The organism is Bradyrhizobium arachidis (genome assembly GCF_024758505.1).
GTDB classification, from domain to species: domain Bacteria; phylum Pseudomonadota; class Alphaproteobacteria; order Rhizobiales; family Xanthobacteraceae; genus Bradyrhizobium; species Bradyrhizobium manausense_C.
The window spans coordinates 7,383,540-7,441,210 of the sequence record NZ_CP077970.1; the positions used below are offsets into that span (position 1 = coordinate 7,383,540).

The 57,671-nt window shown below is 62.5% G+C and carries 49 protein-coding genes, 2 pseudogenes and 1 riboswitch (1 of these 52 only partly in view); of the genes and pseudogenes, 26 read left to right on the forward strand and 25 right to left on the reverse strand.

From position 1 onward, the window contains the following. The 4 genes from KUF59_RS34395 to KUF59_RS34410 form a co-directional block, all read right to left on the reverse strand. Positions 1-474, reverse strand: the 5' portion of a protein-coding gene (locus tag KUF59_RS34395) for a flavin reductase family protein (protein ID WP_212461795.1). The gene continues 150 nt to the left of window position 1, outside the view; the window shows 474 of its 624 coding nt (coding positions 1-474); the start codon lies at positions 472-474; its stop codon lies off the left edge, out of view. A gap of 248 nt (positions 475-722) precedes the next feature. Then, positions 723-1,322, reverse strand: a complete 600-nt coding sequence (locus KUF59_RS34400; RefSeq protein WP_258767664.1) for a TetR/AcrR family transcriptional regulator — start codon at positions 1,320-1,322, stop codon at positions 723-725. A 31-nt stretch (positions 1,323-1,353) separates the two neighbouring features. Further along, complete coding sequence (locus tag KUF59_RS34405; RefSeq protein ID WP_258767665.1) at positions 1,354-4,494, reverse strand: efflux RND transporter permease subunit; 3,141 nt, start codon at positions 4,492-4,494, stop codon at positions 1,354-1,356. Positions 4,495-4,755: 261 nt separating this feature from the next. After that, positions 4,756-5,862 (reverse strand): efflux RND transporter periplasmic adaptor subunit, encoded by a 1,107-nt coding sequence (locus KUF59_RS34410; RefSeq protein ID WP_258767666.1) that lies wholly within the window; start codon positions 5,860-5,862, stop codon positions 4,756-4,758. 158 nt (positions 5,863-6,020) lie between these two features. Here KUF59_RS34410 and KUF59_RS34415 point away from each other — a divergent pair, with 158 nt between their 5' ends. Then, positions 6,021-6,440, forward strand: a complete 420-nt coding sequence (locus tag KUF59_RS34415) for a ribosomal maturation YjgA family protein (protein WP_212461799.1) — start codon at positions 6,021-6,023, stop codon at positions 6,438-6,440. An 80-nt stretch (positions 6,441-6,520) separates the two neighbouring features. Here KUF59_RS34415 and KUF59_RS34420 read toward each other — a convergent pair whose 3' ends face one another. From KUF59_RS34420 to KUF59_RS34435, 4 genes are all read right to left on the reverse strand, one after another. Further along, on the reverse strand, positions 6,521-7,687 hold the full coding sequence (locus KUF59_RS34420) for a winged helix-turn-helix domain-containing protein (protein ID WP_258767667.1): 1,167 nt from the start codon (positions 7,685-7,687) through the stop codon (positions 6,521-6,523). Between the two features lie 97 nt (positions 7,688-7,784). Beyond that, positions 7,785-8,033, reverse strand: a complete 249-nt coding sequence (locus KUF59_RS34425; RefSeq protein WP_212461801.1) for a hypothetical protein — start codon at positions 8,031-8,033, stop codon at positions 7,785-7,787. Between the two features lie 118 nt (positions 8,034-8,151). Then, positions 8,152-8,397, reverse strand: coding sequence for a hypothetical protein (locus tag KUF59_RS34430; protein WP_212461802.1), 246 nt, complete (start codon positions 8,395-8,397; stop codon positions 8,152-8,154). 259 nt (positions 8,398-8,656) lie between these two features. Further along, on the reverse strand, positions 8,657-10,069 hold the full coding sequence (locus KUF59_RS34435) for a caspase family protein (RefSeq protein ID WP_258767668.1): 1,413 nt from the start codon (positions 10,067-10,069) through the stop codon (positions 8,657-8,659). A gap of 526 nt (positions 10,070-10,595) precedes the next feature. Between KUF59_RS34435 and KUF59_RS34440 the strand changes: the two genes are divergently transcribed. Then, the gene (locus KUF59_RS34440) at positions 10,596-11,237 is read left to right on the forward strand and encodes an OmpA family protein (RefSeq protein WP_212461805.1); all 642 of its coding nucleotides are present in this window, start codon (positions 10,596-10,598) and stop codon (positions 11,235-11,237) included. A 147-nt stretch (positions 11,238-11,384) separates the two neighbouring features. Here the strand turns inward: KUF59_RS34440 and KUF59_RS34445 are convergent, their stop codons facing one another. Then, a complete protein-coding gene (locus tag KUF59_RS34445; RefSeq protein ID WP_258767669.1) occupies positions 11,385-13,316 on the reverse strand; it encodes a hybrid sensor histidine kinase/response regulator in 1,932 nt (643 codons plus the stop codon). A 123-nt stretch (positions 13,317-13,439) separates the two neighbouring features. After that, entirely contained in the window at positions 13,440-14,687 is a 1,248-nt protein-coding gene (locus tag KUF59_RS34450) for a phospholipid carrier-dependent glycosyltransferase (protein WP_408918049.1), read from the reverse strand. Between the two features lie 233 nt (positions 14,688-14,920). Between KUF59_RS34450 and KUF59_RS34455 the strand changes: the two genes are divergently transcribed. Both KUF59_RS34455 and KUF59_RS34460 read left to right on the forward strand, forming a co-directional pair. Then, entirely contained in the window at positions 14,921-15,625 is a 705-nt protein-coding gene (locus KUF59_RS34455) for a FecR family protein (RefSeq protein ID WP_212461808.1), read from the forward strand. Positions 15,626-15,627: 2 nt separating this feature from the next. Next, positions 15,628-16,749: a hypothetical protein gene (locus KUF59_RS34460; RefSeq protein ID WP_258767671.1), complete on the forward strand. Its 1,122-nt coding sequence runs from the start codon at positions 15,628-15,630 to the stop codon at positions 16,747-16,749. Between the two features lie 118 nt (positions 16,750-16,867). On the opposite strand, the gene KUF59_RS34465 is transcribed toward KUF59_RS34460, so the two are convergent. Together KUF59_RS34465 and KUF59_RS34470 are read right to left on the reverse strand one after the other, a co-directional pair. Further along, positions 16,868-17,296, reverse strand: coding sequence for a VOC family protein (locus KUF59_RS34465; RefSeq protein ID WP_258767672.1), 429 nt, complete (start codon positions 17,294-17,296; stop codon positions 16,868-16,870). Between the two features lie 118 nt (positions 17,297-17,414). After that, positions 17,415-17,927 carry a cupin domain-containing protein gene (locus tag KUF59_RS34470; RefSeq protein ID WP_212461811.1) on the reverse strand — a complete coding sequence of 171 codons (513 nt, stop codon included), beginning with the start codon at positions 17,925-17,927 and terminating at the stop codon, positions 17,415-17,417. Between the two features lie 127 nt (positions 17,928-18,054). Between KUF59_RS34470 and KUF59_RS34475 the strand changes: the two genes are divergently transcribed. Next, positions 18,055-18,273: a CsbD family protein gene (locus KUF59_RS34475; protein WP_212461812.1), complete on the forward strand. Its 219-nt coding sequence runs from the start codon at positions 18,055-18,057 to the stop codon at positions 18,271-18,273. A gap of 174 nt (positions 18,274-18,447) precedes the next feature. Here the strand turns inward: KUF59_RS34475 and KUF59_RS34480 are convergent, their stop codons facing one another. Together KUF59_RS34480 and ggt are read right to left on the reverse strand one after the other, a co-directional pair. Beyond that, positions 18,448-18,909: an FKBP-type peptidyl-prolyl cis-trans isomerase gene (locus KUF59_RS34480; RefSeq protein ID WP_212461813.1), complete on the reverse strand. Its 462-nt coding sequence runs from the start codon at positions 18,907-18,909 to the stop codon at positions 18,448-18,450. A gap of 162 nt (positions 18,910-19,071) precedes the next feature. Further along, positions 19,072-20,658, reverse strand: coding sequence for a gamma-glutamyltransferase (gene ggt / locus KUF59_RS34485; RefSeq protein WP_258767673.1), 1,587 nt, complete (start codon positions 20,656-20,658; stop codon positions 19,072-19,074). A 249-nt stretch (positions 20,659-20,907) separates the two neighbouring features. On the opposite strand from ggt, the gene trhO reads away from it, so the two are divergent. Together trhO and KUF59_RS34495 are read left to right on the forward strand one after the other, a co-directional pair. Then, the gene (gene trhO, locus KUF59_RS34490; RefSeq protein ID WP_258767675.1) at positions 20,908-21,660 is read left to right on the forward strand and encodes an oxygen-dependent tRNA uridine(34) hydroxylase TrhO; all 753 of its coding nucleotides are present in this window, start codon (positions 20,908-20,910) and stop codon (positions 21,658-21,660) included. Further along, positions 21,653-21,868, forward strand: a complete 216-nt coding sequence (locus tag KUF59_RS34495; protein WP_258767676.1) for a SlyX family protein — start codon at positions 21,653-21,655, stop codon at positions 21,866-21,868. Before trhO ends, KUF59_RS34495 begins: the two co-directional genes overlap by 8 nt. Before the next feature lie 148 nt (positions 21,869-22,016). Here the strand turns inward: KUF59_RS34495 and KUF59_RS34500 are convergent, their stop codons facing one another. Together KUF59_RS34500 and KUF59_RS34505 are read right to left on the reverse strand one after the other, a co-directional pair. Then, complete coding sequence (locus KUF59_RS34500; RefSeq protein ID WP_258767677.1) at positions 22,017-23,921, reverse strand: sensor domain-containing diguanylate cyclase; 1,905 nt, start codon at positions 23,919-23,921, stop codon at positions 22,017-22,019. Between the two features lie 284 nt (positions 23,922-24,205). After that, entirely contained in the window at positions 24,206-24,415 is a 210-nt protein-coding gene (locus tag KUF59_RS34505; protein WP_212461818.1) for a hypothetical protein, read from the reverse strand. A gap of 119 nt (positions 24,416-24,534) precedes the next feature. Between KUF59_RS34505 and hemE the strand changes: the two genes are divergently transcribed. Further along, entirely contained in the window at positions 24,535-25,569 is a 1,035-nt protein-coding gene (hemE, locus tag KUF59_RS34510; protein WP_258767678.1) for a uroporphyrinogen decarboxylase, read from the forward strand. Between the two features lie 66 nt (positions 25,570-25,635). On the opposite strand, the gene hemC is transcribed toward hemE, so the two are convergent. From hemC to KUF59_RS34525, 3 genes are read right to left on the reverse strand one after another with little or no spacing between them, the layout of a single operon-like run. Beyond that, positions 25,636-26,616: a hydroxymethylbilane synthase gene (hemC, locus tag KUF59_RS34515; protein WP_258767679.1), complete on the reverse strand. Its 981-nt coding sequence runs from the start codon at positions 26,614-26,616 to the stop codon at positions 25,636-25,638. Between the two features lie 27 nt (positions 26,617-26,643). Continuing rightward, positions 26,644-28,260: a GMC family oxidoreductase gene (locus KUF59_RS34520; RefSeq protein WP_258767680.1), complete on the reverse strand. Its 1,617-nt coding sequence runs from the start codon at positions 28,258-28,260 to the stop codon at positions 26,644-26,646. A gap of 59 nt (positions 28,261-28,319) precedes the next feature. Continuing rightward, positions 28,320-28,910: a TetR/AcrR family transcriptional regulator gene (locus KUF59_RS34525; protein ID WP_258767681.1), complete on the reverse strand. Its 591-nt coding sequence runs from the start codon at positions 28,908-28,910 to the stop codon at positions 28,320-28,322. Positions 28,911-29,011: 101 nt separating this feature from the next. On the opposite strand from KUF59_RS34525, the gene KUF59_RS34530 reads away from it, so the two are divergent. From KUF59_RS34530 to KUF59_RS34555, 6 genes are all read left to right on the forward strand, one after another. Then, positions 29,012-29,377, forward strand: coding sequence for a nuclear transport factor 2 family protein (locus KUF59_RS34530; RefSeq protein ID WP_258767682.1), 366 nt, complete (start codon positions 29,012-29,014; stop codon positions 29,375-29,377). 182 nt (positions 29,378-29,559) lie between these two features. Beyond that, on the forward strand, positions 29,560-31,521 hold the full coding sequence (locus tag KUF59_RS34535; RefSeq protein ID WP_258767683.1) for a putative bifunctional diguanylate cyclase/phosphodiesterase: 1,962 nt from the start codon (positions 29,560-29,562) through the stop codon (positions 31,519-31,521). 558 nt (positions 31,522-32,079) lie between these two features. Then, positions 32,080-32,598, forward strand: coding sequence for a hypothetical protein (locus tag KUF59_RS34540; protein WP_309500888.1), 519 nt, complete (start codon positions 32,080-32,082; stop codon positions 32,596-32,598). A gap of 426 nt (positions 32,599-33,024) precedes the next feature. After that, positions 33,025-33,423, forward strand: a complete 399-nt coding sequence (locus KUF59_RS34545) for a YybH family protein (protein WP_212461826.1) — start codon at positions 33,025-33,027, stop codon at positions 33,421-33,423. 38 nt (positions 33,424-33,461) lie between these two features. After that, a complete protein-coding gene (locus KUF59_RS34550) occupies positions 33,462-36,830 on the forward strand; it encodes an adenylate/guanylate cyclase domain-containing protein (RefSeq protein WP_258767684.1) in 3,369 nt (1,122 codons plus the stop codon). A 197-nt stretch (positions 36,831-37,027) separates the two neighbouring features. Continuing rightward, positions 37,028-37,113: riboswitch (ZMP/ZTP riboswitch) on the forward strand. Positions 37,114-37,146: 33 nt separating this feature from the next. Continuing rightward, positions 37,147-38,418 carry a serine hydroxymethyltransferase gene (locus tag KUF59_RS34555; protein WP_258767685.1) on the forward strand — a complete coding sequence of 424 codons (1,272 nt, stop codon included), beginning with the start codon at positions 37,147-37,149 and terminating at the stop codon, positions 38,416-38,418. Between the two features lie 214 nt (positions 38,419-38,632). Here the strand turns inward: KUF59_RS34555 and KUF59_RS34560 are convergent, their stop codons facing one another. The 5 genes from KUF59_RS34560 to KUF59_RS34580 all read right to left on the reverse strand — a co-directional run bounded on the left by KUF59_RS34560 (position 38,633) and on the right by KUF59_RS34580 (position 43,856). Next, positions 38,633-39,289: an SGNH/GDSL hydrolase family protein gene (locus KUF59_RS34560; RefSeq protein WP_258767686.1), complete on the reverse strand. Its 657-nt coding sequence runs from the start codon at positions 39,287-39,289 to the stop codon at positions 38,633-38,635. Positions 39,290-39,300: 11 nt separating this feature from the next. Continuing rightward, the gene (locus KUF59_RS34565) at positions 39,301-40,245 is read right to left on the reverse strand and encodes an ABC transporter permease (RefSeq protein ID WP_212461830.1); all 945 of its coding nucleotides are present in this window, start codon (positions 40,243-40,245) and stop codon (positions 39,301-39,303) included. Between the two features lie 3 nt (positions 40,246-40,248). Continuing rightward, the gene (locus tag KUF59_RS34570) at positions 40,249-41,190 is read right to left on the reverse strand and encodes an ABC transporter permease (protein ID WP_258767688.1); all 942 of its coding nucleotides are present in this window, start codon (positions 41,188-41,190) and stop codon (positions 40,249-40,251) included. A 13-nt stretch (positions 41,191-41,203) separates the two neighbouring features. Continuing rightward, positions 41,204-42,700, reverse strand: coding sequence for a sugar ABC transporter ATP-binding protein (locus KUF59_RS34575; RefSeq protein WP_258770066.1), 1,497 nt, complete (start codon positions 42,698-42,700; stop codon positions 41,204-41,206). A gap of 79 nt (positions 42,701-42,779) precedes the next feature. Further along, positions 42,780-43,856: an ABC transporter substrate-binding protein gene (locus KUF59_RS34580; protein ID WP_212461832.1), complete on the reverse strand. Its 1,077-nt coding sequence runs from the start codon at positions 43,854-43,856 to the stop codon at positions 42,780-42,782. 337 nt (positions 43,857-44,193) lie between these two features. Here KUF59_RS34580 and KUF59_RS34585 point away from each other — a divergent pair, with 337 nt between their 5' ends. The 7 genes from KUF59_RS34585 to KUF59_RS44140 all read left to right on the forward strand — a co-directional run bounded on the left by KUF59_RS34585 (position 44,194) and on the right by KUF59_RS44140 (position 51,431). Further along, positions 44,194-44,853: an SGNH/GDSL hydrolase family protein gene (locus KUF59_RS34585; RefSeq protein WP_309501006.1), complete on the forward strand. Its 660-nt coding sequence runs from the start codon at positions 44,194-44,196 to the stop codon at positions 44,851-44,853. A 53-nt stretch (positions 44,854-44,906) separates the two neighbouring features. Further along, positions 44,907-45,989: an ROK family transcriptional regulator gene (locus tag KUF59_RS34590; RefSeq protein WP_408918127.1), complete on the forward strand. Its 1,083-nt coding sequence runs from the start codon at positions 44,907-44,909 to the stop codon at positions 45,987-45,989. A 262-nt stretch (positions 45,990-46,251) separates the two neighbouring features. Then, positions 46,252-47,265, forward strand: coding sequence for an ABC transporter substrate-binding protein (locus tag KUF59_RS34595; RefSeq protein ID WP_258767693.1), 1,014 nt, complete (start codon positions 46,252-46,254; stop codon positions 47,263-47,265). A 69-nt stretch (positions 47,266-47,334) separates the two neighbouring features. After that, entirely contained in the window at positions 47,335-48,348 is a 1,014-nt protein-coding gene (locus KUF59_RS34600; RefSeq protein WP_258767694.1) for an ABC transporter substrate-binding protein, read from the forward strand. Continuing rightward, positions 48,332-49,927 carry a sensor histidine kinase gene (locus KUF59_RS34605; protein WP_258767695.1) on the forward strand — a complete coding sequence of 532 codons (1,596 nt, stop codon included), beginning with the start codon at positions 48,332-48,334 and terminating at the stop codon, positions 49,925-49,927. The genes KUF59_RS34600 and KUF59_RS34605 overlap by 17 nt, the downstream gene beginning before the upstream one ends. Then, entirely contained in the window at positions 49,924-50,289 is a 366-nt protein-coding gene (locus KUF59_RS34610; protein ID WP_258767696.1) for a response regulator, read from the forward strand. Before KUF59_RS34605 ends, KUF59_RS34610 begins: the two co-directional genes overlap by 4 nt. A gap of 29 nt (positions 50,290-50,318) precedes the next feature. Further along, positions 50,319-51,431 carry an adenylate/guanylate cyclase domain-containing protein gene (locus KUF59_RS44140; RefSeq protein ID WP_309500889.1) on the forward strand — a complete coding sequence of 371 codons (1,113 nt, stop codon included), beginning with the start codon at positions 50,319-50,321 and terminating at the stop codon, positions 51,429-51,431. Between the two features lie 256 nt (positions 51,432-51,687). Here KUF59_RS44140 and KUF59_RS34625 read toward each other — a convergent pair. Beyond that, positions 51,688-52,047 (reverse strand): annotated as a pseudogene (locus KUF59_RS34625) (2Fe-2S iron-sulfur cluster-binding protein); the annotation flags it as partial. Between the two features lie 211 nt (positions 52,048-52,258). Here KUF59_RS34625 and KUF59_RS34630 point away from each other — a divergent pair. The 5 genes and pseudogenes from KUF59_RS34630 to KUF59_RS34650 all read left to right on the forward strand — a co-directional run. Then, positions 52,259-53,734, forward strand: a complete 1,476-nt coding sequence (locus KUF59_RS34630; RefSeq protein WP_258767697.1) for an ABC transporter substrate-binding protein — start codon at positions 52,259-52,261, stop codon at positions 53,732-53,734. Positions 53,735-53,743: 9 nt separating this feature from the next. Further along, positions 53,744-54,901: a carbohydrate ABC transporter permease gene (locus KUF59_RS34635; RefSeq protein ID WP_212461839.1), complete on the forward strand. Its 1,158-nt coding sequence runs from the start codon at positions 53,744-53,746 to the stop codon at positions 54,899-54,901. Beyond that, positions 54,898-56,082, forward strand: coding sequence for a carbohydrate ABC transporter permease (locus KUF59_RS34640; RefSeq protein WP_249140793.1), 1,185 nt, complete (start codon positions 54,898-54,900; stop codon positions 56,080-56,082). The genes KUF59_RS34635 and KUF59_RS34640 overlap by 4 nt, the downstream gene beginning before the upstream one ends. Before the next feature lie 4 nt (positions 56,083-56,086). Further along, positions 56,087-57,169: an ABC transporter ATP-binding protein gene (locus tag KUF59_RS34645; protein ID WP_258767698.1), complete on the forward strand. Its 1,083-nt coding sequence runs from the start codon at positions 56,087-56,089 to the stop codon at positions 57,167-57,169. Between the two features lie 44 nt (positions 57,170-57,213). Further along, positions 57,214-57,552: pseudogene (locus KUF59_RS34650) on the forward strand (EAL domain-containing protein); the annotation flags it as partial. Between the last annotated feature and the right edge of the window lie 119 nt (positions 57,553-57,671).

Below are 57,671 nucleotides of genomic sequence, written 5' to 3' on the forward strand. Positions count from 1 at the left end.
GCCGAGCGTCAGCCAGGCATCGGCTTCCTTGCCGCTGGCGCTCTTGAGGCGGACGATGTCCGAGACCTTGCATTCGAAGGCCACCGGGCTCTCGGCCACGCGCGGCACGTTGACGAGCTTGCTCGGGATCGCGGTCACGCCGGCGAGCTTGAATTCGTCGACCTCGGGGGCGACGTGGGCGGCGGTCGCGTTCATCTGCTTCGCCAGGTCCATGGTGACGAGATTCCAGACGAATTCGCCGGTCGCCTTGATGTTGCCGACCGTGTCCTTCCAGTTGGTGGAGGAGAAGCCGATGATCGGCGGGGTGTAGCAGAAGGCGTTGAAGAAGCTGTAGGGCGCGAGGTTGACGTGGCCGTTGGGATCGCGGGACGAGATCCAGCCGATCGGCCGCGGCGCGATGATGGCGTTGAAGGGATCGTGCTTGAGGCCGTGGCCCTTGGCCGGCTCGTAATAGTGCAGGTCTCTCTCGGTCACGCTGGTCTTCCCCTGATCGTCATTGCGAGCGCAGCGAAGCAATCCAGACTGTTCCCGCGGTGGGATTCTGGATTGCTTCGCTGCGCTCGCAATGACGGAGTGTGTTGATCCGTCTTGCCGCCACAACTCTCGTCATTCCGGGGCGGTCCTTTAGGACCGAACCCGGAATCTCGAGATTCCGGGTTCGGTCCTAAAGGACCGCCCCGGAATGACGGCGGAGCTGCTTATAGGAAAAATTCCGCAGCCCGTCAGTGGCGCGGCGACAGACCCGCAATGACGAAATCGATCATCTGATCGATGGTCGGGCCCGGCTTGGTCGCGCACTGGGCGATCATCTGCGGGTGGAAGAAGCGGAGCATGGCCGTACACGTGCAAAGTGCGGCCAATGGCAGGTCGGGCGCCTCGAACTCGCCTGACGCCACGCCCTGGGCGATCACCTCACCGATGATCGAGGCGATGCACTCGATATGGACCACGCAGACGTCCCAGTCCTCCTGCATCGCGATCTCGACCATCTCGTGCAGCTTGGAATCACCGACATAGCGCTCGGTGTTCATGCGGTTGACGGTGGTGAGCAGACTGCGGAAGCGTTCGCGCGCCGGGCCGGGCTGCGCCACGATCCGGCGTGCCTCGAGCTCGACCTCGCCCATCAAGTCCCGCGCCACGGCCTGGTGGATCGCCTTCTTCGATTCGAAGAAGCGATACACATTGGCCGGGCTCATCCGGAGCTCTTTGGCGATGTCGCCGACGGTCGTCTTCTGATAGCCGATCTGCCGGAACAGCCGCTCGGCCACCTCGAGGATGCGCTCCCGGGTGTCGCTTTCGATATGTTCCGAAATCAATGCCATCTGTCAGGACTCGTCAGTCGTCACTCTTCATTTATTCAGCGGCCTCAGCAAGCGGAAATGCAGTTTCGGCATCGCTCCCATGCTGCGGTGCAGCGGCCGGCTGCTCGGGCGTGCCCGCCTCGTCCAGGCTCTTGCGGAACCACAGGGCGTAGAGGCCCGGCAGATACAGCAGCGTCAGGAAGGTGGCAACGAACAGGCCGCCCATGATGGTGATCGCCATTGGGCCCCAGAAGGCCGAGCGCGACAGCGGGATCATGGCGAGGATCGCGGCGAGCGCGGTCAACACCACCGGACGCGCGCGGCGCACGGTCGCTTCCACGATCGCTTCGCCGCGGGTCAGGCCATGGGAGACGTCGGTCTCGATCTGGTCGACCAGGATGACCGCGTTGCGCATGATCATGCCGGCGAGCGCGATCAGGCCGAGCAGCGCCACGAAGCCGAACGGCTGGTTGGCGACATTGAGCCCGAGCGAGGCACCGACGATGCCGAGCGGCGCGGTCAAAAACACCAGGATCAGGCGCGAGAAGCTCTGCAGCTGGATCATCAGCAGCGTCAGCATCACCATGACCATCAGCGGGAAGAGCACGAAGATCGAGGCGTTGCCCTTGGCGGACTCCTCGAACGCGCCGCCCGGCTCGATGCGGTAGGCCGGCTCGAGGTAGTCCTTGATCTGCTGCAGCTTCGGCGTGATCTGGCTGGTGACGTCGGGCGCCTGCACGCCGTCGACGACGTCGGAGCGCACGGTGATCGCCATGTCGCGGTTACGCCGCCACAGGATCGGTTCTTCGTGGGCGTATTCGATCTTGGCCACCTGTTGCAGCGGCACCGCGACGCCGTTGCGCGAGGTGATGGTGAGATCGCCGACACTGCCGAGGTCGAGACGCTCGGACGGGATCGCGCGGGCAACCACGCCGACCTTCTCGATACCGTCGCGCACGGTCGTGACCTGCGCGCCGGAGATCAGCATCGCCAGCGCCTGCGAGACGTCCTGCGGGGTCAGGCCCATGGCACGGGCGCGATCCTGGTCGACGACGAGCTTGAGGTAGGGCGACTGCTCGTTCCAGTCGAGCTGCACGTCCTTGACGTTCTTGTTCTGCCGCATGACGTCGCGAACCTGGTAGGCGATCTCGCGCACCTTGTTGGCATCGGGACCGATGACGCGGAACTGCACGGGGAAGCCGACCGGCGGACCGAAGTTGAAGCGGTCGACGCGCACGCGCGCTTCGCTCAGCATGCCGTCAGCCACGGCAGTCTCGATCTTGGCCTTGATGCGCTCGCGCGCCTCGACGCCCTTGGCGACGATGACGATCTCGGCGAAAGCCTCGTTCGGGAGCTGCGGATTGAGGCCGAGCCAGAAGCGCGGCGACCCCTGGCCGACATAGGAGGTATAGGTCGCGATGTCCCTGTCGTCCTTCAGCAGCGTCTCGGCCTTCTTCACCGACTTCTCGGTGACATTGAAGGCGGTGCCCTCGGGCAGGCGAAGCTGGAAGAACAGCTCGGGACGCTCGGAGAGCGGGAAGAACTGCTGCTGGACATGGCCGAAGCCGACGATCGAGGCAATGAAGATGCCGACGGTCGCCGCCACCACCGTGATGCGGTGGTTGACGCACCACTGCACGATGGCGCGCAGGCCGCGATACATGCGGGTCTCATAGACCGCATGCGGATCGTGGTGGGCATGCCCCTTCATGTCGGGCAGCAGCTTGACGCCGATATAGGGCGTGAAGATCACCGCCACGAACCAGGAGGCGACCAGCGAGATCGCGACGATCCAGAAGATGCCGCCGGCATATTCGCCGACCGCCGAATTGGCAAAGCCGATGGGGAGGAAGCCAGCGGCCGTGACCAGCGTTCCCGTGAGCATCGGAAACGCAGTTGATTCCCAGGCAAACGAGGCCGCGCGGACGCGATCCCAGCCCTGCTCCATCTTCACCACCATCATCTCGACCGCGATGATGGCGTCGTCGACGAGCAGGCCGAGCGCGATGATCAGCGCTCCCAGCGTAATGCGATGCAGGTCGAGCGACATCGTGTTCATGACGATGAAGACGATGCCGAGCACCAGCGGCACCGACAGCGCGACCACGATGCCGGTGCGCCAGCCGAGTGCGAGGAAGGAGACGAACAGCACGATCGCGAGCGCCTCGACGAAGGAGTGCACGAACTCGCCGACGGCGTGCTCGACCACCTTGGGCTGGTCGGCGATCAGATTGACCTCGATGCCCTGCGGCACGGCCTTCATGAACTCGGCGGTTGCCTTCTCGACCTCCTTGCCGAGCTCGAGAATGTTGGCGCCCTTGGCGGTGACGACGCCGATGCCGATCGCGGGCTTGCCTTCCTGGCGCACGACGAAGCTCGGCGGATCGACATAGCCGTGGGTGACGGTGGCGATATCGCCGAGGCGGAACACGCGGCCATTGCTCTCGACCGGGGTTTCCGCGACCGCCTTGACGCCGTCGAGCGCACCGGTGACGCGCAAGGGCACGCGCTGCGAGGAGGTCTCGACCGTGCCTGCGGGGGTCACATTGTTCTGCTTGGCGAGCGAATCGAACAACGCTTGCGGCGTGATGCCGAGGGTGGCGAGCTTGGCGTGGGAGAATTCGACGAAGATGCGCTCGTCCTGGTTGCCGTAGACGTCGACCTTGGTCACGCCGGGCACCTTCAGCAGGCGCTGGCGGAATCCCTCCGAGGTCTTCTTGAGCTGGGCATAATCGGCGCCGTCGCCGGTCATCATGTAGAGAATGGAATCGACGTCGGAGAACTCGTCATTGACCACCGGACCCAGAATCCCCTGCGGCAACTGGCCCTGCACGTCGGCGAGCTTCTTGCGCAGCAGATAGAAGAGATACGGCACGTCCTTGGCCGGCGTGTTGTCGCGGAACGTCACCTGCATCGCGGTGAAGGCGGGCTTGGAGTAGGTCTGCACCTTCTCGAAATAGGGCAGTTCCTGGAGCTTCTTCTCGATGGGGTCGGAGACCTGGGTCTGCATCTCCTGCGCGGTTGCGCCGGGCCAGATCACGGAGACGTTGACCACCTTCACCGTGAAGAACGGGTCTTCGGCGCGGCCGAGCTTCTCATAGGAGAAGAAACCGGCGACGCCGAGCATGACCATCAGGAACAGCACCAGCGTGGGGTGGCTGACCGCCCAGGCCGAAAGGTTGAAGCGCTTCATCGCACTCTCCGGGGATGACCCAATTGCCAAAACTCAGACGACCAGCCCTGACGTATCAGTCCTTGCGAGGAAGCGAAGCGATCCAGGGGGCTGGGCAGGTTCTGGATCGCTTCGCCGCTTCTGCCGCCGCATTTGCGCGGACAGCGGAAACTCACTCGCAGGAGTAACTCTTTTCCTTGTCGTTCCGGGATGGTCCGAAGGACCAGACCCGGAACCTCGAGATTCCGGGTTCGCGCTAACGCGCGTCCCGGAATGACCAAATTAAAAAGACAGAGACGAGACGACCCGCACCTTCTGGCTCGGATCGAGTTTCTGCACGCCGAGAGCGACGATCTTGGCGCCCTCCTCCACGCCGCCGGTGATGACGACGTCGTTGCTCTCGTAGGATTTCACCGTGACCGGCTTCAGCGTCACCGCGCCGTTGTCGTCGACGACATAGAAGGAGGGCTTGCCGCCTTCGTTGAACAGCGCCGACAGCGGCAGCCGTGCGACGCGCTCGGTTGCGGCGTCCGTCAGCGTCAGCGTCGCCGTCATGCCCAGCGCGACCTTGTCGTCGGCTTCGGGCAGCGAAAATTTTGCGAGATAGGTACGCGTCGCGGGATCGGCGGTCGGCGCGATCTCGCGCAGCCTTGCGACGTACTTCTTGTTCGGTTCCGACCAAAGAGTGACGCTGGCGGCGCCCGACTTGGCGCGTCCGACCAGCGTCTCAGGGACCGCGACGACCGCTTCCTTCTCGGCAAAGCGGGCGACACGGATCGAAGCCTGGCCTGCGGCAACCACCTGGCCGGGCTCGATCTGCGTTGCGGTGACGACGCCACGGGCGTCGGCAACGAGCGTCGCGTAGGAAAGGGAATTCTTGGTCAGCTCGACCGAGCGCTCGGCCCGGTTCAACCGCGCACGCGCCTCATCGGCTGCGGCACGGCTCGAATCCATCTGGGCGTCGGTGGTCCAGCCCTTGGCGCGCAGATCCTTGGCGCGCTGCTCGGCGGCGGCGGCCTGCGCCAGCACGCCGGTCGCGGCGGTCTGCTCGGCCACGGCCTGCTCGGCCTGCAGTTTCAGGTCGACCTCATCCAAGGTCGCAAGCGCCTGCCCGACCTCGACGGTCTGGCCGACCTCAACCAGGCGCTTGGCCACCTTGCCGGCGACGCGAAAGCCAAGGTCGCTCTCGATCCGGGGCCGAATCGTGCCGACGAAGCTGCGTTCCGGCGTTTCGGCCTCGAAATGGGCGGTGGCGACCAGAACCGGCCGCGGCGGCTCGGCTTTCTGGGCGACGGTATCATTGCACCCAGCCAGCGCAACGGCCATCAGGGCCAGCGAGGCACCTGCCAAGAGCCTAGAATAGCTCGACAAAATCGACCGGACGAACATTGGAGGACACTCCCTGCGGCTGCGTGCTGTGGAATGTCGAGTAATCACTGATAAAAGTCAATAATCGTCAGTCATCAGAAAAACGTGAGCGTTAATGTATAGTGGAGGGAATTGACGGGGGTTCCCGCTTATGAGGGTGAGGCACGGGGGAGCGAGCAATGGGCAGGGCAGGCCAATCGATAGCGCCGTTACGGAGCTCGCTGGTGCGCGCCGCCCTGGCCGCCGTCGTGATCGCCTGCGGCCTGTCCTTGCGCTGGTATGGCTTCCCGCTCGGACTCCCCGCCTTCGTCGTGAAATATGGTGGCTCACTGTTGTGGGCGACGATGGTCTTCCTGCTCGTCGGCGTGCTGCTGCCGCGCCTGACGCGGATGCAGATTGCCATGGCTGCGATGGCGATCGCGATCGTGGTCGAGCTTTCTCGCCTCGTGCATGCACCGTGGCTCGACGCGTTCAGGCTCACCACGGCGGGCGCCTTGTTGCTCGGAAGGATCTTCTCGCTGTGGAATATCGCAGCTTACGCGATCGGCATTTTAGTCGGAGTTTGGATCGACCGTCTCGCCGCGATGCGTCGTGCGTAGGGTGGGTTACGCCGCGCGGATTGCGCATCGCGCAGCCACGAGGCTAACCCACCCTACGAGTCCTCGCAGCCTCGAACCGCTCAATCCGCCAATTGAAACCGTTCGAAACGATCGAGCTCCTCCTCGATCACGCGCTTCAATTCCTTGCGCGCCGCGGTCTTCCTGCCCTGCCCGACCCAATTCCATTTCTGCATCAAGAGCTTCTTGTTCTGCCGGTCGGCCTTGAGATCGAGCGCGGCGACAACCTCGTCGCCGACCAGCACGGGAAGAGCGAAATAGCCGAGCTTGCGCTTTGCCTTCGGCACATAGGCCTCGAACAGATGCTCATAGTCGAAGAACAGATGCGTGCGCTTGCGCTGGATGATGAGCGGGTCGAACGGCGAGAGGATGTGTACGAGATCGGACGGCACGCCCTCGCCGCTCGCCTCGAGTGCGGCGGGCTCGGCCCAATGCTCCTGCTTGCCGCTACCCTCGAGCGCGACGGGCACCAGCGCGCCGCGGCGGATGCGGCTTGCGATGGCGCGACGCACGGCCGGCTTGCTCGGCGCGTCGAGATGGCAGATCGAATCCAGACTGATCACACCCTGCGCCCGCAGCGCGCGATCGAGCAGATAGTTTGCGATCTCGGTGCCTGAGGCCGGTTTCGGCGGCTTGTCCCAGCCGAAATGGCGCGTCATCAGCTCATAGGTCTTGAGCATGCCCTGGCGGGCACTGATCGTCACGACGCCGGTGTAGAAGGCAAGCTGCAGCGCCCGCTTCGAGGGCTTTCGGCTCTGCCACAAATGCTCCTTCTCGGTGAGCACGTCGTCCTCGATGTCGCGGATCGTGAGCGGACCGGCGCGAACCAGCCGCATCACCTTGCGCGTGTCGGCCGGCGTCACCGATGCGTACCATTTGTGTCCGTCCCGCCGGTGCTCGCGCATCGCCGGCAGGAAGAAACGAAAGTCCCTTGAAGGCACGTAGGACAGCGCATGGGTCCAGTATTCGAACACGCTTCTGTCGGCGCTCTGGGCCTGCTGCAGGTCGGCGCGACGATAGGCGGGAATACGGCTGAACAGAATATGGTGATGGCAGCGCTCGATCACGTTGATGGTGTCGATCTGCACATAGCCGAGATGGGCAACGGCATCGGCGACCGCCTGCGGCCCCTCCCCGAACGGCGCGCGCGTATCCAGCCGCTGCGCACGCAGCCAGATCTGCCGGCCTTGGGTCTTGGTGAGCGGGAGAGGTTTTGGCGCGCGGGACATTGCAAGACGCAATGTAGCGGGATTCGCGCGAGGAGAGGCCAAAGAAAAAGCCGCGCTGCCAGTTGCTGACAGCGCGGCCGGGTCGTGCGAGCGGCGACTATTTCGACGCCATCGCCTTCTGCGCCTTCATGTAGTGCATGCAGGCGCCGCGCATGTTGCCCTTGCTCATATCGGTGTTGGCCATGGACATCTCCTTGTTCATGGCCATCTTGGCCGGCGTATCCGCCGTGGTGGTCATCATGGCGGCGGATTTCACCATGTTGTCCTTGGTGCACGCCATCATCGCGGCGGATGCAGGCGACAGGGTGAACGCGACAAAGGCTGCGGCGGTCAGCAAAAACTTCATCGGAAACGTCTCCTCCGTAAAACGAAACCGGCGTCATGCCGGCATTCGCAACTACGCATTCTCCGCCCGGAATGTTTCGTGGAGAGGATATTTTCTTTGCTGCGGTGCGAAGTTTGCGTCAGCGCCCCGTCTTTGGCGCCTTGACCCTGTCACCGACGCTGCCCGTGGCCATGTCGCCCTCGCAGGATGCCTTGCCGCGCTCCGCAGCCTGGCAGCGATAGACGCTGCCGGTCAGCCGATCGACCAGCCACATATTCTCTTCGGTCGGGCCTTCGACGCCGACATAGCGGTTGGCGACGCCTGTGATCAGCGTCGACAGCAGGATCGCAATCGCAATCATGGCTGCGCCGATATAGACGGGCATTGAACTCTGGGAAGCTGTCCGATCCGGCAGGCCACCACGATTGAACTGATACTCACTCGGCCTTGGCACTGGATGAAACCCGGCTCCCTCTCTGCGTTACGTTTCCTGTCAGGCCAATTTTGCTAGGCGCGCTTCTGGCCGATTTGTTGTTCGCACGCTGGCCTTCAGGCGACGGCTTTGCGACAAACGGTTAGCAAAGGTTTCTGAGGCGAATAAGGCGGCTCATGCCGAGGACCGCCTCTGCTTCGCCCTTCGCTTCTCAGCGGCGGCCGAACAATCCACCCATCATGCCACCGAGCAGGCCGCCGGGACCGCCCATCCCGCCACCGCCACCGCCGCCGCTACCATAGTAGCGCCGACCACTGCCACCCGAGGACCGGCGGCGCGCTGGCTCATCGTCCGCCGAGTCGGAGGAGGCGGTGCGGGCAGAGACGATCTCGGACAGCAGCGCCTTGTGCTGGAGCTTGTTGAGGTAGCCGGTGGCGGGATAGCCGCGTGCGGCCTGCCAGCGCCTGATCACGGAACGGGTCTCGTCGTCGAACTTGCCGGTCGCCTTGACGTCGAAGCCAAGCCCGGTGAGGCGGCGCTGCACGTCGCGGCGCAGGCCCTTGTCGAGACCGATCTGGTCTTCGGACACTTGATTGGCTTCGTCAGTGAAGGTCGCCGGATCGATCCCGGTCGAAAGGTTGCGGGTGGCGGTGGACGGACCATCCTGCAACACCGCAATGCGGGCCAGTGCGATCGATTTGAACGTGCCGTTCGGATAGCTGGTGAGATAGGCGTTGAGCTCTTCCACCTTGTTGGAATCCTTGATCGAGCGCCAGAACTCCAACTCGACGTCGGAACTCTGCTTGGTCGCAGCCGACGCCGACGGGTTCGAGGTCTCGGCCGTGGCCGGCACTCCAACCGGATTGAGATAGACGTTGCCGGTGAGGTTGGTATGGCCCCAGGGCAATTGCCCCTTGCTGGTCTCGTCACTGACCTGGGCGCGGACCTTGGTCATCGCCTGCTGGATCTCGACGCCGGGCTGGGCAATGTTGGCGACCAGCGCGCGGGTGAACGGGCTGTTGGTGCCAGCTTCGCCGTCGAGTGCGGTCTGGCCGGGGCCGGTCGCAAAGGCAATCAGCGTGCCCTCGCCCGACTTCATCTCGGCAAGGCCGGTCTGCACGCTGACGGTGCGCGTGGCCTTGGCCGAGCGGATCTTTGCCGCGAACGGGTTGTCACGGCAGGCATCCAGGAACACCAGCTTGACCTTCGCATCCGCCATGGTCTGATCGAGCGTGACGTCGACATTGATCGCCGCACCCAGCTTGACGTCCATCTCGGATTTCAAATCGGCGTCGATCGGCAACAGGTAGTTGATGCCATTCACGGCAATGCCGTGGCCGGCATAGAAGAACACGGCGACATCGGCGCCTTCGCTCTTCTTGCCGAATTCCAGGAGCTTTGCCGTCATGGCGTCGCGGGTGAGATTGGCACCTTCGACCACCTCGAAGCCGACATTGCGCAGCACCCTGGCCATCGATTTGGAATCGATCGCGGGGTTGGGAAGCTGCGGGACATTCTTGTAAGCGGCGTTGCCGACCACGAAGGCGACGCGCTTGTCGGCAGAAGCTGCGTTCGCGCTGACCAGAAATGCTGCGACTGAAATTGCTGCGATCAAGAAGCGCATGATCATTCTCCCCTGATCAAACTTCCTCGCTGCCCTCGGATCCGATCCGATGGATGCAATTTGACCCAGTCCACGAAAATGCGATGTGATCTGGATCACTCGGGGATTTCTGCTGCTCGAACCAAGCTGGAAGACGCTGCGACGTCTGCTCTTCGGGCTGCATTGTGCAGCGGCAACAATCGGCTGGTGACGAGCAATGGCAGCGAGAATGTACCCGCCGGGGCGGCGAGTCCAGCGAGCATGATGCGGGCCGCAAGCATTGCTTCGAAAACGCGTAACAGAATCCGAGCCCTGCTCTCGGTGCTGAAAGTGACAGCCCCGCTTCCCGACCGGCGGAATGTTGCACTGGCGGCAGGCCAACTGCCGTTAACCGAACAGGCGCTTGGATCGTGACCGGCTTCGGCGCCAAAATGCGCTTGGAAATCGGACCATTTTTGAATGTGATCCGCATCACATCTGGCCATTTGAACCCGGCCTAGGCTCGCAGCATCAAATCGCCATCAGGCGTTACAGCGAGGATACGACAATGACCCATTTCGATAAGTTCTTTGGACTGAAGGCGATTACCTTGACGGCCGCACTCTCTCTCTCGGCGGGCCTGGCTTTGGCCGGCGACAACGTGACGTCGGGCCAGATCCTGGATGCGTTGAAGCCGAAGGCGCCGGTGACCCGCGGCCTGTCCGCAGGTCCGCAGGCCGATCCGGCGGTGCAGGCCAAGGAATCCACTTTCCTCAACACCGTGCGCAACCGCCCGACGCGCTCGCTGTCGACCGGAGAGCGTGAACAGATCGCCGAACTTGCCGCCAGCAAGCCGAAAATCGATCTGGAGATCCAGTTCGACTACAACTCGGCCGACATCGCCAAGACCTCGGTGCCGTCGGTGCAGGCGCTCGGCAAGGCGCTCTCCGATCCGGCGCTCAAGGGCTCGACCTTCGTGGTCGCAGGTCACACCGATGCGATCGGCGGCGAAGAGTACAATCAGGGGCTCTCCGAGCGGCGCGCCGACACCATCAAGAAGTACCTGGTCCAGAACTACGGCCTCAACGGCACCGACCTCGTGACCGTCGGCTATGGCAAGACCAAGCTGAAGGACACCGCCAATGGCGCCGACCCGATCAATCGTCGCGTCCAGGTCGTGAACATGGACACCAAGACGGCATCGAAATAGCCGTCGCATTCAATCCGCCTGGTGCAAGAGCGCCGGGCGGATGCTCACGAGAGAGCCCCGTTCCGATGGGATCGGAGCGGGGCTCTCAATTCTTTTTTTGACGCGTTTTTCTGACGCGAACCGGTTTCCACTTCGCTCGAAAACGCTCTAGCCAGGCGCCTGCGTCGAGAGCGCCTTGCGCAACAGCCTTGCGAGCTCCGCCTTGCGATAGGGCTTTTCCAGGATCAGGGCTCCCTCCTGGACATGACCGTTTGCCGCCAGGGTTTCGACGGCATAGCCGGACGTCAGCAGCACGCGCAGTCCCGGCCTCCTCTTGCGCGCGATATCTGCAAGCTCCCAGCCATTGACGCCTCCAGGCATCACGATGTCCGTAAACAAGAGATCGACCTGAGACGTCGATGCCAGCTTCTGCAAGGCCTCCTTGCCATCGACCGCCGCGATGACCTTGTATCCCAGCGCCCCCAGGCTCATGACCGCATAGGAACGGACGAAAGGATCATCTTCCACGATCAGCACCGTTTCGGAGCCGCTCGGAGCCACCTGCGCTTCAGCCGGTCGCGCGAGGTCCCGCGTCTTCGCCACCACCGCCGGCAGATAGATCCTCACCGTCGTTCCAAGACGCGGCTCGCTGTAAATCGTGACGTGACCGTTGGACTGCTTGGCGAAGCCGTAGACCATGCTCAGCCCGAGTCCAGAGCCCTTGCCGACCTCCTTGGTGGTGAAGAAGGGCTCGAATGCGCGTTCCAGCACGCGCTTGGGCATGCCCACCCCATTGTCGGTCACTGCGATCACGACATATTCGCCCGGCCTGACGTCCGGATGCCCGTTGTGATCGCCGGCGTCGAGCGATGCATTCGCCGTGTTGATGCTGAGCCGACCGCCGAACGCCATGGCATCCTGGGCATTGAGGGCGAGGTTGAGAATCGCCGCTTCAAGCTGGACCGGATCGGCGAAGGCCCGCCGCAGCGCGGGATCGAGATGCGTGGTAATCTCGATGTCTTCGCGCAATGTCCGCCGCAGCAGCTTGTGTATCGAATCCAGAAGATGGTTGCATTCGGTCTCGACCGGCCGCAGCAGCTGCTTGCGACTGAAGGCGAGCAGACGCTGAGTCAACTCGGCGCCCCGTTCACCCGCACTGCAGATGTCCTCGGCGAGCCGCTTCAGATCCGCGCGCGGGGCGAGCTGCTCGCTGAGGTGCTCCGCATTGCCGACGATGACCGTGAGAAGATTGTTGAAATCGTGGGCGATGCCGCCGGAGAGCTGTCCGACGGCCTCCATCTTCTGGGCCTGGATGAGTTGCGCCTCGGTGCGCTTGCGTTCGCTGAGGTCGTGGATCATGCCCACGAAGATCGACGCGCCGTCCTGCTTGGCCTCGCCGACCGACAGGTCCATGGGGAACGTGGTACCGTCCTTGCGCTGACCGACCACCTCTCGGCCGATACCGATGATCTTCTTCTCGTCGGTTTCCAGGAAGTTGCGGACGTAGCCGTCGTGCCCGGACCGGTAGGGCTCCGGCATCAGGATGCGGACGTTTTGACCAACGACCTCTTCGGCCCGGTACTGAAATAGCCTCTCGCAGGCCGGATTGAACTTCTGGATGATGCCGCTGGAATCGATCAGGATCACGCCGTCGACGGCGGTGTCGATCACCGCGCGCAGCCGGGCCGCACTTTCACGCAGCACCCGCTCGACCCGCTCGCGCTCCGTGAGATCGTGAACGATTCCGACGAAGATCGAGCGTCCATCGGCCTGCCTCGTTTCACCGACCGAAAGATGCATGAGGAAGGTCGAGCCGTCCTTGCGCTGGCCGAGTACCTCGCGCCCGATCCCGATGATCTTGCGATCCCCGGTCGCGTGATAGTTCTGGAGGTAGCCATCATGTGCGTCGCGATAGGCCGTCGGCATCAACTGCTTGACGTTCTGGCCGATGATTTCCGCGGCGGAAAAGCCAAACAGCGTTTCGCAGGCCGGATTGAACATCAGAATGCGGCCGTCCGCATCGATCAGGATGACCCCGTCGACGGCGGTGTCGACCACGGCGCGGAGCCAGTCAGCGTTCAAATTGGCAGGTTCTCGCAATGCAAAATCTCCGCCGCCGGGCACCGCAACAAATTCCGGCAGCGAGCGTCAGTCCACACACATCGATTGATTCCAGCAAGCAAAACTAGAGCTTTTTCAGGACATATGCCCAATAGCGTGCATTCAGATCCAGCTCTGAAGAATCATCAGCCGGTTGAAATTCTGCATCGAGGTGCCGACGAAGGCGGCCGAGATCGGCAGCATGATCGCAAAGCCGATCGCCGCGATGCCGACGTAAGCCCACAACAGCCACGCTGGAAGCTTGCCTCGCCGCAAGACATAGACCAGCGCGAGTGACGCGGCGGTCGCGGCCGGCAGATAATAATAGATGAAGCCGAGCGTGCGCGGCAGCAGCGCCCAGGCAAGATAAGGCCCGAGATAAAACGCCAGGATCAGGAACGCATCCCAGCGCCGCGCAACGATCACGTCGCGCGCGACGACGGCGAGCGCGACGAGCGCCGGCCACAGCACCAGCGGATTGCCGAGAAAGACGATCGCGGCGATGCGATCCTCTGCCGTCTTGTCGAACAGGAACCACACCGGACGCAAGAGCCAGGGCCAGGACGGCCACGAGCTCTGATAGGTGTGGCCAGCAATCGCCGTCGTCGTGTTGTCGGCAAAGATCCGCCGCTGCGCCTCGATCAGTTCGACCGGCGACAGCCCATGGAGCGGAACGAAGGTCGCGAGATAGGTGAGCGCCGGCAAGGCCACGAAGCAGAGCGCAAAATGCTGCACCCTGAAATCGGGCCAGAGATCGGGACGGTACCAGTCGACCGGCTTGGCGTCGACGAACGCCGCACGCCAGGATTGCAGCAACCGCACCGCCGCGACGATCGCGATGCAGGTGGCAAGCGGAAATAGCCCGCTCCATTTGCACGCCGCGGCAAGTCCGAACAGGCCGCCCGCGAGCGCGAACAACAGATGCGGCTTCTGCTTGCGAAAACCGTGCATGAAGGCCGCGGTGGCGAGCAGGCCGAAGGCCAGTGCAAAGATATCGAGCATCGCGATCCGCGACTGCACGAATACCATCTGATTGCAAAACGCGATCAGCGCCGCCGCGATCGCGGTTCCTTGCGCGGAGAACAGCGCGAGACCGCAGAGATAGACCGCCACGATCGCAAGCGCGCCGAACAGCGTCGCGGGATAGCGCCAGCCCAGCGCATTGTCGCCGAACGTCGCGATCGACGCTGCGATCAGCTCCTTGGCGAGCGGCGGATGCATCGGATTGAGCATGGGATTCGGCAGCACCGGCTCCAGCATCTGCCGCGCTGCTGGCACATAGTGCACCTCGTCGAAGACGAACTTCTCCGGCGTGGTGACGCCGATCAGCAGCACGAGATGCGCGATCAGGAATATCGCGACAGCAAACACTGCGCTCCGCGACAGGTCAGGACCAGAAGCCAATTCACGCGAGATTTGTGGGGATATTTTGCGTGGCAAATTAGCGTCACCGCGGATAAAAAATTCTTGGCGTTCTGCATTGAACGCATTCTGCCGCAACTGTCACTAAGCATAACGCTCGTGCGGCGATGCTTGTGATAATTTTACAACATCGCAATCGCGTGTAATCCGGTACGATACGGGACACATCGATCGGTTATGAAATGAATCTGCGCCTCTCCGTCTTTCTCCCTGCATCGTTATTCGCTGTCGTCTGCGCGACGCCGCTCGCGCAGGCGCAAACGCGCGTCGGCGAAGCCGTGGTCGTCCAGAACGAAGTCGTGCGCGTTGCCGCCAGCACCACGCAGATCAATGTCGGCGACAGCATGCTGCGCGACGAGACCGTACGCACCGGCGCCGACGGCGCAGCGCGCTTCGTCATGGCCGACAGCACCAATCTCTCGCTCGGGCCGAGCGCAACGCTGAAACTCGACCGCACCGTCTTCAACGACGAGCACAGCTATCGCGACGTCGCGATCCGCATGACATCAGGTGCATTCCGCTTCGTCACCGGGCATTCGGAGAAGGCCGCCTACAAGATCACGACGCCGCTCGCCACGATCGGCGTGCGCGGCACCACGCTCGACATCCTGGCGCAGCGCGGCCGCTCCGTCGTGGTGCTGCAGGACGGCGCCGCCACGGTCTGCACGCTCAGCTTCCAGTGCATCCAGCTCACCCAGCCCGGCGATACCGCCGTCATCACCTCGGCCGGCGGTAAGGTCACCATCACCAAGACCAGCACCCCGCCGTGGACGTTTGCCGCGACCTGCAGTGCGTCGCCGGGCCTGTGCTCGGTCAATCAATATGCCGACGCCTCGCCCACCGTCACGCCCGCCGTGCATGACGACGGCATGCTGTGCGGGCGCTGACCATGGCAAATCTCCGCCGTACCCTCCTCACCGTCACGCTGAGCGCGGTGACTATGCTGGCGCTGGTCGCGGCGGACATGCGTCCCGTGGCAGCGCAGTCGCCGTCACCAACGCCGACATCCACGCCGACGTCCACGCCGTCACCGACGCCGACGCCAACCCCGTCGCCGTCGCCGAGCCCGGCCCCCTCGCCGGCGCCGAACCCGAACCCTAATCCGGTGAACCCGACGGGGGCGGATTCCAGCGGCGGCTCGATCGGCGATCTCGCCAATCAGCGCTTCAACCAGATGATCACCAACCGCGTGCTCGGTAACGTCCTTCTCGGCGTCAACGAGCAGATCAATTGCAGCGACTGCATCAGCGCCTTCGGTTCGGCGGGCTCGTTCTCGGCCGGCGTCCATGGCCGCAAGGAGCTCACCAATAATCTGTCGCTGCTGGCCGGCATCGCCTACACGCACTACAACGAGGGCGGCTACAAGATAACCAGCGCGCCGATCGGCGCCTTTGCGCTGCGCTATGATTTCACCGACTGGGGGTCGTCACGACCGTTCTTCGACGTCGGCACCATCCTCACCCCCTGGGAGAAGGCGCGCTACACCCGCACCTACAACACGAGCCTCGGGCCGGTGAGCGTCACGAGCTCGACCAACGCCTCGAACTACGCGGTCTACGGCCGCGCCGGCTGGATGAGCCGGGTGTCGCCGCGCGACGAGGTCGCGGCCTCCGTCGAGTTCTGGCAGTTGTGGCAGCGCGTCTCCGGCTACACCGATGCGGCGACGGCGTTCAATCCGTTCGACGCCACGATTGCGACCGGTACCGACCGCACCAGCCTGGTCAAGATCGGCGGCCAGTGGACGCATCTCTACGGCAGCAATGTCGAGGCCAACATCAATGGCGGCTGGGTGCAGTCGTTCGGCACCCACACCGGCATCGTCGCGACCGTCACCGGCAACGGCACCGTGGTGCCGACCATCGGCAATCAGGGCTGGTTCGAGTATGGCGGTCGCCTCGGCTTCCGCGTGCAGAAGGGTTGGATCGTCGACCTCTTCGCCAACGGCACGCTCGGCCCGCAGCCCGTCGGCAACACCATTCATGGCGGCGTGGGGCTGCGGATCAACTACTAGAGCTGGCTCGATGCCGTAGGGTGGGCAAAGCGAAGCGTGCCCACCAACCAACAGCGCGATACGTGAAGGGTGGGCACGGCGCTCACGCGCCTTTGCCCACCCTACGATCTGGCTTCGATCAGGCGTTCGCCATTTCGGGTTGCGCAGGGACGGCCGCCATGTCCACCCACGTCACACCCCACATATGGCCGTCCGGGTCCTCGAAGCTGCGGCCGTACATGAAGTCGAATTCGTCCTTCGGGCTCGGATCGGCCGCACCGCCCGCGGCCTCGGCCTTGCCGACGATATCGTCGACCTCTTTGCGGCTGTCCGCGGACAGGCAGAGCAGCACCTGGCTCCCGGTCCTCGCGTCCACAATCGGCCGCGGCGTGAACTGGCGGAATTTGTCGTGGGTCGTCAGCATGGCGAAGATGGTCTCGGAAATGACCATGCAGCTCGTCGTGTCGTCGGAAAATTGCGGGTTCCTGGCCGCACCGATCGCCTCGTAAAAGGCGGTGGCGCGCTTGAGGTCAGTCACCGGCAGGCTGACGAAGATCATCTTGGGCATCGGAGGCTCCTTGGGCGGGTTCTGCCCAAGGACGGTCGGCCCGGCGACCACCCGACATTGCTTTCCGAATTATTTCGCGCAGGGTCCCGCGAGGTTCTGTCGCAGGCTTGCGCCAAACCTACTTCTTCTCGTTCGGATCCCGGTGCACGGGATCGATCCAGAGCACGGTCTCCGGCTTCTCGACCGGCTCGATGTCGAGATTGATCGCGACCGCCTCGCCGTCGCTGCGCACCAATACGCACTCCAGCACTTCATCGGGGCTGGCATTGATCTCCTGATGCGGCACGTAGGGCGGCACGAAGATGAAATCGCCGGGGCCGGCTTCCGCAGTGAATTGCAGGCTCTCGCCCCAGCGCATCCGCGCCTTGCCCTTCACGACGTAGATCACGCTTTCGAGATGGCCGTGATGATGCGCGCCGGTCTTCGCGTCCGGCCTGATATGCACCGTACCGGCCCACAATTTCTGCGCGCCGACACGCGCAAAGTTGATCGCGGCCGCGCGGTCCATGCCAGGCGTCGATGGCACGTTCGTGTCGAGCTGATTGCCGGGAATAACGCGCACGCCGTCATGCTTCCAGCGATCGTCGTGATCGTGGGCATGATCGGAATGCGTGTGGTCGTGGCCGCTCATGTGACTTGCTTTCTGTTGGTTCCTTGCGCGGCAAGCTAACCAATGCCGCCACGGCAAGCCACACTAAAATAGGAACTGTCGCAGCAGGGCAGCGTTGTTTTCGCGATAGAACTAGAAGGAGAGTTTCATGGGTAGCACGACCGACAAGATCAAGGGCGCCGGCAATGAGGCGATCGGCAAGGCCAAGCAGGGCATCGGTGAAGCCACCGGTTCCGACCGCCTGAAGGGCGAAGGCGTGGTCCAGGAAGTGAAGGGCAAAGGCCAGCAGGCCATGGGCGACGCCAAGGACGCCGCGAAGGAGGCGATCGATCGTGCCGCGAACGCCGCGAAGCGCGCGACGGAGTAAAGGCGTAGTACATTGAAAGCGAAAAGACCGGCCGCAGGGCCGGTCTTTTTGTTTGTCTTCACAGTCATTCCGGAGCGATGCGCAGCATCGAACTACGGTGCGCAATTGCGCACCTGAGAATCTCGAGATTCCGGGTTCGGCTCTTCGAGCCGCCCCGGAATGACGGCTGCGCCGTCACTTCACCGCGAGCAATTCCACGTCGAACATCAGCGTCGCGTTCGGCGGGATCACGCCGCCGGCGCCGCGCGCGCCGTAGCCGAGCTGCGGCGGAATGATCAGCGTGCGCTTGCCGCCGACCTTCATCGAGGCAACGCCCTCGTCCCAGCCCGCGATCACGCGGCCCTTGCCGATCGGGAATTCGAACGGCTCGTTGCGATCGACGGACGAGTCGAATTTCTTGCCCTTCTGGCCGTTCTCGTAGAGCCAGCCGGTGTAGTGCATCACGCAGATCTGGCCGGGCTTTGGCGAGACGCCGGTGCCGACGGTGCTGTCGATGATCTGCAAGCCTGAAGCTGTGGTCATGGTTTTTCCTGCTGTCTGGGCCGATGCCGTGGAGACATAGTTCGAAACGCCGCCGATCACCGTGATCGCCAGCGCCGACATGATTGCGAGAAGTGCGCGCTGAAAACGCTGCATGGAGCACCTTCCGTTTGAGGCGGAGAGGTGTCTAGCGCAACAGGCCTGACGTGACCAGCCTCTAAAGCGCGATGAGATTTTGATGAATCGTCATCGCGCTTTAGCTCTTTGTTTGAGCATGATCTTTTCGGAAAACCGCTTCACACTTTTCCGGATCATGCTCTAGTAACCCAGCGCGCAGCCGTCCTTGCGCGGATCGGAGCCGCCGGTCAGCGTGCCCTTGTCCCAGTCGATCCAGATCGCCTGGGCGCCGCCGAGCGGACCGACCACGCTGGTGGTCTTGTGGCCGAGCTTCTTCAGGCCCTCGACGATATCGGCCGGCACGCTGTCCTCGAGCTGATACTGGCCCTCGTAGTGCAGGCCGCGCGGCATATCGATGGCTTCCTGCACGTCCAAGCCGTAGTCGAGCATGTTGGTCAGCACATGCGTCTGGCCGGTCGGCTGGTACTGCCCGCCCATGACGGCGAACGACATCGTGGAACGGCCGCCCTTGGTGAGCAGGCCCGGCATGATCGTGTGCAGCGGGCGCTTGCCGCCTTCGATGCAATTGGGATGGCCCGGCTGGATGCGGAAGCCACCGGCGCGGTTCTGCAGGAGAACGCCGGTCTTGTTCGAGACGATCGCCGAGCCGAAGGAATGCGCGATCGAGTTGATGAACGAGCAGACGTTGCGGTCCTTGTCCACCACCGTGATGTAGATCGTCGACGGATTCATCGGCGGTGCCACGTTCGGCAGGTCGAGCATACCGTCCATACGGATCTTGCTGATGTACTCGTCGGCAAAGCCCTTTTCGAGCATCTCGGCGACGTTGATCTTCATGTGCTCGGGAGAGGCAACATGCATCTCGCGATTCATGTAGGCGATGCGCGCAGCTTCCGCCTCGAGATGGAAGCGCTCGACGCTGAGCGGGGCGAACTTGGTGAGGTCGAACCGCGACAGGATGTTGAGCATCAGCAGTGCGGTGACGCCGGGGCCGTTCGGCGGGCACTGCCAGACGTCATGGCCCTTGTAGCTGGTGCCGATCGGCGTGGTCGTCTCGGTGGTGTGCGCGGCAAAGTCGTCGAGCGTGTGCAGGCCGCCGATGGAGCGGAGCGTCTCGACGATGTCCTCGGCGATCGCGCCCTTGTAGAAGGCGTCGCGGCCGTCCTTGGCGATCGCCCGCAGCGTCTTGCCGAGCTCCGGCTGGCGGATGACGTCGCCGGCCTTGGCCGGCTGTCCATGCGGCAGCAGATAGCGCTCGGTGTTGGTGCCCTTCTTCAGCTTCTCGAACTGGTTCTTCCAGTCGAAGGCGATGCGCGGGGCGACGACGTAGCCTTCTTCGGCCGCCTTGATCGCCGGTTGCAGCAGCCGGTCGAAGCCGAACTTGCCGTGATCGCGCAAGACGGTTGCAAAGGCGTCGATCACGCCGGGGACCGAGACCGCGTGCGCCGAGGTCAGCGGCACGGAATTGATCTTGCGCTCGAGATACCAGTCGGGATTGGCAGCCTTCGGCGCGCGGCCGGAACCGTTATAGGCTGATATCTTGCCCTCGCCGCGCGGTTGGATCAGCGCAAAGCAGTCGCCGCCGATGCCGGTCGATTGCGGCTCGATCACGCCGAGCAGCAGGCTGCCCGCGACCGCAGCATCCGCCGCCGTGCCGCCTTCGCGCAGCACTTCGATGGCCGCCAGCGCGGCTAGCGGATGCGAGGTCGCCACCATCGCGTTCTGGGCGTGGACCGTGGACCGGCCGGGGAAATGGAAACTTCTCATGCCAATTCTGCTCTCTGCACCAGAGCGTTTTCCCGCGAAGTGGATACCGGTTCGCGGCAAGAAAACGCGTCAAAACAAGATTCCGCGCCGCGGATCGCGCGCGCCGCATTGAATTCCGAGTCTACATGACACATTCAGGCAGGGCCGGGCAATGGCTGGCATACCAGCGAAAGGCTGCCATCCGCCCAGCGAATAGGCCCCTGATTTGCGCGGGTTTTCCGCACCGCTGCCGCCTGCTAAACGAGCGCCATGATTTTCAAGGTCGCCGCCTTCTATCAATTCGCCGCGCTCCCGGATTACCGGGAGCTGCGCGAGCCGCTGCGTGCGTTCTGCGCGGACCTCGCGCTGAAGGGCAGCGTGCTGCTGGCCCGGGAGGGCATCAACGGCACGATTGCGGGGACCGCCGAGGCAATCGACGCCTTCGCCCATGAGCTCGCCCATGGAAAGCTGTTCGGCGGCAGGCTGGACAATCTCGAAATCAAGTTCTCGACCAGCGCGAAAATGCCGTTCGGCCGGCTCAAGGTGCGGCTGAAGAAGGAGATCGTCACGCTCGGCGACGCGGCGGCCGATCCGACACAGCAGGTCGGCATCTATGTCGATGCCGCCGAATGGAACGCGCTGATCGCAGCACCCGACACGCTGGTGCTCGACACCCGCAACGCCTTCGAGGTGGCGATGGGGACCTTCGAGGGCGCGGTCGACCCCAACATCAAGAGTTTTGGTCAGTTCAAGGACTTTGCCGCCGAACAGCTCGATCCTGCCAGGCATCGCAAAATCGCGATGTTCTGCACCGGCGGCATCCGCTGCGAGAAGGCGAGCGCGCATCTGCTCGCGCGCGGTTTTGCCGAGGTCTACCATCTCAAGGGCGGGATTTTGAAATATCTGGAAGAGGTACCGGAGGCGCAGAGCCGGTGGCGCGGCGAGTGTTTTGTGTTCGACGAGCGCGTCGCACTCGGTCACGGCCTGCGCGAGCGGACCAGGGAGCCGGCCTGCGATGAGTGAGCTCACGAGACTAACCGAACGGATCGACAGGCTCGAAACGCGGCTCGCCTATCAGGACGAGACCATCGAGCAGTTGAACCAGACCATCACGGCACAGTGGAAGCAGATCGACGTGCTGACGCGCCAGGTCGCCCAGTTGAGCGAGCGCCTGCAGGAGGCCGAGGCGAACGCACCGGGCCCCGCCAACGAGCGGCCGCCGCATTATTGAACTCATGTGCCCCGGGCGCAGTGCAGCGCCCTTCGCGATGCGCTGCTGAACCGGGGCCCATCATTGCGGCAAGGAAAGTGCTGGGTCCCGGCTCAGCGCGCATCGTTTCACGCTGCGTCGCGTCCGGGACACGATGGTTCTTACGCTTTTACAGACCCGAGGCCTTCGGCAGCAGGTTCAACACGTCGCCAGACATCACCAAACGGTCGCGCCCGGACTGCTTGGCGGCATAGAGCGCGCGATCCGCTGATTCGATCAGGGATGAGGTCCCGGCCGTGCGCTCCAGCGCCGGCCGGCAGGTGGCGCCGCCGACCGAGGCCGTGACGATCCCCGAGGACGGATTGGAGGCGTGGACCAGGCCGGCCTCGCGGATCGCCTGGCGAAGACGCTCGCCGATCCGCGCGCAGCCCGCCGCGTCCGTGTTCGGCAGCAGCATGGCAAACTCCTCGCCGCCATAGCGCGCGGCGAGATCGCTCACGCGGTGCGCTTCAGTGGCCAGGATTTTCGCGACCAGGCGCAGGCAGGCATCGCCGGCGGGATGGCCGTATTCGTCGTTGTAGGACTTGAAGTGATCGACGTCGATCATCAGCAGGCCAAGGCTCGAGCGGTTGCGATAGGCCCGCGCCCATTCCTCCGCCAGGCACTCGTCGAACCGGCGGCGGTTGGCAAGCCCGGTGAGGCTGTCCTCGATCGCCAGCGTCTCGAGCCGGCTTTCCAAATTCTTCTGCTCGGTGATGTCGCGCAAGATCGCCACCACACCGTCGATCTCGCCGTCCACCCCGCGCGTCACCCGCATGCTGGATTCCAGCCAAATCTCGGACTTTTCGCGATGCCGGCTGCGATAGGTGACCCGCGCCTCCTCCCTCTCGCCGCGCTTCATCGCCTGAACGATGGCACGGAGCTGCGGAAGGTCGTCCGGATTGACGCCCGCAAGCGCCGGCGCCCCGATCAACTGGCTGGCGCGCCAACCGACGACGCGCAAGGCTGACGGCGACACGTAGCGAATGCACTCATCGAGCCCGATGCGGGTGACCATGTCGCTGGAGCCTTCGGCGAGCAGGCGGAAATGCGCCTCCTTCTCCTCCAGCGCCGCCGCCATGCGCTGGCCGCGCTGCAGCTGCTTGACCAGCACCGCGCCGATCACGGCGATCAGCATCACGAGCGCGAGCACGAACAGCATTCTGGAAATGGCGTCGGCCCGCCACGGCGCAAGCAGCTCTTCCTTCTCGACGGTCGCGAGCAGGACGAGCGGGAAACGACCGCTGCGCTTGTAGAAACTGACCCGCTCCACGCCGTCCAGCGGCGACATGAAATGATAGGCCCCGCCCGGCCCCTGCAACGCGGGATCGCGGAACAGCGGTTTGTCCGCAACGCTGCGCCCGACATATTTGGCGTTGTCCGGACTGCGCGCGATGATCAGGCCGTCGCCGTGGACCAGCGAGACGGAGCTGTTGCGGCCGATCTCGAATTGCCGGTAGAAGTTTGCAAGATAGCTGGCGCTGATGGTCGCGAGCACGACGCCGCCAAAACTGCCGTCCTGCCTGTTGAAGCGACGCGACAGCGTGATCACCCACTCGCCGTCGAGCAGGTTCCTGACGGGATGGCCGATATAGGCCTCGCGCTTCGGCGAGAGCTGGTGATGGCGGAAGAACTCGTCATCGTTGAGCGTCGTGGCAAGCGCGCCTGCCGAGGTCAGCCAGTTGCCCTTGTCGTCGATGATGGCGAGGCTGTGGATGCGCTCGATCGCTTTCTTGCGCGCTTGGAGCAGGTTGCGCAGCTTGCCGATCGTGGCGGGATCGGTGCCGTCCATCTCCAGCCGGCTGACGACCCCGACCACACCGGAGTCCAGGAGATCGAGACTGTCCTCGGCATGCTGGGTCAGGGAACGCGCCAGGTTGGCCATTTCCGCCTCGGCGCTCTTCAACAGCGCGTCGCGCGAACTCCATTCGCGCCAGCCGCTGATGCCAAAGATGGCCGTGCAGGTAAGCACGACGAAAGCGGCAGCCCGCAACGGCAGGCGCCTCAAGCCAGCTCTGGTGGTCACGACGTCCATGTGCGAGGATTCTCCAGTTGCTGGAAAATCCTCCGCTTCTGTTATCGAAGCCTGAAAACGGCGGCGTAATTCGCTTCAAACTGTGCGGTTCACCGTAGTCCTACGGTCCACCCAATCGTTTGATCACTAACGACCGGTTATCGATCCTATCGGAAAGCCGCCGCCGCCCGCGCACCAGAGCCTTTTCCGTTCCGATGGAATCGGAACGGGCTCTGGATTCCCGTTTTGACAAATTCCTGTTTGACGCGTTTTGCTTGCGCGAACCGGTATCCACTTCGCACGCTCTAGTGGAAAATGGCCTTGACCTTCTCCCACAGCGAGGGATGTTCGGCCTCGGCGTCGGCCTTTGACGGCGTCGGCTGCGCGGCGCTGACGGGATCGGACGCAGGGAACGTGTCGATCAGCCCGGCATCGAGCTTGGCGTCTGCGGCAAGCGCATCGCGCAGATCGTCGGCGTGCTTGTCATGCGGTGCAGGATTGAACTTTTCAGCCATGGCTATCCTCCGTTGGCTGGTCAACGCCCCTGATTTCCGCAGGTTCCCCTGTTGGCCCTGCGGCGGCGGCGGTGTATCAGGAACCGCAACCGATGCTAGGACTCTTGCCAGGACAGTTCGTGACCCAATCCCCCGCCAAACCCTTCATCGACGTGCTCTCCGGCCAGCGGCAAGCCACCCCGCCGGTCTGGATGATGCGGCAGGCCGGCCGATACTTGCCCGAATACCGCGAGGTCCGCGCCAAGGCCGGTGGCTTCCTCGATCTCTGCTTCACGCCGGAACTCGCCGCCGAGGTGACGCTGCAACCGATCCGCCGCTTCAATTTCGATGCGGCGATCATTTTCTCCGACATCCTCGTCATCCCCTACGCGCTCGGCCGCTCCGTGCGCTTCGAGGTCGGCGAGGGTCCCCGGCTCGACCCGCTCGATGATCCCGACAAGGTGAAGTCGCTGGCGCCGCGCGCCGACTTCACAAAGCTCGAGCCGGTATTCGAGGCGCTGCGCATCGTGCGCCGCGCGCTCGATCCGAAGATCGCGCTGATCGGTTTTTGCGGCGCGCCGTGGACGGTGGCAACCTACATGGTTGCGGGCCAGGGCACGCCGGACCAGGCGCCGGCCCGGATGATGGCGTATCGACATCCGGAGGCGTTTGCGAAGATCATCGACGCCGTTGTCGCGAACTCGATCGACTATCTGCTAGCGCAGCTCGCCGCCGGCGCCGATGCGTTGCAGATCTTCGATACCTGGGCCGGCGTGCTGCCGCCGGCGGAATTTTTGCGCTGGTCGGTCGAGCCGACGCGGCGGATCGTCGAGGGCGTCCGCGCCAAGGCGCCGGATGCAAAAATCATCGGCTTCCCGCGGGGCGCCGGCGCGCTGCTGCCGGGCTATGTGGAGACGACCGGGGTCAACGCAGTCAGCATCGACTGGACCGCGGAGCCGTCCTTCATCCGCGAGCGCGTGCAGTCAAAAGTCGCAGTCCAAGGCAATCTTGATCCGCTGGTGCTGATCACTGGTGGCGATGCGCTGAATCGTTCGGTCGACGACGTGCTCGCGAATTTCGGCAAGGGACGGCTGATCTTCAATCTCGGCCACGGCATCCAGCCGGAAACGCCGATCGCGCATGTCGAGCAGATGCTGAAGCGCGTGCGGGGCTGAAGCTTCGCTCTTTGTTCCAGGCATGATCTTTTCGGAAAACCGCTGCGCACTTTTCCGGATCATGCCTTAGCGCGGCCTGCTGCGCTCGATGATCTCGGCCGCACCCTTGGCCAGCAGATCGAGGCCGACGGCACGGCCGAGCTCGCGCGGGCGATTTGCCAAACCGGTGCGCGATGCCTCGATGATGGTGTTGCCGGAGAGATCAAGCACGGACGCGCTGAGCGACATCTGATCGCCGTCAATGGACGAAAAGCCCGCGATCGGCGAGTTGCAGTGGCCGTTGAGCACCCACAGCACCTCGCGCTCGGCGTCGGCGCAGAGATGCGCTGCGGGATCGTCGATCGCCGAGAGGATCTTTCGTGTCTGCCAGTCCTGCGCGGCGCATTCGACGGCAACGATGCCCTGCCCGGCCGCCGGCAGCATTTCCGCAGGCGAAAACTCGTAGGCGATGCGCTGCGCCAGACCGACGCGGTCGAGGCCCGAGCGTGCCATGATCAGCGCGTCCGCAGGCCCCACAGCCCCGCCGTCAGGCAAGCGCTGCTTCTCGCCATTGTCGAGTTTTCGCACGCGCGTGTCGGCGGCACCGCGGAAATGGATGACTTCCACCTCCGGAAACAGCCGCCGCGCATAGGCCGCGCGCCGCACCGCATTGGTGCCGAGCTTGAACCCCTTGCCGCGGGACGCCCGGATTGCATCGAGCGAGACGCCCGCGCGCAGCACCAGCGCGTCGGTCGGCGGATCGCGCGACAGCGTGGCGCCGATCACCAGCCCCGGCGTGTCCTCGTTGCCCGGCATGTCCTTCAGCGAATGCATGGCCGCGTCGAGGTTTCCGGCCAGCACCGCGGCGCGGATCTGCGCCACGAAGGCGCCGCCCTTGCCGCCATGCGGCAGCAGTTTGCTGGTCTGGTCGGTATCGCCTGTGGTGTCGAACTTGACGATTTCGACGTCGAGATCGGGCACGGCAGCGGTCAGGCGGCGCGCGATCTCTTCCGTCTGTGCCAGCGCCATCGCGCTCTTGCGCGTGCCGATCCGAAACCGTGTAGCCAAGCCGTATGCTCCTTTCCGAACGCGCGTTTACCGCGCATCCTCCAATATCATGTCCGAGGCCTTTTCGGCGATCATGATGATCGGCGCGTTGGTATTGCCTGACACGAGGTCCGGCATGATCGAGCCGTCGACGACGCGCAAGGCCTCACACCCCTTCACCCGCAGCCGCTGGTCAACCACCGCCAGCGCGTCATTGCCCATACGGCAGGTCGAGGTCGGATGATAGATGGTGCTGCCGCGCTGGCGGCAGAAATCCAGCAATTCGGCATCGGTCGCGACCTTGGCCCCGGGATCGACCTCCTCGACCACGAACGGTTTTAGCGCCTTCGCGTTCAGGATCTTGCGCAGGATCTTCAACCCCTCGACATTCGTGGTGCGGTCGGTCTCGGTCGACATGTAGTTGACGCGGATTTCCGGCGGCGCGAGCGGATCCGCGCTTTTGATGCGCAAGGTCCCGCGGCTTTCGGGACGGAGCTGGCACACCGAGGCGGTGAAACCGGAAAAATCATGCAGCTTCTCGCCCATCTTGTCGGTCGAGAACGGCAGGAAATGAACCTGGATATCGGGCGAGGCGAGCCGCGGGCTGGTCTTGAAGAATGCGCCTGCCGTGCCGGCCGCGATCGTCAGCCAGCCCTGGCGGAACAGCGCATAGCGCATGCCGGTGAGCGTGCGGCGGATCGGATTGTTGATGGCGTCGTTCAGCGTGACCGGCTGCGAGGCGCGCATCACGATGCGTACCTGCATGTGGTCCTGCAGATCGTGGCCGACGCCAGGTGCGTCCAGCACCACATCGATGCCGTGCTTGCGCAGCAGATCGGCCGGACCGACGCCGGAGAGCTGCAACAGTTGCGGCGAGTTGTAGGCGCCGCTCGACAGCACGATCTCCTTGCGCGCCCGCGCGCGGCGAACTTCGGCGCCGACCCGGTATTCGACGCCGACCGCGCGGCGGCCCTCGAACAGCACGCGCTGGCCGAGCGCCGAGGTTTCGACCTCGAGATTGCCGCGGGTTTTTGCCGGGCCGAGATAGGCCGCCGCAGTCGAGGCGCGGCGGCCCTTGCGGGTCGTGGTCTGGAACAGGCCGACGCCTTCCTGCGAGGCGCCATTGAAATCGGGATTGTACGGCAGCCCCGTCTCGACGGCGGCGTCGATGAAGGCTTTCGACAGCGGATCGGTCACGATCATGTCCGACACCGGCAGCGGTCCGCCCGCGCCGTGATATTCGCTAGCGCCGCGCGCCTGGTTCTCGGCCTTCTTGAAATAGGGCAGCACGTCGTCATAGCCCCAGCCGGTGTTGCCGAGCTGACGCCAGCGATCATAGTCCTCGTGCTGGCCGCGAACGTACAGCAGGCCGTTGATCGAGCTCGATCCGCCCAGCGTCTTGCCACGCGGCTGGAACACCTGGCGTCCGCCAAGCTCGGGCTCCGGCTCGGTCTGGTACATCCAGTTGACGCGCTTGTCCTTGAACAGCTTGCCGTAGCCGAGCGGCACATGGATCCAGATGTTGGAATCCTTCGGGCCCGCCTCGAGCAGCAGCACCGAATGCTTGCCGTTCGCGGACAGACGGTTGGCGAGCACGCAGCCGGCGGAGCCGGCGCCGACGATGATGTAGTCGAATTCAGGGGCGGATTGCAGTTGGGTGGTCATGGCTTAACTGTTCTTGTTGTTGATTGTGGGCGAGCGTTTCGGGACTTCACTTAGCATACTCATGCGCGGCGACGCAGCGCCTCGACCAGCGACTTGAACGCACGGGCGTATTCGGCCCCTGCCCTTGCAATGTCGGCGCGTCCGGCGCAGGCGACCGCGGCCTCCGTCATCGCGCCGAGCAGCAGCCGCGCCAAGGGCTCGACCGGCTGACGCGCGATGAGGCCGGCTTCCATGGCCGCCGCGATGGCACGGGGCATCTTGCCGCCAAAATGCTGCGCGTCGATCTCGCGCCAGCGCTCCCAGCCGAGCACGGCAGGCCCATCGTGCAGGATGATCTGGCCGGTCGCTCCCTCGGCGGTGGCGGCAAAATAATGCTGGGTGCCGGCGACCATCATCGTGAGCACGTCCTTCTCGCCGCGGACCGCGCGGTCGATCTCCTGCACGAGATCGCGGGAGACCTGGTCGAACACCGCCTCGAACAGCGCCTCCTTGGTCTTGAAGTGGTGATAGACGGCGCCCTTGGCGACATCAGCCTGATCGGCGATGTCGTCCACGGTGGTGGCGGCAAAGCCCTGCTCCCCGAACAGGCGGCGCGCCGCCGTCAGGATCGCCTCCGTTGTCGCAGCCCGCCGCTCTGCCTGTTTCGCCATGAGATTCCCTGTAGTCGAATTCGGCCAGGCGGGCCAGTTGACTTTTCGACTGACGGTCGGTATTTACCGACTATCAGTCGGTTTTAATCGTGAGGTATCCCATGCCGAGCCGCGAGGTCGTCGAAGCTTTTGCAAAGCGGTTGGAGGACGGCGACTTCGTCGGCGCGATCCTCGACTATTACACGCCTGATGCCGCGACTTATGAGAACCTCGCCGAGCCCATGGTCGGCCGCGACAACCTCGTCGCCAAGGAACGCGCCGTGCTGGCGCGCAGCAAGGAGGTCAAGGCCGTGCGCATCGGACCGAGCCTGATCGATGGCGACATCGTCGCCACACGCTGGAAATTCTGCTTCACCAACGCCGAGGGCGTGACGCGGACGCTGGAGGAGATCGCCTGGCAGACCTGGCAGGGCGACAGACTGATCGAGGAGCGCTTCTTCTACGATCCGAAGCAGTTGGGGCGCTAACGCCAGGCACGGGAACCGGAGCACGCCGGCATTTGTATCGATTTGTTATCGATACTGCGCTTTTCGGCGCGGCATCTCGTCCAAGTGATTCTGGCCAAGTGGGATAGTTCATAGTTCCTCAAAGGTTTGCAGCGAATTCTCCGGCCTGAGCCGGAAAACGGCCAAGCTGCTGCAGGCTCTGAATGCGGACCCAACTGACCTCCTATGTCGCGCGGCTGTTCGCCGGCGAACTGTCCGTCTTTGGCGGACCAGCAACCGACGAAACCGTCGCCGGCCATATCCGCGCCGAGCAGATGTCGCTCGTGCTCGGTTACTCCGTCGGCATCATGCTGGCCAATGCCTGCAATGCCGTCGTGCTCGCAATTGCGTTGTGGCATTCGCCGGACCGGACCTTCGCATTGGTCTGGGCGATTGCGGTCGCGGGCGCAGCGCTCCTGTTCGGCCTGCAATCCCACGCGTCGCGCCGGATCACCAAGCCGCAATTCGTCTCCCGTCGCGCCATGCATCGGCTGGTGCGCAACGCGTTTCTTCTCGGCGCCGCCTGGGGAATCGTTCCCATGGCCTTCTTCGCCAACGCCTCCACCGGCGGCCAACTGGTGATCACTTGTCTGTGCGCCGGCATGCTGGCGGGTGGTGCTCTTGCCTTCTCCACGATCCCGATCGCAGCGATCGCGTTCACGACCCCCCTCTTCGTCGGCATCGCCATCTGCCTCGGCAGAGACAGCGATCCGGCCTATCTGCTGATGGCCTTCCTGGTCGTGGTCTATGGAGCCGTGTTGCTGCGCGGCGTGTTCGTCAATTCCCTCGCATTCACGCGACGCGTGATGCGGCAGCTCGAAGCTGAGCGGACGGTGCGGCAGGATCCCCTGACGCATCTGCCCAATCGTATCGCCTTCAACGAGACGCTCGACGCCGCCCTGAAGAGGCTGGCCCTGTCAGGCGAAGAATTCGCGATGCTGCTGCTCGACCTCGATCGTTTCAAGGAGGTGAACGACAGGTTCGGTCACCCCGCCGGCGATGAATTCCTGGTCCAGGTCGCGAGTCGGCTGCAACGCTGCACGCGCGCCGCCGAGCACGTCGCGCGCATCGGCGGCGACGAGTTCGCGCTGGTGATGTCCAATCTGACGCGGCCGGAGGAAGCGCTCGATCTCGCCGAGCGCTTCGTGGCGTCCTTCGCCGAGCCGTTCCTGGTGGAGGGATGCGAGATCCTGGGTGCGACCAGCGTCGGCATCGTGCTGGCGCCGCGGGACGGCAACACGCCGCTCGACATCATGAAGAACGCCGATACCGCCCTCTACCGCGCCAAGAAGGCCGGGCCGGGCACGGTCTGCTTCTTCGAGGCAAGCGACGACAGGGCGTCACGCGACCGCAAGGCGCTGCAATCGGACCTGGAGGGCGCCATCGCGCGCGGCGAGCTGTTTCTGGTCTATCAGCCGTTCCTCAATCTCGGTGAAAACCGGATCACCGGCTTCGAGGCGCTGCTACGGTGGCAGCACCCGCAGCGCGGGCTGGTCCCGCCCAGCGAATTCATTCCGATCGCCGAGGAGACCGGACTGATCCACGAGATCGGCGAATGGGTGATCCGGCGCGCCTGCGCAACGCTGGCGGACTGGCCTGATGACATCAGGGTCGCCGTGAATTTTTCCGCGGCGCAGTTTCACAACACCGGCATCCTCCAGACCATCGTACAGGCGCTGGCCGACGCCAACCTCGCCCCTCACCGCCTTGAGGTCGAGATCACGGAATCGATGCTGTTGTCGAAATACGGCTCGGCCGTATCGATCCTCAACGCGCTCCTGCAACTCGGCGTCACGGTCGCGCTCGACGATTTCGGCACCGGCTTCTCCTCGCTCACCTACCTGCGCAAGCTGCCGTTCAGCCGTATCAAGATCGACCAGTCCTTCATCCGCGACATGCTGGTGCAGCCGGACTGCACCGCGATCGTGAAGTCGGTGATCTCGCTGGCGCGGGACCTGCGGATCGGTGTGGTCGCCGAAGGCGTCGAGACCGCCGATCAGCTCGAATATCTGCGCCAGATCCAGTGCGACGAAGTCCAGGGCTACCTGATCGGCCGGCCGATGGCGGCCGATCAGGTACCGGCACTGCTGCACTCGAAGAAGCATCGGGCCACTTACGCCGCCTAGGGCTCCTCCTCATAAGCGTCGGCTTCCGAGGCTAAAGCGGAAGTCGCCCCGCTTGGTCGTCATCGACGGCTTGTGACCCGAAGCCCTCGCCACTCGCAAACACCATCAGCGAGTATGTGCCCATCACCGAACATATGCTCGTCAAGCTCGATCAACTTGATTGCCGGATCACGATCCGCAAAGAGTCCGGTTGTTCGCGCTTGAACCTTCGGTGTAGAGTCGTGACCAATTTATGAGCCCTGTTACGAAGCGGGGCGGTCGACGATACTGAAACCAATTTTGTGAACATACGCGCCTCGCGCAAGGGAGGTCGCTATGGACGGGATATCTCATCAGGAAGCCGGTTGCCGCGCGCTAGATTGTTGTTCGACGGGAGGGCATCATCATACCCGTCGTCTCGTTGTCGCGATGCTCTGCGCGGCGTGCATATTCCAGTTAGCTGGCGAAGCCAGGGCTCAATGCACTGCACGAGATGTTTTGCAGAACCAGTTGAAGCTCAAGAGAGCTCCCTCAGCCAGTGTGCCACAAGTCTTGGTCACATCCGCCACCGGTGTCCCGGTGTGGAAGACGATTACGCTAGGGACTTTTGCAAATCCGTTGGCCCTCCTTAACGCGTTGGATGCAATCGGCTGCAAGGTCGGAGGTGCCGCTGCGGAAGTTCTCGCGCGACCGAGCTTCATCGTCAGTACCAAAAGGCAAGACGTGGAGCTCGTGACGGTATCAGCGGCCGAACTCGGCTTTAAGACCGATATGGTGACTTTGGCAGCAACTTATGCGCGCGCCAAACAGCTCGGTTTTGCCCTTGTCGCAGCAGAGATCGGCCCGCAATTGAGGCTTCAATATCTTGACCAGCCCATAGGCGAATTCCTGATCATTGGAATGGAGCCAATCAAGACGTGGGCCGGCGAGCAGGTCATTCTGAATGTAGCGAATGGTGGCGCCGGACTTGTTCTCATTGGCCAGGATGGCCGGTCTGACGCAGAAATATCAGCGACCTCCCGCGTGGTATTTGTGCGATCCAATGAAGCCGCGCCCGCTGACCAGCTTGAGAAGGAAGCAGCACTCTCGCCACCCTGAACACACAAACGCTAGCAGCTTCACAGAAACAACGACGAATGCTAAAAGCAAGTTTGAGCGGCAGGCTTACGGACTACCGCTCAATCTTGGAGTAGGCATCTTAGATCCCCGCCTCCTGCGCTGAAGACCTTATCGTTCTTCCCATGACTAGGAGGCGGGTTCTTCTTGCGTATCGGCTTGCTCTCCAATCTTCCTCTTTGAATGTCAGCTGTCGGCCGACGACCCCAAGGCGAAGTCAGGATGTCTCGCCCCTCGGGGTAGACATGAAATGGCAGGGCGCCTGCCCAAATGACGCCCCTGACCGGACCTTCGGTTAGTCGCTGGCGTAGCACGCACACCGGCTACTTCCGGGTCGTTGCGGATTTCCTGGACGACCGAAACAGGACTATTATGCTGGCCTATTAAGGCCAACCTGAGGGAGGGATCATGACGAACTCAGCCCCCTCGGCAAGCCTCGACGTCAGAGCCGAAGTTATCGCGACTTATGCCGCCTGGGATTCGGCTTTCAACAGAGCTGACGCAAGGGCTGTCGCCGCAGCGTATGTTTCGAATGCCAAAGTGCTACCACCGAGCCACGAGGTCATCTCTGGTCCGGTCGAGATCGAGAATTTCTTTGCTGGGCTTTTTTCAGGTGGATTCACCGATCACAACCTAGAAGTCATTGACGCGGGCGGAGACGAGAAGGTCGTCTACAGCACTGCGAAATGGAGCGCCAACGGCAAGAGAGCGGATGGGTCGCGCCAAGCCGCCGGCGGCATCGCTACGCACGTATTTGAGCGTCAGACGGACGGTTCGCTAAAGCTGAGGTTGCATACTTTCAACTAAACCGGTCGTACGCCTGACATCGCGCGAGGAGGCGTCGCGTGAATATCGCCGACTGGCTTCGTGGTCTTGGGTTGGAGCGCTACGCACAGGCCTTCCAGGACGCGGAAATCACGCCCGAGGTCTTGCCAGACCTTACCGAAGCTGACCTGCGCGAACTTGGCTTGCCGCTCGGACCGCGCAAGACGGTGCTGAAAGCTATTTGTGCACGGGCTCCAGCGGTAGCGGATGCTGCCGGAGCACGTGCGTCCGCCGGCGAGCCGAAACTGACATTTGCGTCAGAAGCTGACCGTCGGCAGCTCACGGTCATGTTTGTCGATCTTGTCGGCTCAACCGCACTCGCCTCAGGGCGCGACCCTGAGGAGATGCGCGAAGTGATGCAGGTTTATCACAACACTGTGTCGACCGAGATTACTCGGTTCGAGGGTCATGTAGCCAAATTCCTGGGTGACGGCGTCCTTGCCTATTTCGGCTGGCCGCGGGCGCATGAAGACGAGGCGGAGCGGGCGGTTCGCACTGCGCTTCGGGTGACGAAGGCGGTCGCGGACCTTGTCGGACCGGATGGGACTGCACTTTCCGCTCGGGTTGGCATCGCAACTGGTCTGGTCGTCGTCGGCGAACTGTTTGGTGAAGGAGAGGCTCGCGAGCGACCGGTGATCGGCGAGACCCCAAACCTGGCCGCCCGACTGCAGGGGGTTGCCGAACCTGGCGGTGTCGTGATCGCGGAGGCGACGCGCCGCCTCCTCGGCGAAGCCTTCATGTACCGCGATCTAGGCACGATGCCTCTCAAGGGTTTCCCTGGACCGGTGCAAGCATGGCTCGTGATCGGCGAGGGCGCAGCCGAGAGTCGCTTCGAGGCCCAGCACGGGGTGTCCACAACCGTGCTGGTCGGACGAGATCAGGAACTCGCACTTCTCTTGGATCGCTGGGAGCAGGCAAAAGAGGGAGAGGGACAGATCGTTCTGCTCGGCGGCGAAGCCGGCATCGGCAAGTCGCGCCTCTTGCGGGCGCTGCGCGACCAGCTCGCAAAGATACCGCACGCTCCCCTGAGCCATTTCTGTTCGCCGTTTCACGCCAACAGCGCACTATACCCTGTTGTTGGGCTCCTCGAACGGGCAGCGGGAATACGGCGGGGGGATCCGCCTGAAGAGCAGCTCGAAAAGCTGGAAACGATGATCGCGCTTGCGACGGAGCACGTGCAGGAGAGCGCAGCGATCCTTGCGGATCTGTTGGCCATCCCGGCGGGCGTTCGATACCCGCCACTGGAGCTCAGTCCACACCAGAAGAAGGAGCGAACGTTTCAGGCTCTGCTGGAGCAGATACGTGGTCTAGCGAAAAAGCAGCCACTGCTTGCCATCTACGAAGATGTCCACTGGGCTGACCCCAGCATGCTCGAACTTCTCGATCGGGCTGTTGACGAGGTGCAGCGCTTGCCCATCCTCATGATTGTTACCTTCCGACCGGAATTCGTTCCCCGCTGGACCGGACATGGACATGTGACAGCGCTATTCTTGAGCCGGCTGGGACGCAAGCAAGGCACCGCCGTGGTCGAACGCATAGCAGGCGGCAAACTGCTTCCGCAGGAGGTGCTCGATCAGATCCTGGCCAAGACGGATGGCGTGCCGCTGTTCGTCGAGGAGCTCACCAAGGCCGTCATCGAATCCGGGCTGCTCAAGGACCGGGGCGGCCGATACGAGCTGTTGGGCCCACTTCCGCCGTTAGCGATCCCGACGACCCTGCAGGACTCGCTCATGGCCCGCCTCGACCGATTGGCTCCGGTGAAGGAAGTCGCCCAAATAGCAGCCTGTATCGGGCGCGAGTTCGGACACGATCTTCTGAGAGCGGTAACGCCACTGGATGAGGATGCCCTCCAGCGCGCTCTCGATGAATTGTTGGCGGCAGAACTCATATTCCGACGTGGTGTCGCTCCCGATGCTCTCTACAGCTTCAAACATGCGCTGGTGCAGCAAATCGCGCACGAGAGCCTGTTGAAGAGCAAGCGGCAACAGATCCATGCGCGCATCGCAGAAGCCTTCCAATTATACTACCCTGCCCGAGCGGAGGCGGAACCGGAGATGATTGCTTTACATCTCACGGAGGCTGGGCTCGCGAAAAACGCGGTTGGCTATTTGCTACGCGCCGGCCGGATTGCCGCCGGGCGTTCCGCCAATCTCGAAGCCATCACTCATCTTACGAAAGGGCTGGAGGCACTCAAGTCGTGTCCGCCAGGGTCAGATCGCGATCGCCAAGAACTCGCGCTTCAGACGGCAATTGGCGGCCCGCTGATCGCCATTCACGGATACACGGCCCCGCAGCTCGGCACCGCGTTCACCAGGGCTCACGCGCTGTGCAAGGAGCTCAATGACGCAGATGCGTTATTCGCCACTCTGAGCGGCAAGTTCATTTTCCATTTCGTAAGGGGCGACTACGCCGCTATGCAGGACCTGGTTGCCGAGGCGCGACGCGCAGCCGAGGGCACCAGGGACCTGGCGCTGGAATTGAGTACGCATCGTTTGACGGGCCTCACCGCTATGTACGCCGGCGACTTTCCGACGGCGCGCTCTGAGTTCGAACTCATATTGAGTCGCTACGACCCGGGCGCACATCGGCCGCCGCCTGTGCACTATATCCATGACGCAAAGGCTTCTGCGTTACCCTACTTGGCAGTCGTGCTTTGGCTCCTCGGCTTCCCCGAGCAAGCCGAATCGGCGAGCCGTGCCGCGTTTGAGTATGCCGCAGAGCTGAACCAGACGAATCTTACCGCGCATGTGAGGGTCTATGGCGGCGCGGCGCCCGCAGAACTGATGGGGGATGTGGCGGCTACGCGTGCGCACGCGGATGCAGTCATCGACCTCGCCGATCAGCACAGCTTGAACTACTGGCGCCTGAGCGGCCTGATCCTGCGGGGCTGGGCCATGGCACTGGAAGGCAACGCCGAGGTTGGCCTGGCGCTCATGCACCAGAATCTGAACGCGCGGGATAAGCTCGGCGCCGGCTGGTACCAGGTTCGATACTTGTGCATGCTCGCTTCGACCTACTTGCAGCTCGGCGACGGCGACAAGGCCTTCACTGCGTTGGCAGAAGCAGAGGCCCTCGCCGCGCGCAACGACGAACATATGTGGGAATCAGAACTATCACGAATCGGTGGCGAACTACGGAAGATGCGTGGTGCTCCGCCAGGCGAGGTCGAGCTTCATTTGCAAAATGCGCTGAAGATTGCGCGCGGTCAAAGCGCAAAATCTTTGGAACTGCGTGCGGCCATCAGTTTGGCCCGACTCTGGCGCGGCCAGGGTAGGTTTATCGATGCGCGGACCCTCCTTGTCCCAATTTACGAATGGTTCACGGAGGGTTTCGAAACGCCTGACCTGCTTGCCGCCAGGGCACTCCTGGCGGAATTGACTGATCTCTAATGCCTGTTTCGCGCGACGCCCCGTCGCGCTATCCGCTTGATCCCGCCGACGCCCTCCGGTCGAGATGCTAGTTTGATGACAGCCCGTGAAACGTCGTGTCCAAACGAAAAGATGACGACGTCCGCACGAGCTTCCCGTTGCGGAAGGTCCGCAGGTGGGCTAGCTTCTTCCCCACGAAGAGCGTCTGCGCTCATTCGTTCCTATCGCGCGACTGGCGAGCTAACGTGGAATTGACCACGGGGAAGCGCGAGGGATTTTAACGCCGATCGCCTGGGCACCCATCTGCTGGAACAACAGCGTGTTGAGGAGCCCAAGCATGTCATCATTTCGCAACGAACTATCCATCAACGATTCCGAGATCGCCGCCGCCCTTGCGGGGGAAGAGCGCCGCCAGCAAGACGGCGTCGAACTGATTCCATCCGAGAACTACACCTACCCGGAGGTGCTCGAACTGCTCGGATCGGTCTTCACCAACAAATATTCCGAGGGCTATCCGGGACGCCGGTACTACGGCGGCCAGCAGTTCACGGACGACATCGAGAACCTTGCGCGCCAGCGGGCCTGCTCGCTTTTTCGCGCCGAGCACGCCAACGTTCAGCCTCTTTCGGGATCGCCGATGAATCAGGCCGTCTATCTCGGCCTGTTGCAGCCCGGCGACACCATTCTCGCCATGGACCTGTCGCATGGCGGCCATCTCACCCACGGCGCGCCGGTGTCCCACATGGGGCGTCTGTTCAACTTCATTCGCTACAAGACGGACCCGTCAAAGAGCGGAGCGATCGATTTCGACCAATTGCGCGCGAGGGCGCGTGAAGCGCGTCCGAAAATGGTGTTGTGCGGCTACAGTTCCTATCCGCGCGACCTGGACTATGCGGCATTCAAGAGCATTGCCGACGAGGTTGGCGCGCTCACGATGGCCGACGTGAGCCACTATGGCGGACTGGTCGCCGCTGACGTCATGCGCAATCCGCTCGATGCCGGCTTCGACGTCATGACGACGACATCCCACAAGACACTGCGCGGCCCTCGTGGCGGGATCATCCTGTGCCGGAAGGATCATGCCGGTCGGATCGACGCTTCCGTCTTTCCCGGTTTGCAGGGCGGACCTCACATGAACGTCGTGGCCGGGACCGCCGTGACGCTCAAGAAGGCGGCGACGGCGGATTTCCAGGCTTACGCGCGGCAGGTGTTGCGCAACGCGAAGATTCTGGCCGGAACGCTGATGGAGCGAGGGATGAAGCTGGTCACGGATGGGACGGACAATCACATGATGGTCGTCGATACGGCGGCGTCTGTCGGACTGGACGGGCGAGCAGCCGAGGATCTGCTCGATGCCATCGCCATCACCACCAACAAGCAGATCATTCCCGACGATCCGCGACCGCCGCTCAGGCCGAGCGGTGTCCGCCTCGGGACACCCGCGGCGACCACGCGTGGCATGGGAGACATCGAAATGCGTCGTATCGGCGAATTCATTGCCGCGGCTCTGCAGGCGAAAGGAGACGATGCGGTCGTCGCGCGCCTCAGGTCGGAGTGCGTCGAGATGTGCCGAGCATTTCCTGTTCCAGGTGTGGTGCCCAAAGCATGATCCGGAAAAGTGCGAAGCGGTTTTCCGAAGAGATCTTGCTCAAATAAGAAACCTAAAGCGCAATGAGATTCGTCCAAATCTCATTGCGCCTTAGTCCGGACCGAACTGATCGGTCTGGAAACCAGAAGCCGCAGTTTGGCGGAAGGTACGCAGCACGGAAGTTGGGCGCGCCGGCGCCCAACTTCGATCCTTCTGCTTCCCCGCTCAACTTGGTTCAGTCGGCGAAGAGAGCGGCCACCTTTCCCGCAAGGGCCGCTCCAAGATCCGCATTATTCTTCGCCGTGAAATGAATGCCGTCGACGCCTGCCGTCGCGATCGCGCTGCCAGCATCGAAGAACTCCACCTTCATGAAGCTGGCAAGCGCCTTGTACTGCGCGGCGAGCTGAAGCGTCTTCTCGCGTCCACCTTCGAACATGCCCTGAAACCAGGGGTCCGGCAGATCGGCGAGCGGCGGCGGCGCCACGACTAACACTCTCGGCGCCGGATAAATCGTGCCTACGCCGCCGGCGGAGGTCAGCACCTGACCGACCAGCTTCGACATGCCGACCGCGATCTCATAGGGCGTGCGATGGTAGTAGCTCTTGGTGTCGTTGGTCCCCAGCATCAAGATGACGAGGTCGAGCGGGATGTGGCTCGCGAGCGCGGCGGGAAGATAGGCCGAGCCGTTCAGGCGCGGATCGACGGGATCGTCGATCGACGTCGTGCGCGCGCTGAGGCCTTCCTCGATGATCTCGTAGCCGCCGCCAAGCGCTGCGGCCATCGCGCCGGTCCAGCGTTCATGACGAGGAAAACGAGTCGTCGGAGATCCTTCCGGGACGGCAATCCATCCCCAGGTCAAGGAATCGCCAAAGCACAGGATACGTCTCGTCATCGTGACCTCATTCAGTTGGATTTGGATCGTAGACCGTAGAAGATCGCAGCAAGCAGAATGATCAGGCCCTGCACGATGAGCTTGCCCGGTTCCTGCACGCCCATCGTCGTCATGACGACGAACAGAAGCGCAAAGCAGAGAACGCCGACGAGCGGGCCCCACACCTCCGCGGGCCTTCCGAAGACGACGCCACCGAGGATCGTCGCAGCGATCGAGTTCATGACGAGCTCAGGCCCGAACCGCACGCTGCCGACAGCGATCGACGACGTCTGCACCAGCGCCGCCACCGCGGACATCAGCCCGGAGATCACGTGCGCGATGACGACGGTCCGTTCGACCGGCACGCCCGAGAAATGCGCCGACGCCGGATTGCTGCCGATCGACCACACGAAACGTCCGAACACCGACGTGCCGAGAAACGCGCTCATGATGCCGGCGAGTGCGATCCAGAAGATTACCGGCGCTGGTATCGTCCAGAATCTCAGATTGTAGAGCGAGCGGAATTCCGCCGGCACGTCGCCGGGCGGCTTGCCGTTGGCGAGGTACTCGACGAGACCGATCAGCACGATGTTGATCGCGAGCGTCACGATGACGGCCGACGCCCGCCGCTTGCCGACCAGGAGGCCGTTGATCAGGCCGACCGCAAGTCCAACGCCGAGGCATAGCAGGACGATCGACGGCAGCGGCCAGCTAGAGAGGAGCCCGGATGAGATCAGATAGTTGACGAGCAGGATGACGCCGCCGGCCGACAGATCGATCGAGCGCGACGAGATCACCAGCAACTGGCCGAGCACCACGATGCCGAGCGGCACGACCTGACGAGCGAACGTTCCCAGGATCGCGGGATTCATCATGTTCGGCCGCAGCACCCAGAGGGTGATGATCAGCACGACGAACACGATGCAGGACGGTGGGATCCGAAGCGCGGCACGGTAGAGGCTCGAACGGTAAGTCATGATCTACAGGCCGATGTTCTTGCGCGGCTGGAGCGCGATGACGAGAAGCAGGATCGCGCCTTTCACGATCGTCTGGATGAACGCCGACACGTTGAGGAGATTCATGCCGTTCGCGATCAATGCGAGCAGTGCACAGCCGATCAGCGTGCCGTGAAGGCTTCCGATTCCGCCGGCGAGCTGCGTGCCGCCGAGCGCAACGGCGGTGATCGAGTCCACCGCGTATTGCGTGCCGATATTGGGATCGCCTGAGGCGATCCGGCCCGCAAGGAAGATGCCGGCGGCCGCCGCAAAGCACGAGCTGAGCACGTAGGCCGCCAAAACGTTGCGCTGCTCGGCGATGCCGAACGTGCCGGCGGTCTCGCCGCCGCCGATCGCGAACAAATGCAAGCCGAAGCGCGAGGCATGCACGATCTTCCAGCCGGTCAGAACAGCCGCGATGGTCCAGACCACCGGCATGTAGATGCCGAAGAGCTGGCCGCTGACGAGCGCGACGATCTCGGATGCGACCGTGCCGCCCGCCGACGGCCGCACGAACATGGCCGCCCCTTGCGCGATTCCCATGATCGAGAGAGTCGCGATGATCGGATGTACGCGGAAGCGCGTCACCGCGACGCCGTTGAGAAGCCCGACCACCGCCGCTGTCAGCATGGCGGCCGGCGCCGTGACATAGACCGGCGCGTTCAAGGACAGGATTCCCGTCGTCAGGCTGACGACGGAGCCAACAGACAGATCAAGACCTTTCACCAGGATCACGATCATCTGCCCGATGCTGACCAGGATCAGCGGAGCCGCCTGCGCAAAGAGGTTGAGGACGTTCTGCCGACTGGCGAAATCGGCCGTCGACGCTGCAAGGCCGACACAGCAGCAGACCGCAACCAGCAGGGGAATCGTCCAGAGACCGTGGCGCGAATTGGCGCGGAAGAAGATCTGACCGACTTTCGACATCTCTCCCGATCCTTCAGCGATGCAGCGCGGCTTCAAGGATGGCGTGCTCGGTGGCCTGCTCGGCTGGCATTTCGGCGACGACATGCTTGTCATGGATGACGTAGAGCCGGTCGCAGAGGCCGATCAGCTCCAGCGTCTCGCGCGAGAGCACGACGACCGATCCGCCGGCATTCGCATAAGCCCGCAGCAGCTTGTAGATTTCCGCCTTGGCGCCGACGTCGACGCCGCGCGTCGGCTCCTCGATCAGCAGAATGTCGGCGCCGAGCGCAAGGTAGCGTCCGAGCAGAACCTTCTGCTGGTTTCCGCCGGAGAGCGTGCCGACTGGCGTGTAGGGTGTGGCCGCCTTGATCGAAAGGCTCTTGATCGAGTTTGCGATGACATGGCGATGGCTGCCGGCCGGCGCCAGCTCGAAATGCTGGCTGTGCAAGCCGATGGTGAGATTGTGCGCGAGCGACAGATCGAGGAAGAGGCCTTCGAGCTTCCTGTCCTCAGGCACGAAGCTGACGCCGAGCGCCTGCAGCATGCGGATGCCATGGTCTTCTGGCAGCGGCAGGGCGAGCTCACGGCTGCCGATACGCACCCTGCCCTCGTGCGCTGCGTACCGCCCGACGAGCGACCGCACCAGCTCACGCTGTCCCTGTCCCTCGAGCCCAGCCAGCGCAACGATCTCGCCACGGCGAAGCCGGATCGAGCAAGCCGCCGACTCCGGCGTCAGGCGAAGCCCTTCGATCGACAGAACGACGTCGCCCTCCGTCCGGGCAGGCTTCGGCGGAAACAGCTCGGCGAGCTCGCGCCCGACCATCATCGCGATCAATCCCTTCGGCGTGATTGCGGTAACGGGCACGGTGTCGACGTTCCGTCCATCCTTCAGCACACTGATGGTGTCGCAGATCTTGAAGATCTCCTCCATCCGGTGCGAAATGTAGACGACCGCCTTGTCCTGCTGCTTCAGGGCGAGGATTTGCGCGTTGAGAATCTCTACGTCGGCGGCGTTGAGCGCGGCCGACGGTTCGTCGAGGATGATGACGTCCGCGTTGGCCGAGATGCCGCGCGCGATCTCGACGAACTGGCGCTCGGCAATGGAGAGATTGCCGACGAGCGTTGCTGGATCGAGGTTGAGGCCCAAACCGCGGAGCGTGTCGCGCGCATTCCGCTCCATGCGGGCGACATCGACCGATCCGAGCACCGTGAGCGGCTCCTTGCCGAGATACATGTTCTCGGCAATCGATAGATTGGCGAGCAGCGAGTGCTCCTGGAAGACGGTCGAGATACCGGCATCGAGCGCTTCGCGCGGTGACGCGAAATGGACGGTTCGGCCAGCCTTCCGGATCATGCCGTCATCAGGCTGGACCACGCCGGCCAGGATCTTCATCAGCGTCGACTTGCCGGCGCCGTTCTCGCCCATGAGGGCGTGAACGGTGCCGGGAAGCAGTTGAAAGTCGACACTCTCAAGCGCGGCAATGCCACCAAACGACTTCGAAATCGAAGTCATCTGGACCAGTGGCTCAATCGTCATCGTCTCGATCCGACGTAGTCAAAGTGCGGGAAGACGCGGCGCCGGCGGCGGCACGCCGCCGGCGCCGCCACGATCAACGCTTGCCGTAATATTTCTGGAGATCCTGCTCGGTCAGGCTGGACGGGAACCAGGCATTGGCGCTGAGATCCTTGCGATAGTATTTCTTGGCCTTTTCGATATCCCAGCCTTCGGGCTCGTAAATGTAGCGCTTGTGGAGCTGCTTGCCTTCGAGAAGCGCAATAGCAGCGCGCACGCCGGCGGCGCCTTGCTCAGGGCCATATTCCGGCGAGATCGAGGGGAAGCCAAGCTCGATCCAGCGGGCGAAGAAGCCGTTATTGCCTTCGCCGGTGATCGGCGGAATCTTCGCGCCATATTGCTGGAAGACGTCGACGCAGGCGCGGGTCATGTCGGCGCCCGACGACCAGATACCATCGACCTTTGGATTGTTCAGATAGAGCGTTTCGCAGACCTGCTTGCCGACGTCGTACTGCCACTTGCCGGCATCTTCGGCGATGATCTTGATGTCGGTGCCTTTGATCGCTTCCAGCAGGCCCTTGTAACGATTGATGTCCTCGGGGTGCGCCGGAAGGCCGCGCAGCACCCAGATATTTCCCTTGCCTTTGAGCTGCTTCACGAGGAAGTCGCCCATCACCTTGCCGAAGTGGACGCCGCCGCCCTGGATATCGACGGTGTATTTGTCGGTCTCGGTCAAACCGGTGTGGACGATGACGGGAATGCCGGCGGCAACCGCCTTTTCAATGCCAGCGTCGGCAGAGGTCGGCGTCAGCGGCGTCACGACGATTGCGTCGACCTTTTGTGCAATGAGGTCCTCGATGTCGGCGACCTGCTTGGCCTGGCTGATGTTGGCGTCGAGCAGGATGAACTGGCCGATTCTCTTGTCGAGCTTCGCAGCGGCTTCTGCGTCATGCGCCATCTCGACGGTCCAGGTGTTGGCGTTCACGCCGAAATGGCTCATGCCGATCTTCCACGGACCGTTCTTCTTGAATTTGTCCGGCGCCGTCATCCGCTCATCGCCAGGGCGCGGCGTCACGCCCTGCATGAGATTGACCTCCTCGGCCTGGACCGCGCCAACCCCGAGCCAAACCGTCGCCATCAAACCGAGGCCGAGTGCCCTCATTCCCTGGTGCATCAAATCCTCCTTCATCGCACGTGATGTGCCGAGTTCTTTTGCTTCGGAGAGAGAAGGACGCAGGTCGCCGCGCGCCCGCCGCGGACACGCGACGTACGTGGGGTGATGCAGTTCAAGAGGTGAGCGGCTCTTCTTAGCGAAGAGCTTGTGCCACGGCGTCCCTATCTCCCAACGCCGGCATACTGCGAGCAGCAGACCAGCGAGAGCTACTTGGACATAGCCAAAGCAATCTGTCAATAATTATTCATCTTGAATGACCAATTAGGCCTTGCGACTGGCCGCGGGCCCGACCAAAGATGCGGGAGGCGAAAAAGCATGAGGATTCAGAGCGATGCCGATGCGCTCCGTTCTATGTTTCGGAGACTCCAACACGCATGGCCAGATTCCCGGTCGTGGCCCCCTCGATCGTTACGATCGGCACACGCGCTGGCCCGGCGTGCTCCAGTCCGAGCTCGGACCGTCCTGGTATGTCATCGAGGAAGGCCTGAGCGGACGAACGACGGTGCACGACGATCCGATCGAGGGCGCGCACAAGAACGGTCGCGCCTATCTGCGGCCGTGCGCACAGAGTCACACCGTGCTCGATCTCGTGATCATCATGCTCGGGACCAACGACCTCAAGATCCGCTTCAACAAGCCGGCCTCGGAAGTGGCAATGGGCATCGGCTGCCTGATCTACGATCTGCGCGAACTGGCGCCGGGCCCCGGCGGCAGCGTGCCCGAGATCATGATCGTTGCCCCTCCTCCCATTCTCGACGACGTCAAGGAATGGAAATCGATCTTCGCCGGCGCCCCGGAGAAGTCGCGGCAACTGGCACTCGAATTCGAGATCATGGCGGATTCGCTCGGCGTGCACTTCTTCAACGCGGCCTCGGTGTGCAGTTGCGACGCGGCCGACGGATTCCACCTGAATGCGGAAGCCCATCACGCGCTCGGCGCTGCGCTCGCGCAGGAGATCGAGGCAATCGGCTGGCCGACTCAAGAGCGCAAAAGCTGACAACGATCCCGCGCGACGGTCTGCCGATATGAGGAGCACCTCCCTTGCCTGATATGCGATTTGCGCCCCCGAACCCGCTGCGGATCGCGGATCGCGCCAGTGGTCTCAACGCGCCCACGGTGCGGAGCTACAATGAGCGCCTGGTGCTGTCGCTGCTGCTGCAAAGCTCGGGCATCTCCCGCCTGGAAATCGGCGAGAAGACCGGGCTCTCGGCGCAAACCGTCTCTGTCATTGTGCGTTCGCTCGAACAGGAAGCCCTGGTCTCCAAGGGCGAAGCCCAGCGCGGACGCGTCGGGCCGCCGACCATTCCACTCTCGCTCAATCCGGAAGGCGCTTTCTCGGTCGGAGTGAGTTTTGGCCAAGATACCGCGAATGTCGCCCTGATCGATTTCGCCGGGAGAGTTCGCTATCACGCGGCACATCTCTATTCGTCCTTGCAGGAGTCGCCGGCTGCGATCGCGGCAAAGATCGAAGACGGATTGCTGACCCTTCCACCGGCCAGCCGGACCCGGGTTGCCGGCATCGGACTGGCGGTGCCTGACGATGCCAACACCGGCGGTCACATCAGGAAGCTGCTGGGCCGCGATCTGGCGGACGCGCAGGCCAACATTGAACGGAAGCTCGGTCTGTCCGTGTACATCCAGAACGAGATCACCGCCGCCGCCGGAGGCGAGAGTCTGTTTGGCGTGGCGCGGTCGCTGTCCGATTTCCTGTTCTTTTATCTGGGGTCGCGTCTGCACAGCCGTTTGATCCTGAACTACCAGATCCACAGCGGCCGATCCGATCTCAGCCACGATGTTGGGTTGCTGGCCCTGCAACATGGACTGAAGAAGCACGGCCTCGCTTTGTCCGACATCGGATCGGAGATTCCGGCCGCGGCCGGCGAACTCTACAGGCAATGGCAGCAGGCCTGCTGCCAGCAGATTCTGGCATCGGTGCGATCGCTGCTAGGCTTTGTCAATTTCAAGTCGGTCGTTCTGTCCAGTTACGCGCCGCCGGCGCTCGCGCGCGACCTATGCGATAGGCTTCACAAGGAATTGCCGGATATCGCCTTCCTCCTCGGTGCGAATACGACTGCACCAAAGGCTGTAGGCGCGGCCAGTCTGCCTTACCACTCTCGCTTCATGGTTCAGTAGAACGCCCCGTCGCGGATTTGTGAGCGCACAGCCTGGCCCGTGGCGGCCACCCGCATCCGCCCGGTGCAGCGTATCCACGGTGATGGTGCTCGGTCAGGGTTCAGGCTACCGCGAACGTGTCAGCCACCCGGCCATATCCGACCATAGCGCAACCGTGTTATCTTTATATCTCTAGCGGGGCCGTTGAGTCCGCGCGAATCACATCGGCCCGACATTCATTCGGCCCCCGAAATACCGCCAAGGCGATTTCGAGGAGGTCCCGATGCATACGAACCGTCGCGACTTGCTATTGGCTGGAGCCTCCGTCGCTTCCACTGCTCTATTTTGGAGTGTCGCGGCTCGGCTCAGGGCCGAAGAGTTCAATGCGCCGCCGGAAACTACGACAATCCGCCTCGGGAAGAGACCGTCCATCTGCATCGCCCCGCAATACGTGGTCAGCGATCTGCTGAATGCTGAGGGCTTCACGAACGTCGTTTATGTTGAAGCTGATGCTGGCGGAACACAAGCGAAAGCACTCGCGAACGGCGACCTCGACTTCACCTTGCATTTCTCCGGTCCGCTTCTTCTTGAGATCGATCGCGGCTTGAGCATCACGGTCCTGGCCGGAATCCATGTCGGCTGCTACGAGCTGTTCGCCAAAAAGGACATACGCAGCATCGCCGATCTGAAGGGTCGAACCGTCGGCATTCCGGGGCTTGGGACCAGCCCGCACGTTTTCCTCAGCGCGATGGCGACGTTTGTTGGACTTAATCCCGCCAAGGATATCGAATGGGTGACGAGCGCGTCAGTCAAACCGATCGAGTTATTTGCCGACGGCAAGATCGACGCCTTCCTCGGATTTCCCCCAGAACCCCAGCGCCTACGTGCGCAGAATATCAGCCATGTCATCGTCAACAGCGCGCAGGATCGTCCGTGGTCGCAATATTTTTGTTGCATGTTGGCCGGTAGTCGCGAATTCGTCCGAAAGAATCCCATCGCCACCAAGCGCGTGGTGCGCGCCATGCTTCGGGCGACGGATTTGTGCGTAAGCGAGCCGGCCGTCGTTGCGCAGCGCATGGTAGATAGGGGCTTTGCGCCTCGCCATGACGATGCGGTTCAGACCCTTGCTGACGTGCCGTACAACCGCTGGCGCGACTATGATCCCGAGGACACAATCCGCTTTTACGCGCTTCGGCTGCGCGAAGCGGGGATGCTGAAATCAAGCCCCGCGAAAATCATCGCTGATGGAGCCGACTGGCGATTCCTCAACGACGTTCGACGTGAACTTGGAGGCTGATTCATCCACCGCGGTTCTCGGTCGACACCCGCTCGCCGCAATATCGCGAGCAACTCCGAGGAGGTCCCGATGCATACGAACCGTCGCGACTTGCTGTTGGCTGGGGCATGCGCCGCTTCAGCCGCCCTGTTTTCAAGTGTCGCCGCTCGGCTCAGGGCCGAAGAGCCCAATCCGCCGCCGGAAACCACCACAATCCGAATTGCGAAGAACCCGAGCATCTGCATCGCGCCGCAGTACGTGGTGAGCGACCTGCTGAATGCCGAAGGGTTCACAAACGTCGTTTATGTTGAGTCTGATGCCGGCATGGAACAAACCAGGGCGGTCGCGAGGGGCGACATCGACTTCACCCTGCATTTCTCGGGTCCGCTTCTTCTTGAGATCGATCGGGGCGCGAGCATTACCGTTCTGGCCGGGATTCATGTCGGCTGCTTCGAGCTGTTTGCCAAGAAGGGCATACGCAGCGTCGCCGATCTGAAGGGTCGAACCGTCGGGCAGCAGGGGCTTGGGAGCAGCCCGCACGTTTTCATCAGCGCGATGGCGACGCTTGTCGGACTCGATCCCGCCAAGGATATCGAGTGGGTGACGAGCGCCTCGGTCAAGCCGATCGAGTTGTTTGCCGAGGGTAAGATCGACGCCTTTCTCGGCTTTCCTCCAGAACCACAGCGTTTGCGTGCGCAGAACATCGGTCATGTCATCGTCAACAGCGCCCTGGATCGACCATGGTCGCAGTATTTTTGCTGCATGCTGGCGGGGAATCGCGAATTCGTCCGAAAGAATCCCGTCGCCACCAAACGTATGGTTCGTGCCATGCTCCGGGCGACGGATTTGTGCGTGAGCGAGCCGGCCCTTGTTGCGCAGCGCATGGTGGATAGGGGTTTCACGGCGCGACGCGACTACGCGGTTCAGACTCTTGCTGATGTGCCGTACAATCGGTGGCGCGACTACGATCCCGAAGACACAATCCGCTTTTACGCGCTTCGTCTGCGCGAAGCGCGGATGCTGAAATCGAACCCTGCGAAAATTATCGCGGATGCGGTCGACTGGCGGTTCCTCAACGAGGTCCGACGTGAACTTGGAAGCTGATTCGACGTCGTTTCTGCCTCAGCGCCCGCTCGCTGCAATATCGCGAGCTAGTCGAGACGGCGCGTCGGTGAAGGACGGCCTCGTCCGCGTTGCATTGCGCCCTTCGCTGCGCACCAAATTGCTGGCCGCCTTCCTCGTCATCGAGATGCTCTTGGTCTCGGTTGGGGCAATCGGCCTCCTGTCGCTGCGCGAAGCCGACCAGCGAGCGAACCAGGTCGTTGCCCTACAGCACAAGATCGAGGCATACCGGCAGGTGCAGCACGATACCCTCCGACAGCTCTATGGCGTATCGGCAGCTCTCGCCCTTCCAAACGAAACGACGCTGGCAGGCGCGCTGCGGCAGATCAACCAGTTTGGGTACGACCTTGACCGGGTCTCGTTCGTCGCAAAGGACGAGGTTTCGCTGCTCAACCAGTTGCAAGAAGAATATGCGCGCTTTACGGCCGTAGTCTCACACGTCATTGATCTCCTCCGCAACGGGCGAGTGGCTCAAGCCCAGCAGAGCGAGCTCGCGGAGCTCGGGCCTCTCGCGGACAAGCTCGAACGACTGACCAATCAATTGGTCAACCGGGCTGAAGCGGACATGGTGGCCGGCATAGATGCGAACCGGCAAACCTATGCAAAATCTCAGATACTTGTCGCCGCCGTCGCGATCGCAAGCCTGGTGCTGACGCTGGTCTTGGGTCATGCGATCTCCCGATCTGTGATCGACCCAGTCCGCACCATCCATGATGGCCTGAATCGAATAGCGGCCGGAGACTTCACCCAGCGCATCGAGGTTCCCAATCGGGACGAACTTGGGGAGCTAGCGGCTCACGTCAACTCGACCTGCGAAGAGCTGCAGCAGCTCTACGAAAGCCTTGAGGAGGCCAGCCGTCACAAATCGCAGTTCCTGGCAAACATGAGTCATGAATTGCGGACGCCACTGAACGCAGTACTCGGCTTCTCTGAACTCCTGCTGGACGGAATATACGGCGCTCCTCCAGAAAGAATGCGATCAGCTCTCGAACGCATCCAACGGAACGGCAGACATTTGCTCGGGCTGATTAACGATGTACTCGATCTCTCCAAGATTGAAGCTGGGCAGCTTCGACTTTCCTTGGCCGACTATTCCGTGGAGGACCTGGTAGGCGGCGTTTACACGTCCGTTGAAGCCCTCGCCGCCGAAAAAAGTTTGGCTTTGAGAACTGCTGTCCCCGCTGGCCTGCCGCCGGCGCGGGGCGACGAACGCAGGCTCGCTCAGGCTCTGTTCAATCTTGTTGGTAATGCGATCAAGTTCACCGACGCGGGAGAGGTTCGGATCGAAGTGGAGGCAAAGGGGGATTACTACATGTTTTCGGTCCAAGACACAGGGCCGGGTATCGACGAAGTCGATCAAGCCAAGATCTTCGAAGAATTCCAGCAAGTCGATAACTCGATCACCAAGACGAAAGGAGGCGCGGGATTGGGCCTCGCGATCGTAAAGCGTATTGTGCATATGCATGGTGGACGAATCTGGATCGAATCCCGCCTCGGTCATGGCGCCAGGTTTTCTTTCTTGGTGCCCGCCCGGCTCGAGCAACAGGCGATGCCAACATGAGCAAGCGCGTGCTGGTGGTCGAAGATCAGGAGGACAATCGGCAGATTCTGCGCGATCTTCTTGCGAGTGTTGGTTACGAAATGATCGAAGCGCACGACGGCGAAGGAGCACTCGTAGCGGCGCGAACCCAAAATCCAGATCTCATTCTAATGGATATCCAACTGCCTGTTCTTGATGGATACGAGGCAACACGACGAATCAAGGCACAATCAGATCTCCGCCACATTCCAATCGTCGTGGTCACCTCCTACGCGCTGAGCGGCGATGAAGAAAAGGCGCGCGCGGCAGGCTGCAATGCCTATGTCGCGAAGCCTTACAGCGCGCGAAAACTGCTTGAGACAATCAATCGATACCTGACATAGGTTCCGGCGCCTGCCGACGTGGAGCACAGATGCATGACCCACCTCGAATCATGATCGTAGATGATAACGAAACGAATCGCTGCCTTCTTGTCGCGCGCCTCGGCGCTGAGGGTTATGAGACGATAGAGGCTGAAAACGGCGAGAGGGCGCTCGCGGTCGTGCGCGATGTCGCGCCGGACGTTGTCCTCCTTGACGTCATGATGCCGAAAATCGATGGCTTTGAGGTCTGCCGGCGCCTGAAGGGCGACCCAGCGCTCGGATTTGTTCCAATCATTATGGTTACGGCGCGAGCTGACTCAAAGGATGTCGTCACGGGACTTAATGCGGGCGCCGACGAGTATCTGACCAAACCGATCGACCATGCAGCACTTGTTGCACGAGTGCGCTCCATGCTCCGAATCAAGGAATTGCATGATCGCGCAGAAGCGCAGGCGGTCGAGCTGGCGTCGTGGAATAGAATGCTTGAGCAACGTGTCGCCGACCAAGTCGCGCAAATTGAGCGGGTCAGCCGTTTAAAGCGTTTTCTCTCGCCTCAGATAGCGGAACTGATCCTTGCGTCGTCACCATCCGACACCCTGGTGAGCCATCGCAGGCAGGTGACAATCGTCTTCTGCGACCTGCGGGGATTTACGGCATTTGCCGAAACTGCCGAGCCTGAGGAGGTGTCGGCCGTGATGCGTGAGTATCACGCAACCTTGGGATTCATCGTGCATGAGTTTGAAGGCACGCTGGAGAGATTTATTGGCGATGGGCTCATGGTCATCTTCGGCGATCCGCTTCCCTGCACCGATCCATGTGCGCGCGCCGTGCAGATGGCGGTCGCGATGCGAGGCCGTCTGTCGGAATTATCCAGCAAGTGGCGCCGACAAAGCCACGAACTCGGCTTTGGAGTCGGCATCGCATATGGATATGCGACGCTCGGCCCTATTGGTTTCGAGGGCCGCTCTGAGTACAGCGCGACCGGGACCGTGGTCAATCTAGCGGCCCGTCTCTGCGCGGAGGCGCGCGACGGCCAGATCTTGATCGATAGCAAAGTACGAGCGGCGCTCGATTCGAGGGCGACGGCGGAGCCCGTGGGTGAATTGACGCTCAAGGGTTTGCATCGGCCGATAGCGGCCTACAACGTGCTTGAGATGACTTGATGGAGATGTGGATTATCAGTTCACTCCAAACCACTAGCCCGGAAACTCGGCGGTTATCCAAACCGGCTCACGTTAGGACTCCTCGCTTGATCGTCCTGGGCTTAGTGGTTCGCGCAGATATGATCGAATGAGACTAGCTGTATCTACTTGTGGCCCAAAGCCGACATACGGCCATGTCGGCTTCAAGGTCGCCTTTCCAACAGCAAAACGGACGCAGCGAACTTCTGAGTACACACCAGTACACACCCTAGCTTGGTCAGACCGCATCCGCCCGATGCAGCGTGTCCACGGTGATGATGCCCCGTGCGCGCGAGACGCAGGCGCAGATCTTTGTGTTCTCGTGCTTCTGGTGGTCGCTGAAGAACACGTCGCGATGGTCGATCTCGCCGTCGACCGCGACGACGTCGATAGCGCAGAGGCCGCACTCGCCGCGCTTGCACTCGTACATCACCTCATGGCCGGCGGCGTTGAGCACGTCCAGCATCGAGCGCTCGCGCGGGATCTCGAACTCGAGGTCCGTCGCCTTCTGCCGCACCCGGAAGGCTTCGGTCGGTAGCGACCCGCTGGAGCCAAAGGTCTCATAGCGGAGATTGGGCAGCGGTTGACCCGAGCCGAGCAAGGCGGCGAGATCGAGGACCATTTCTCGGCCGGCGCGATGCCGATGGGCATGCCTGCACCGGTCTTGCTGCGCTTGCACATCAGCCCCTGGATGGCGCGCCAATCACCAAATTGAGACTGCACAGGCTTTTCCGGACATCGAAATGCTGTAGGCTACGGAGTGCGCGGGCTCCGGCCCGGCACTTCAAAAAAATACACGGGAGGGACCTATGGACATTCGAAAGCTTGCGGCAACGGCCGCGTCGGCTGTCGCCTTGTGCGGGTGGTCAGGCATCGCCGGCGCCGGCCAGTATGACGGCATCACCATCAACATCCTGACGCGCCCGGGCCCCGTCATCGCCGGCGCAGTGTCCCAGCGCGGCAAGGAATTCGAGAAGCTGACGGGCGCCAAGATCATCGTCAATGAAGTGCCGTATGCCGAGATCTTCCCGAAGGTTCAGCAGGACTGGTCCACGGGAACGAACTCCATCGATGTTGCCGTCTTCGCCGCCGGCTGGGGCGTCGAGCTCGCGGCGGCAGGGCTCCTCGAAAACCTCGATCCCTACATCGCGAAGGACAGCAAGATCGACCTCCAGGACATCGCCCCCTATTTCCGCGAGTTTGCCCAGAAGATCGGCGGGAAGACGATGGTGATCCAGGTCGATGGCGACTTCCAGATGGTCTATTACCGGAAGGACATCCTGGAAAAGAACAATTTGCAGCCGCCCAAGACCTGGGACGACTATCTCGCCATCGCCAAGGCGATCAACGGCCAGGACATGAGCGGCGACGGCAAGCCAGGCTACGGCTCCTGCATCTTCAAGAAGCGCAATGCGCAGAGCTATTTCGCCATCCAGACGATCGCTTCGACGATCGTTCAGACCCAGGGTACGGCCCAGGGCTTCCAGTTCGACAACGCCACGATGAAGCCACTCGTCAACAATGCCGGCTGGAAGAAGGCCTTCGAACTCTACAAGGAGACAAGCAAATACGGACCGCCTGAAGAGCTGAACATGGACATCGGCGACACCCGTGCCTTGTTCAAGTCGGGCCGTTGCGGCCTCCTGATCGAGTGGGGCGATCCGGGTCCGCTCCAGCTCGAAGACGACGCCAAGGGGATCAAGAACAAGCTCTACGCCACCAATATCGGTTCGAAGGAGGTTTTGGACCGCAAGGCCGGCAAGCTCGTTCCTGTCAGCAAGGAGTCTGCGCCGAATGCGATCGACGGCGTCAACTATGCTCCGTTCTCGGCCTTTGGCGGCTGGGCCGGCGCCATCAACGCCAAGTCGAATGCCAAGACCAAGCAGGCGGCCTACGACTTCCTGTCGTACATCAGTCAGAAAGAGCAATCCAACGTCGACGTGACCATGGGCTGGACCGGCTTCAACCCCTACCGCCTCAGCCAGCTCAAGAGCACAGAGCTTTGGGTGAAATCAGGCATGGATGAGGGCCTCGCCAAGAACTACATGGGCGCCATCAACGATGCCCTCAACAACCCCAACATGTCTTCGGACCTCAAGATCCCCGGTGCGCAGCAGTACACCGGGGTCGTTCTCGACACCGAGCTGGCGCGCTACATGGCCGGCGAGATCACCGTGGACGAGGCCTTGAAGAACATCGAGGCCGGTTGGGACAAGATCACCAAAGATTTTGGCCGCGACGAGCAGATCAAGCAGATGGCACTCGCCGTCGGACCTGCAAAGTGAGCGAGCCTGATGCCTGATGGGACCGCTACGAGCCAGCCGGGGATTTCCCCGGCTGGACTTTTTCGGGGTGAAAGCTGGGGCGAGTGGCTCGACCGCCATTCGAGAACGTTCTTCATCGCCCCGGCTGTGACGCTTGTCCTGCTCTTTGCGATCTTCCCGACCTTCTACACGATCGTCTTTGCGATCAGTCATGTCAGGTTCTCGGCCACCGGTCTCAAATTCCGGACGGTCTGGTTCGAGAATTTTGCGGCGCAATTTACCGGCAACCAGCAGGTTCACTTCCTCGGCCGCTTCACCAGCATGAGCATCGCTGGCTGGGTATTCACCCTCGTGATCGCAGGCGCCCTGCTGTGGTGGCTCTATCGCGCCGTCGTCGGGGGAACCAGCTGGGTCGGCCTCGCCGGGCGATTGATCAGCGCCGCCATGGCCATGTTCATTGCGCTTCTGTTCGCCGCCACCCTGCTCTCCGGCAATCAATGGGGCACGCTGCTCAACACCCTGTTCTATGTCGTCGTCGGCTGCTCCATCCAGTTCGTCATAGGCCTGATGCTGGCGTTCCTGTGCTCGCAACCCGTGATCGGCAAGAATTTCTTCCGCGTCCTGTTCTTCATCCCCCTCATGATCACCCCGCTCGGAGTGGGCTATGCCTTCAAGATGATTCTGGACGTGACCAAAGGTCCGTTCCAGCCCTTCTGGCAATTGATCGGTCTCGGCAATTGGGCGTGGTCAACCGACGCCTGGGCCGCGCGCTGGTTCGTTATCCTGGGGGACTCCTGGCAATGGATCCCGTTCATCTTCATCGTTCTGCTCGCCGCTCTTGAGAACGTGCCCAAGGATCATGTCGAGGCTGCCCAGGTCGACGGTGCCTCCAGTTTCCAGATCTTCCGCGAAATCACCTGGCCGCAGATTCTCCCCGTGGCGGCCACCGTCATGCTCATTCGCATGATCGAGGCGTTCAAGATCGTGGATCTGCCCAACATCATGACGGCCGGAGGACCCGGGATAGCCACGGAGTCCATGACATTGCATTCGCTGTTTCTCTGGCGCGCCAACAACATGGGCGATTCCGCGGCCGTGGCCTATCTCCTCCTGATATTGACCGTCGTCGTGTGCTCCTCGTTCTTCAATTTTGTGGTCCTCAAACGTATCCGCGGGGCGCGGGCATGAGCGGACCCAGTTACAAGATTTCCAGGGACCACCGGTCCTTGAGGCAACGGCTGTTCGAGCCGCCCGCCGTTGGCAAGATGTCCCTGATGGCCAACCTTGTCGCCTGGGCCATCCTGCTGTTCTGGTCGCTGTTCGTGCTGTTTCCGATCTATTGGGTGGTCATCACGGCCTTCAAGGATGCCGCGACCGTCAATAACGGGCCGTTCTTTATCCCCTTCATCGATTTCCAGCCGACGCTGAAGGGTTGGACGGCGCAATTCGCAACAGACCCCTATTGCGATGCCTGGTCGATCGGCCGCCAGCTTGTCCTGCTGGTCAACAATCTCTTCGCCTTCATCGTGTCGCCGATCGTCACGATCGACAGAATGGAGCCGCAGATCTGCAAGGTCTACCTTGCCTATACGAATTCCTTCGTGATCAGCTTCGGCGCCACCGCGCTTTGCATTGCGGTCGGGTCCATGGCCGCCTACGCGCTGGCGCGCATCAGCTACAAGCCGAAATTCGCAAACATCGTGGCGTTCGTGCTGCTCTCCCTGGCGGCGATCGTCGCCTCCAACTATTTCGACGTTCATTGGGCGATATCAGGCTCCGTTGCCCTCGCCTTGTTCTTCCTTCTTGCCCGCAGCCTGGGGCGGCGCTTCAAGACGACGCTCGGAAATAACGACATCCTGTTCTGGATCGTCTCCCAGCGCATCCTGCCACCGATCGTCGTCATCATTCCCGTCTACATGATGTTTCAGTCCGTCCGCATGATCGACACGCACCTCGCGCTGATCATCGTCTATGCGGTCGCCAATCTGCCCATCGTCGTCTGGCTCATGCATGACTTCTTCGTGAATCTCCCGATCGAACTGGAGGAGTCGGCGCAACTCGATGGCTCGTCACGCTTCGAGATATTTTGGGACATCGTGTTGCCCTTGACCCGTCCGGGGCTCGCCGCAACCACCCTGCTGACGCTCATTCTCAATTGGAACGAGTATCTGTTCGCGATCTTCCTCACCACGGCCCGGGCCCAGACCATGCCGATCATGGTTGCGGCCAAGAACACCGGCGAGCGTGGCATTCTCTGGTGGGAGATGTGCGCCATCATCATGATCATGATCCTTCCGGTGATCATCATGGCTATCGTGTTGCAGCGCTATATCGCCAAGGGCGTGTTGCTTGGTGCGGTCAAGGGATGAGCGGATGAACAACACAATGTCCGCCGCCGCTCGCCAAGTCCCGGTCCGCTTCGACAACGTGCGGAAATATTTCGGCTCCGTGAAGGTGCTGGAGGAATTCAACCTGGACGTTGCGCCGGGCGAATTTTTGGTGTTGCTCGGCGCGTCCGGCTCGGGAAAGACCACCGCGCTTAGAATTCTCTCCGGCCTCGAAACCGCAACCGCCGGCCGCGTCTTGATCGGCGACCGCGATGTCACCGACGTCCTGCCGAAATACCGCGACGTCTCGATGGTGTTTCAGTCCTATGCGCTCTACCCGCACAAGACCGTGGCCGAGAACATCGGCTTTCCGCTCAAGGTCCGCCGCATTCCCGAAGCTGAGCGTGCCGTCGCGATCAAGGAAGCAGCCGCTCAGGTTCAACTCCAGACCCTGCTCGACCGCTACCCAAGGGAACTATCCGGAGGCCAGCGTCAGCGCGTGGCGCTGGCGCGGGCCATCATCCGCCGCCCGTCGGTGTTTCTCATGGATGAGCCGCTTTCCAATCTCGATGCAAAACTTCGTGGTCACATGCGCGCCGAACTGAAGCACATGCAGCAGTCGCTGGGCATTACGACCATCTATGTGACCCACGACCAGATTGAAGCCATGACTCTGGCCCATCGTGTCGCGATTCTGGAAAAGGGCGTTCTGCAACAGCTCGATACGCCGGCGAACACCTACAACGATCCTGCCAATCTGTTCGTCGCGCAGTTCATCGGCTCGCCGCCCATGAATATCATCCATGGAGCTCTGGAGGGCGCGACCTTCATGGGCCACGGCGCCCGGCTGGTGTCACCGGTGTCGGGCAGGATCGCCAGGGCCGTCCTCGGCGTGCGGCCTGAAGACTGCACGATCGTCGAGCACGACAAGGGCGATCTGAAGGGCGAGATCTACGCCAACGAGCTGATCGGCGACCACACGCTCGTGACGGTCAAGGCCGACAACGACTTCATCGCCGTAAAGGCTCCAAAACAGTTTGCCGGCCGGCAAGGCGAGCGCATCGGTGTCTCGTTGACGCCGTCACGCACATTCGTCTTCGATGCCGAAAGCGGCCTGCGTGTGCGCTGAGCCGGCTCGAGATCACGGAATCGATGCTGCACGCCTGCAGTCGAGGCGTCGCCGTCGCGCTCGATGATTTCGGGACCGGCTTCTCCTCCCTCACCTACCTGCGCAAGCTGCCGCTCAGCCGCATCAAGATCGACCAGTCCTTCATCCGCGACATGCTGGTGCAGCCGGACTGTGCCCCGATCGTGAAGTCGGTGATCTCGCTGGCGCGCGACTTGCGGATCGGCGTGGTCGCCGAAGGCGTCGAGACCGCCGATCAGCTCGAATATCTGCGCCAGGTCAGTTGCGACGAAGTCCAGGGCTATCTCATCGGCCGGCCGATGGCCGCCGATCAGGTGCCGGCGCTGCTCGACCCGAAGAAGCAGCGGGCGACTTACGCGGCGTAATCTGATTGCGTCCACCTCCACACTCGACGTCATCCTGAGGTGCGCGCCCTTGCGCGCCTCGAAGGATGGGCCGCGAGCGCTCGTAGCTCATCCTTCGAGGCTTTACCTTGCGATGCAGC

Excerpts from the sequence above, each read along its gene's own strand:
- KUF59_RS34400 (WP_258767664.1), bottom strand. The coding sequence starts at position 1,322 with ATGGCATTGATTTCGGAACATATCGAAAGCGACACCCGGGAGCGCATC.
- KUF59_RS34405 (WP_258767665.1), bottom strand. The coding sequence starts at position 4,494 with ATGAAGCGCTTCAACCTTTCGGCCTGGGCGGTCAGCCACCCCACGCTG.
- KUF59_RS34410 (WP_258767666.1), bottom strand. The coding sequence starts at position 5,862 with ATGTTCGTCCGGTCGATTTTGTCGAGCTATTCTAGGCTCTTGGCAGGT.
- KUF59_RS34415 (WP_212461799.1), top strand. The coding sequence starts at position 6,021 with ATGGGCAGGGCAGGCCAATCGATAGCGCCGTTACGGAGCTCGCTGGTG.
- KUF59_RS34420 (WP_258767667.1), bottom strand. The coding sequence starts at position 7,687 with ATGTCCCGCGCGCCAAAACCTCTCCCGCTCACCAAGACCCAAGGCCGG.
- KUF59_RS34425 (WP_212461801.1), bottom strand. The coding sequence starts at position 8,033 with ATGAAGTTTTTGCTGACCGCCGCAGCCTTTGTCGCGTTCACCCTGTCG.
- KUF59_RS34430 (WP_212461802.1), bottom strand. The coding sequence starts at position 8,397 with ATGCCCGTCTATATCGGCGCAGCCATGATTGCGATTGCGATCCTGCTG.
- KUF59_RS34435 (WP_258767668.1), bottom strand. The coding sequence starts at position 10,069 with ATGCGCTTCTTGATCGCAGCAATTTCAGTCGCAGCATTTCTGGTCAGC.
- KUF59_RS34440 (WP_212461805.1), top strand. The coding sequence starts at position 10,596 with ATGACCCATTTCGATAAGTTCTTTGGACTGAAGGCGATTACCTTGACG.
- KUF59_RS34455 (WP_212461808.1), top strand. The coding sequence starts at position 14,921 with ATGAATCTGCGCCTCTCCGTCTTTCTCCCTGCATCGTTATTCGCTGTC.
- KUF59_RS34460 (WP_258767671.1), top strand. The coding sequence starts at position 15,628 with ATGGCAAATCTCCGCCGTACCCTCCTCACCGTCACGCTGAGCGCGGTG.
- KUF59_RS34465 (WP_258767672.1), bottom strand. The coding sequence starts at position 17,296 with ATGCCCAAGATGATCTTCGTCAGCCTGCCGGTGACTGACCTCAAGCGC.
- KUF59_RS34470 (WP_212461811.1), bottom strand. The coding sequence starts at position 17,927 with ATGAGCGGCCACGACCACACGCATTCCGATCATGCCCACGATCACGAC.
- KUF59_RS34475 (WP_212461812.1), top strand. The coding sequence starts at position 18,055 with ATGGGTAGCACGACCGACAAGATCAAGGGCGCCGGCAATGAGGCGATC.
- KUF59_RS34480 (WP_212461813.1), bottom strand. The coding sequence starts at position 18,909 with ATGCAGCGTTTTCAGCGCGCACTTCTCGCAATCATGTCGGCGCTGGCG.
- ggt (WP_258767673.1), bottom strand. The coding sequence starts at position 20,658 with ATGAGAAGTTTCCATTTCCCCGGCCGGTCCACGGTCCACGCCCAGAAC.
- trhO (WP_258767675.1), top strand. The coding sequence starts at position 20,908 with ATGATTTTCAAGGTCGCCGCCTTCTATCAATTCGCCGCGCTCCCGGAT.
- KUF59_RS34495 (WP_258767676.1), top strand. The coding sequence starts at position 21,653 with ATGAGTGAGCTCACGAGACTAACCGAACGGATCGACAGGCTCGAAACG.
- KUF59_RS34500 (WP_258767677.1), bottom strand. The coding sequence starts at position 23,921 with ATGGACGTCGTGACCACCAGAGCTGGCTTGAGGCGCCTGCCGTTGCGG.
- KUF59_RS34505 (WP_212461818.1), bottom strand. The coding sequence starts at position 24,415 with ATGGCTGAAAAGTTCAATCCTGCACCGCATGACAAGCACGCCGACGAT.
- KUF59_RS34520 (WP_258767680.1), bottom strand. The coding sequence starts at position 28,260 with ATGACCACCCAACTGCAATCCGCCCCTGAATTCGACTACATCATCGTC.
- KUF59_RS34525 (WP_258767681.1), bottom strand. The coding sequence starts at position 28,910 with ATGGCGAAACAGGCAGAGCGGCGGGCTGCGACAACGGAGGCGATCCTG.
- KUF59_RS34530 (WP_258767682.1), top strand. The coding sequence starts at position 29,012 with ATGCCGAGCCGCGAGGTCGTCGAAGCTTTTGCAAAGCGGTTGGAGGAC.
- KUF59_RS34535 (WP_258767683.1), top strand. The coding sequence starts at position 29,560 with ATGCGGACCCAACTGACCTCCTATGTCGCGCGGCTGTTCGCCGGCGAA.
- KUF59_RS34545 (WP_212461826.1), top strand. The coding sequence starts at position 33,025 with ATGACGAACTCAGCCCCCTCGGCAAGCCTCGACGTCAGAGCCGAAGTT.
- KUF59_RS34555 (WP_258767685.1), top strand. The coding sequence starts at position 37,147 with ATGTCATCATTTCGCAACGAACTATCCATCAACGATTCCGAGATCGCC.
- KUF59_RS34560 (WP_258767686.1), bottom strand. The coding sequence starts at position 39,289 with ATGACGAGACGTATCCTGTGCTTTGGCGATTCCTTGACCTGGGGATGG.
- KUF59_RS34565 (WP_212461830.1), bottom strand. The coding sequence starts at position 40,245 with ATGACTTACCGTTCGAGCCTCTACCGTGCCGCGCTTCGGATCCCACCG.
- KUF59_RS34570 (WP_258767688.1), bottom strand. The coding sequence starts at position 41,190 with ATGTCGAAAGTCGGTCAGATCTTCTTCCGCGCCAATTCGCGCCACGGT.
- KUF59_RS34580 (WP_212461832.1), bottom strand. The coding sequence starts at position 43,856 with ATGCACCAGGGAATGAGGGCACTCGGCCTCGGTTTGATGGCGACGGTT.
- KUF59_RS34585 (WP_309501006.1), top strand. The coding sequence starts at position 44,194 with ATGCGCTCCGTTCTATGTTTCGGAGACTCCAACACGCATGGCCAGATT.
- KUF59_RS34590 (WP_408918127.1), top strand. The coding sequence starts at position 44,907 with ATGCGATTTGCGCCCCCGAACCCGCTGCGGATCGCGGATCGCGCCAGT.
- KUF59_RS34595 (WP_258767693.1), top strand. The coding sequence starts at position 46,252 with ATGCATACGAACCGTCGCGACTTGCTATTGGCTGGAGCCTCCGTCGCT.
- KUF59_RS34600 (WP_258767694.1), top strand. The coding sequence starts at position 47,335 with ATGCATACGAACCGTCGCGACTTGCTGTTGGCTGGGGCATGCGCCGCT.
- KUF59_RS34610 (WP_258767696.1), top strand. The coding sequence starts at position 49,924 with ATGAGCAAGCGCGTGCTGGTGGTCGAAGATCAGGAGGACAATCGGCAG.
- KUF59_RS44140 (WP_309500889.1), top strand. The coding sequence starts at position 50,319 with ATGCATGACCCACCTCGAATCATGATCGTAGATGATAACGAAACGAAT.
- KUF59_RS34630 (WP_258767697.1), top strand. The coding sequence starts at position 52,259 with ATGGACATTCGAAAGCTTGCGGCAACGGCCGCGTCGGCTGTCGCCTTG.
- KUF59_RS34635 (WP_212461839.1), top strand. The coding sequence starts at position 53,744 with ATGCCTGATGGGACCGCTACGAGCCAGCCGGGGATTTCCCCGGCTGGA.
- KUF59_RS34640 (WP_249140793.1), top strand. The coding sequence starts at position 54,898 with ATGAGCGGACCCAGTTACAAGATTTCCAGGGACCACCGGTCCTTGAGG.
- KUF59_RS34645 (WP_258767698.1), top strand. The coding sequence starts at position 56,087 with ATGAACAACACAATGTCCGCCGCCGCTCGCCAAGTCCCGGTCCGCTTC.